The 55,646-nt window shown below is 59.8% G+C and carries 59 protein-coding genes and 2 pseudogenes (2 of these 61 running past the window's edge); 9 read left to right on the forward strand and 52 right to left on the reverse strand.

What is annotated here, in order from left to right; genetic code table 11:
- A protein-coding gene (locus tag ACP3TY_RS17210) for a sulfate ABC transporter substrate-binding protein (RefSeq protein ID WP_053118449.1) crosses the window boundary here: on the forward strand, positions 1–332 show its 3' portion. Its footprint begins 667 nt before the window's first position; only the last 332 of its 999 coding nucleotides appear in the window; its start codon lies off the left edge, out of view; it ends in the stop codon at positions 330–332.
- A gap of 120 nt (positions 333–452) precedes the next feature.
- Here ACP3TY_RS17210 and ACP3TY_RS17215 read toward each other — a convergent pair whose 3' ends face one another.
- The gene (locus tag ACP3TY_RS17215; protein ID WP_159812674.1) at positions 453–1,073 is read right to left on the reverse strand and encodes a DUF5666 domain-containing protein; all 621 of its coding nucleotides are present in this window, start codon (positions 1,071–1,073) and stop codon (positions 453–455) included.
- Positions 1,074–1,306: 233 nt separating this feature from the next.
- Between ACP3TY_RS17215 and ACP3TY_RS17220 the strand changes: the two genes are divergently transcribed.
- Entirely contained in the window at positions 1,307–2,494 is a 1,188-nt protein-coding gene (locus ACP3TY_RS17220; RefSeq protein WP_426618055.1) for an MFS transporter, read from the forward strand.
- Between the two features lie 68 nt (positions 2,495–2,562).
- Here ACP3TY_RS17220 and ACP3TY_RS17225 read toward each other — a convergent pair whose 3' ends face one another.
- The 12 genes from ACP3TY_RS17225 to ccmA form a co-directional block, all read right to left on the reverse strand.
- Entirely contained in the window at positions 2,563–2,967 is a 405-nt protein-coding gene (locus ACP3TY_RS17225; RefSeq protein WP_053118443.1) for a type II toxin-antitoxin system HicB family antitoxin, read from the reverse strand.
- Positions 2,967–3,179, reverse strand: coding sequence for a type II toxin-antitoxin system HicA family toxin (locus ACP3TY_RS17230; protein ID WP_053118442.1), 213 nt, complete (start codon positions 3,177–3,179; stop codon positions 2,967–2,969). The genes ACP3TY_RS17225 and ACP3TY_RS17230 overlap by 1 nt, the downstream gene beginning before the upstream one ends.
- A 302-nt stretch (positions 3,180–3,481) precedes the next feature.
- Complete coding sequence (locus ACP3TY_RS17235; protein WP_053118435.1) at positions 3,482–3,886, reverse strand: hypothetical protein; 405 nt, start codon at positions 3,884–3,886, stop codon at positions 3,482–3,484.
- Positions 3,887–3,911: 25 nt separating this feature from the next.
- Positions 3,912–5,114 (reverse strand): c-type cytochrome biogenesis protein CcmI, encoded by a 1,203-nt coding sequence (ccmI, locus tag ACP3TY_RS17240; RefSeq protein ID WP_426618056.1) that lies wholly within the window; start codon positions 5,112–5,114, stop codon positions 3,912–3,914.
- Positions 5,111–5,581: a cytochrome c-type biogenesis protein gene (locus ACP3TY_RS17245; protein ID WP_426618057.1), complete on the reverse strand. Its 471-nt coding sequence runs from the start codon at positions 5,579–5,581 to the stop codon at positions 5,111–5,113. Before ACP3TY_RS17245 ends, ccmI begins: the two co-directional genes overlap by 4 nt.
- Positions 5,578–6,114, reverse strand: a complete 537-nt coding sequence (locus ACP3TY_RS17250; RefSeq protein ID WP_212544239.1) for a DsbE family thiol:disulfide interchange protein — start codon at positions 6,112–6,114, stop codon at positions 5,578–5,580. The genes ACP3TY_RS17245 and ACP3TY_RS17250 overlap by 4 nt, the downstream gene beginning before the upstream one ends.
- On the reverse strand, positions 6,111–8,099 hold the full coding sequence (locus ACP3TY_RS17255; RefSeq protein ID WP_426618058.1) for a heme lyase CcmF/NrfE family subunit: 1,989 nt from the start codon (positions 8,097–8,099) through the stop codon (positions 6,111–6,113). The genes ACP3TY_RS17250 and ACP3TY_RS17255 overlap by 4 nt, the downstream gene beginning before the upstream one ends.
- Positions 8,100–8,102: 3 nt before the next feature.
- The gene (gene ccmE / locus ACP3TY_RS17260) at positions 8,103–8,558 is read right to left on the reverse strand and encodes a cytochrome c maturation protein CcmE (protein ID WP_053118425.1); all 456 of its coding nucleotides are present in this window, start codon (positions 8,556–8,558) and stop codon (positions 8,103–8,105) included.
- Positions 8,555–8,731, reverse strand: a complete 177-nt coding sequence (ccmD, locus tag ACP3TY_RS17265) for a heme exporter protein CcmD (RefSeq protein ID WP_008055370.1) — start codon at positions 8,729–8,731, stop codon at positions 8,555–8,557. The genes ccmE and ccmD overlap by 4 nt, the downstream gene beginning before the upstream one ends.
- Positions 8,728–9,483 (reverse strand): heme ABC transporter permease, encoded by a 756-nt coding sequence (locus tag ACP3TY_RS17270; protein WP_053118423.1) that lies wholly within the window; start codon positions 9,481–9,483, stop codon positions 8,728–8,730. Before ACP3TY_RS17270 ends, ccmD begins: the two co-directional genes overlap by 4 nt.
- Positions 9,484–9,562: 79 nt before the next feature.
- On the reverse strand, positions 9,563–10,231 hold the full coding sequence (gene ccmB / locus ACP3TY_RS17275; RefSeq protein ID WP_007919970.1) for a heme exporter protein CcmB: 669 nt from the start codon (positions 10,229–10,231) through the stop codon (positions 9,563–9,565).
- Positions 10,228–10,863: a cytochrome c biogenesis heme-transporting ATPase CcmA gene (ccmA, locus tag ACP3TY_RS17280; RefSeq protein ID WP_426618059.1), complete on the reverse strand. Its 636-nt coding sequence runs from the start codon at positions 10,861–10,863 to the stop codon at positions 10,228–10,230. The genes ccmB and ccmA overlap by 4 nt, the downstream gene beginning before the upstream one ends.
- Positions 10,864–11,061: 198 nt before the next feature.
- Here ccmA and ACP3TY_RS17285 point away from each other — a divergent pair, with 198 nt between their 5' ends.
- Both ACP3TY_RS17285 and ACP3TY_RS17290 read left to right on the forward strand, forming a co-directional pair.
- Positions 11,062–12,636: a flagellar hook-length control protein FliK gene (locus ACP3TY_RS17285; protein WP_426618060.1), complete on the forward strand. Its 1,575-nt coding sequence runs from the start codon at positions 11,062–11,064 to the stop codon at positions 12,634–12,636.
- Positions 12,633–12,962 (forward strand): EscU/YscU/HrcU family type III secretion system export apparatus switch protein, encoded by a 330-nt coding sequence (locus ACP3TY_RS17290; protein WP_426618061.1) that lies wholly within the window; start codon positions 12,633–12,635, stop codon positions 12,960–12,962. Before ACP3TY_RS17285 ends, ACP3TY_RS17290 begins: the two co-directional genes overlap by 4 nt.
- A gap of 186 nt (positions 12,963–13,148) precedes the next feature.
- On the opposite strand, the gene ACP3TY_RS17295 is transcribed toward ACP3TY_RS17290, so the two are convergent.
- The 15 genes from ACP3TY_RS17295 to ACP3TY_RS17365 all read right to left on the reverse strand — a co-directional run bounded on the left by ACP3TY_RS17295 (position 13,149) and on the right by ACP3TY_RS17365 (position 28,569).
- Positions 13,149–13,544, reverse strand: a complete 396-nt coding sequence (locus ACP3TY_RS17295) for a DUF2802 domain-containing protein (RefSeq protein ID WP_053118414.1) — start codon at positions 13,542–13,544, stop codon at positions 13,149–13,151.
- Entirely contained in the window at positions 13,545–14,030 is a 486-nt protein-coding gene (locus ACP3TY_RS17300) for a chemotaxis protein CheW (RefSeq protein WP_053118413.1), read from the reverse strand. It lies immediately after the preceding gene.
- Between the two features lie 73 nt (positions 14,031–14,103).
- Positions 14,104–15,018 carry a CheW domain-containing protein gene (locus ACP3TY_RS17305; protein ID WP_426618062.1) on the reverse strand — a complete coding sequence of 305 codons (915 nt, stop codon included), beginning with the start codon at positions 15,016–15,018 and terminating at the stop codon, positions 14,104–14,106.
- Positions 15,019–15,134: 116 nt separating this feature from the next.
- Positions 15,135–15,923, reverse strand: coding sequence for a ParA family protein (locus ACP3TY_RS17310; RefSeq protein WP_053118409.1), 789 nt, complete (start codon positions 15,921–15,923; stop codon positions 15,135–15,137).
- A gap of 43 nt (positions 15,924–15,966) precedes the next feature.
- Positions 15,967–16,857, reverse strand: coding sequence for a flagellar motor protein MotD (gene motD, locus ACP3TY_RS17315; protein ID WP_053118407.1), 891 nt, complete (start codon positions 16,855–16,857; stop codon positions 15,967–15,969).
- A gap of 12 nt (positions 16,858–16,869) precedes the next feature.
- Complete coding sequence (locus ACP3TY_RS17320; protein WP_159812660.1) at positions 16,870–17,610, reverse strand: flagellar motor protein; 741 nt, start codon at positions 17,608–17,610, stop codon at positions 16,870–16,872.
- Positions 17,610–18,776 (reverse strand): protein-glutamate methylesterase/protein-glutamine glutaminase, encoded by a 1,167-nt coding sequence (locus tag ACP3TY_RS17325; protein ID WP_426618063.1) that lies wholly within the window; start codon positions 18,774–18,776, stop codon positions 17,610–17,612. The genes ACP3TY_RS17320 and ACP3TY_RS17325 overlap by 1 nt, the downstream gene beginning before the upstream one ends.
- Positions 18,777–18,825: 49 nt before the next feature.
- Positions 18,826–21,060, reverse strand: a complete 2,235-nt coding sequence (locus tag ACP3TY_RS17330) for a chemotaxis protein CheA (RefSeq protein ID WP_426618064.1) — start codon at positions 21,058–21,060, stop codon at positions 18,826–18,828.
- 36 nt (positions 21,061–21,096) lie between these two features.
- The gene (locus tag ACP3TY_RS17335) at positions 21,097–21,885 is read right to left on the reverse strand and encodes a protein phosphatase CheZ (RefSeq protein WP_053118398.1); all 789 of its coding nucleotides are present in this window, start codon (positions 21,883–21,885) and stop codon (positions 21,097–21,099) included.
- 18 nt (positions 21,886–21,903) lie between these two features.
- Complete coding sequence (locus tag ACP3TY_RS17340; protein WP_024012118.1) at positions 21,904–22,275, reverse strand: chemotaxis response regulator CheY; 372 nt, start codon at positions 22,273–22,275, stop codon at positions 21,904–21,906.
- A 166-nt stretch (positions 22,276–22,441) separates the two neighbouring features.
- On the reverse strand, positions 22,442–23,182 hold the full coding sequence (gene fliA, locus ACP3TY_RS17345) for an RNA polymerase sigma factor FliA (protein WP_007920004.1): 741 nt from the start codon (positions 23,180–23,182) through the stop codon (positions 22,442–22,444).
- The gene (gene fleN, locus ACP3TY_RS17350) at positions 23,179–24,009 is read right to left on the reverse strand and encodes a flagellar synthesis regulator FleN (protein WP_003222917.1); all 831 of its coding nucleotides are present in this window, start codon (positions 24,007–24,009) and stop codon (positions 23,179–23,181) included. The genes fliA and fleN overlap by 4 nt, the downstream gene beginning before the upstream one ends.
- A gap of 116 nt (positions 24,010–24,125) precedes the next feature.
- Positions 24,126–25,466 (reverse strand): flagellar biosynthesis protein FlhF, encoded by a 1,341-nt coding sequence (gene flhF / locus ACP3TY_RS17355; protein WP_053118396.1) that lies wholly within the window; start codon positions 25,464–25,466, stop codon positions 24,126–24,128.
- An 11-nt stretch (positions 25,467–25,477) separates the two neighbouring features.
- Positions 25,478–27,607: a flagellar biosynthesis protein FlhA gene (flhA, locus tag ACP3TY_RS17360; protein ID WP_282353828.1), complete on the reverse strand. Its 2,130-nt coding sequence runs from the start codon at positions 27,605–27,607 to the stop codon at positions 25,478–25,480.
- 299 nt (positions 27,608–27,906) lie between these two features.
- The gene (locus ACP3TY_RS17365) at positions 27,907–28,569 is read right to left on the reverse strand and encodes a hypothetical protein (protein ID WP_426618065.1); all 663 of its coding nucleotides are present in this window, start codon (positions 28,567–28,569) and stop codon (positions 27,907–27,909) included.
- Positions 28,570–28,928: 359 nt separating this feature from the next.
- Between ACP3TY_RS17365 and ACP3TY_RS17370 the strand changes: the two are divergent.
- The 5 genes and pseudogenes from ACP3TY_RS17370 to ACP3TY_RS17390 all read left to right on the forward strand — a co-directional run.
- Positions 28,929–29,147: pseudogene (locus ACP3TY_RS17370) on the forward strand (DUF6124 family protein); the annotation flags it as partial.
- A gap of 579 nt (positions 29,148–29,726) precedes the next feature.
- On the forward strand, positions 29,727–30,083 hold the full coding sequence (locus ACP3TY_RS17375) for a DUF6124 family protein (protein WP_426618066.1): 357 nt from the start codon (positions 29,727–29,729) through the stop codon (positions 30,081–30,083).
- Between the two features lie 38 nt (positions 30,084–30,121).
- Positions 30,122–30,361: a DUF6124 family protein gene (locus ACP3TY_RS17380; RefSeq protein WP_426620494.1), complete on the forward strand. Its 240-nt coding sequence runs from the start codon at positions 30,122–30,124 to the stop codon at positions 30,359–30,361.
- Positions 30,362–30,772: 411 nt separating this feature from the next.
- Entirely contained in the window at positions 30,773–33,829 is a 3,057-nt protein-coding gene (locus ACP3TY_RS17385) for a hypothetical protein (protein ID WP_426618067.1), read from the forward strand.
- A gap of 511 nt (positions 33,830–34,340) precedes the next feature.
- Positions 34,341–34,541: pseudogene (locus ACP3TY_RS17390) on the forward strand (DUF6124 family protein); the annotation flags it as partial.
- A 328-nt stretch (positions 34,542–34,869) separates the two neighbouring features.
- On the opposite strand, the gene flhB reads toward ACP3TY_RS17390, so the two are convergent.
- The 24 genes from flhB to fliD form a co-directional block, all read right to left on the reverse strand.
- Positions 34,870–36,009, reverse strand: coding sequence for a flagellar biosynthesis protein FlhB (flhB, locus tag ACP3TY_RS17395; protein ID WP_159812654.1), 1,140 nt, complete (start codon positions 36,007–36,009; stop codon positions 34,870–34,872).
- Between the two features lie 3 nt (positions 36,010–36,012).
- The gene (gene fliR / locus ACP3TY_RS17400) at positions 36,013–36,798 is read right to left on the reverse strand and encodes a flagellar biosynthetic protein FliR (protein ID WP_426618068.1); all 786 of its coding nucleotides are present in this window, start codon (positions 36,796–36,798) and stop codon (positions 36,013–36,015) included.
- Between the two features lie 3 nt (positions 36,799–36,801).
- Positions 36,802–37,071 carry a flagellar biosynthesis protein FliQ gene (gene fliQ / locus ACP3TY_RS17405; RefSeq protein WP_053118383.1) on the reverse strand — a complete coding sequence of 90 codons (270 nt, stop codon included), beginning with the start codon at positions 37,069–37,071 and terminating at the stop codon, positions 36,802–36,804.
- On the reverse strand, positions 37,068–37,826 hold the full coding sequence (fliP, locus tag ACP3TY_RS17410; RefSeq protein WP_053118381.1) for a flagellar type III secretion system pore protein FliP: 759 nt from the start codon (positions 37,824–37,826) through the stop codon (positions 37,068–37,070). The genes fliQ and fliP overlap by 4 nt, the downstream gene beginning before the upstream one ends.
- On the reverse strand, positions 37,826–38,272 hold the full coding sequence (fliO, locus tag ACP3TY_RS17415; RefSeq protein ID WP_053118379.1) for a flagellar biosynthetic protein FliO: 447 nt from the start codon (positions 38,270–38,272) through the stop codon (positions 37,826–37,828). Before fliO ends, fliP begins: the two co-directional genes overlap by 1 nt.
- A complete protein-coding gene (gene fliN / locus ACP3TY_RS17420; protein WP_053118377.1) occupies positions 38,273–38,731 on the reverse strand; it encodes a flagellar motor switch protein FliN in 459 nt (152 codons plus the stop codon).
- A gap of 58 nt (positions 38,732–38,789) precedes the next feature.
- Positions 38,790–39,758, reverse strand: a complete 969-nt coding sequence (gene fliM / locus ACP3TY_RS17425) for a flagellar motor switch protein FliM (RefSeq protein WP_053118375.1) — start codon at positions 39,756–39,758, stop codon at positions 38,790–38,792.
- A 9-nt stretch (positions 39,759–39,767) separates the two neighbouring features.
- Positions 39,768–40,271, reverse strand: coding sequence for a flagellar basal body-associated protein FliL (gene fliL, locus ACP3TY_RS17430; protein WP_426618069.1), 504 nt, complete (start codon positions 40,269–40,271; stop codon positions 39,768–39,770).
- A gap of 207 nt (positions 40,272–40,478) precedes the next feature.
- Positions 40,479–41,840: a flagellar hook-length control protein FliK gene (locus ACP3TY_RS17435; RefSeq protein WP_426618070.1), complete on the reverse strand. Its 1,362-nt coding sequence runs from the start codon at positions 41,838–41,840 to the stop codon at positions 40,479–40,481.
- Positions 41,841–41,945: 105 nt separating this feature from the next.
- The gene (locus ACP3TY_RS17440; protein ID WP_426618071.1) at positions 41,946–42,293 is read right to left on the reverse strand and encodes an Hpt domain-containing protein; all 348 of its coding nucleotides are present in this window, start codon (positions 42,291–42,293) and stop codon (positions 41,946–41,948) included.
- Between the two features lie 31 nt (positions 42,294–42,324).
- Positions 42,325–44,028: an ATP-binding SpoIIE family protein phosphatase gene (locus tag ACP3TY_RS17445; RefSeq protein WP_400650101.1), complete on the reverse strand. Its 1,704-nt coding sequence runs from the start codon at positions 44,026–44,028 to the stop codon at positions 42,325–42,327.
- 5 nt (positions 44,029–44,033) lie between these two features.
- The gene (locus ACP3TY_RS17450; protein ID WP_159812646.1) at positions 44,034–44,339 is read right to left on the reverse strand and encodes an STAS domain-containing protein; all 306 of its coding nucleotides are present in this window, start codon (positions 44,337–44,339) and stop codon (positions 44,034–44,036) included.
- 154 nt (positions 44,340–44,493) lie between these two features.
- Positions 44,494–44,946 (reverse strand): flagellar export protein FliJ, encoded by a 453-nt coding sequence (gene fliJ / locus ACP3TY_RS17455; RefSeq protein ID WP_053118362.1) that lies wholly within the window; start codon positions 44,944–44,946, stop codon positions 44,494–44,496.
- A 6-nt stretch (positions 44,947–44,952) separates the two neighbouring features.
- Positions 44,953–46,311: a flagellar protein export ATPase FliI gene (gene fliI, locus ACP3TY_RS17460; RefSeq protein ID WP_053118360.1), complete on the reverse strand. Its 1,359-nt coding sequence runs from the start codon at positions 46,309–46,311 to the stop codon at positions 44,953–44,955.
- Positions 46,301–47,107: a flagellar assembly protein FliH gene (fliH, locus tag ACP3TY_RS17465; protein ID WP_426618072.1), complete on the reverse strand. Its 807-nt coding sequence runs from the start codon at positions 47,105–47,107 to the stop codon at positions 46,301–46,303. Before fliH ends, fliI begins: the two co-directional genes overlap by 11 nt.
- 4 nt (positions 47,108–47,111) lie before the next feature.
- On the reverse strand, positions 47,112–48,131 hold the full coding sequence (gene fliG, locus ACP3TY_RS17470) for a flagellar motor switch protein FliG (RefSeq protein WP_053118356.1): 1,020 nt from the start codon (positions 48,129–48,131) through the stop codon (positions 47,112–47,114).
- Entirely contained in the window at positions 48,124–49,908 is a 1,785-nt protein-coding gene (gene fliF / locus ACP3TY_RS17475) for a flagellar basal-body MS-ring/collar protein FliF (protein WP_053118354.1), read from the reverse strand. The genes fliG and fliF overlap by 8 nt, the downstream gene beginning before the upstream one ends.
- A gap of 15 nt (positions 49,909–49,923) precedes the next feature.
- Positions 49,924–50,253, reverse strand: coding sequence for a flagellar hook-basal body complex protein FliE (gene fliE, locus ACP3TY_RS17480; RefSeq protein WP_053118352.1), 330 nt, complete (start codon positions 50,251–50,253; stop codon positions 49,924–49,926).
- 126 nt (positions 50,254–50,379) lie between these two features.
- The gene (locus ACP3TY_RS17485) at positions 50,380–51,771 is read right to left on the reverse strand and encodes a sigma-54-dependent transcriptional regulator (protein ID WP_426618073.1); all 1,392 of its coding nucleotides are present in this window, start codon (positions 51,769–51,771) and stop codon (positions 50,380–50,382) included.
- 5 nt (positions 51,772–51,776) lie between these two features.
- Positions 51,777–52,988, reverse strand: a complete 1,212-nt coding sequence (locus tag ACP3TY_RS17490; protein ID WP_053118350.1) for a sensor histidine kinase — start codon at positions 52,986–52,988, stop codon at positions 51,777–51,779.
- Positions 52,989–53,098: 110 nt separating this feature from the next.
- Positions 53,099–54,574 (reverse strand): sigma-54 dependent transcriptional regulator, encoded by a 1,476-nt coding sequence (locus tag ACP3TY_RS17495; RefSeq protein WP_053118349.1) that lies wholly within the window; start codon positions 54,572–54,574, stop codon positions 53,099–53,101.
- Between the two features lie 172 nt (positions 54,575–54,746).
- Positions 54,747–55,043 carry a flagellar protein FliT gene (locus ACP3TY_RS17500; RefSeq protein ID WP_426618074.1) on the reverse strand — a complete coding sequence of 99 codons (297 nt, stop codon included), beginning with the start codon at positions 55,041–55,043 and terminating at the stop codon, positions 54,747–54,749.
- A gap of 11 nt (positions 55,044–55,054) precedes the next feature.
- Positions 55,055–55,453, reverse strand: coding sequence for a flagellar export chaperone FliS (gene fliS, locus ACP3TY_RS17505; protein ID WP_282353876.1), 399 nt, complete (start codon positions 55,451–55,453; stop codon positions 55,055–55,057).
- A 129-nt stretch (positions 55,454–55,582) separates the two neighbouring features.
- A protein-coding gene (gene fliD / locus ACP3TY_RS17510) for a flagellar filament capping protein FliD (protein WP_159812636.1) crosses the window boundary here: on the reverse strand, positions 55,583–55,646 show its 3' end. 1,367 nt of this gene lie beyond the right edge of the window; the window shows 64 of its 1,431 coding nt (coding positions 1,368–1,431); the start codon falls outside the window, past its right edge; its stop codon occupies positions 55,583–55,585.

Here is a 55,646-nt window from a genome sequence, read left to right on the forward strand (position 1 = left end):
AGTTTGGTCGTGATCAATTTGAAGTGATCTACCCGAGCGTTTCGGCCGAGGCTGAGCCACCGGTTTCCGTGGTGGATAAAGTCGTCGACAAGAAGGGTTCACGGGCGGCGGCGGATGAATATCTGAAGTACCTGTGGTCGCCGGAAGGTCAGGAAATTGCGGCGGCAAACTACCTGCGTCCGCGTGATCCGGCGGTGCTGGCGAAGTACACCGATCGTTTCCCGAAAGTTGATTTCCTTTCGGTTGAGAAGACCTTTGGTGACTGGCGTACGGTGCAGAAGACTCACTTCAATGATGGCGGTGTGTTCGATCAGATTTATACCGGGCAGTAACACCTGATTACCCTTGTAGGAGCTGCCGAAGGCTGCGATCTTTTGCCTTTGATGTTTTAGAAGCAAGATCAAAAGATCGCAGCCTTCGGCAGCTCCTACAGGGGGATTGTGTTTAGGCGATTACATCGGTGGGGTCAGGCCATCCTTGCCGGCGGAGATGGATTGCGCCGTCAGCGTGCCATCCGCGCTCTGCGTCACGAACGTGACAATCTTCACCCCAACCTTCAGCAAGCTCCGATCGCCCGGCAGCAGATTCACAATCGGCACATCCTCCGGCACCAGAATCTTCTGCTGCCCACCCTTGTAGTTCACCGTCAGCACCCGCCCATTGCTCACCACCAGATCGCCGACGCTGCCATTGGTCATGCTGCTGCCCTTGGCCAGATCGAACGGTCGATGACCATCGCCACTCCCCGCCAGCTCCGGTGGAAACACATGCACTTCCAGCGCCTTGAGCGTGCCGTCTTCCTGAGGCATCGCTGCCGAGCCGATGTAGCTGCCGGGTTTGATGTCTTCGATGTTGGCCAGGGTAACGGCGCGAACCTTGGTGTCGCCGGTCAACTGAATCACCACGTTCTCGCCGCTGTTGACGTGGACTTTCAAGCTGTCCGGGCTGACCCCGGTGATCTCGCCGCGCACGCCGAGGCGCATGCCAGGTGCGTCGGCGGCCTGCACGCTGGCGGCGCCGAGCAGGCTGATCAGGACAATCGTTGCGGTATGGCGAAGCGTCTGACGAAACATTGCATTCCTCCGGTGATCAACGTGGAACAAGCCGATGCAAACATAAGCACGCTATCGAAGAAGATGTAAGTGAATGTATCATCAGCCCTCAACGGTCGGACGCAAGGTTCGCCCCGAATGGCCACGGCCGTCATTACCCGACGTAATAACTGATATCAACCGAAGGCTGCTTCTGCCCGTTCGGTTTGTCCCTTAGCCTCATCGCATTCCTTTCGCTGGATCGAGTAACCCCTATGACCGCCGCGACTCACGCAATGACCCGAGGCATGGTGCTGCTGTTCGCCTTCTGCTGCGGCGCCATCGTTGCCAACATCTACTACGCGCAGCCAATCATCGGCCTGATCGCGCCGGACATTGGCCTGAGCGACACCATGGCCAGTTTCATCGTTTCGCTGACGCAGATCGGTTATGCGCTGGGCCTGTTCTTTCTGGTACCGCTGGCGGATCTCCTGGAAAACCGCCGGTTGATGATCATCACTACCGTAGTGGCGATTGCCAGCCTGTTGGCGGCGGCGTTTACCGATCAGCCCAATGTGTTTCTGCTGATCTCGTTGCTGGTGGGTTTCAGTTCGGTGTCGGTGCAGATTCTGATTCCTCTGGCGGCGCACCTTGCTCCGGAGGAATCCCGTGGCCGTGTGGTCGGCGGGATCATGGGCGGTTTGTTGCTGGGTATTCTGTTGGCGCGACCGGTATCGAGCGTGGTTGCAGATCACCTCGGCTGGCGGGCGATGTTTATGATTGCTGCGGCACTGATGGCGGCGATCAGCGTGGTGTTGGCACTGACCGTGCCCAAGCGCCAGCCGGATCACAGTGCCACATATGGCCAACTGCTTGGCTCGTTGTGGACGCTGCTGCGCCAACAACCGGTGCTGCGTCAACGTGCGTTTTATCAGGGCTGCATGTTCGCCACGTTCAGCCTGTTCTGGACGGCCGTGCCGCTGGAACTGGCGCGCAACCATGGTCTGTCGCAAAGCGAGATCGCGATTTTCGCCCTGGTCGGCGCCATCGGTGCCATCGCCGCCCCGATCAGCGGACGCCTGGCCGACGCCGGCCACACCCGCATCGCCTCGCTGCTGGCCATGATCTTCGCCAGCCTGAGCTTCCTGCCCGCCTTCATCCACCCCGCCTACAGCGTCATCGGCCTGGCCGTAACCGGCGTGGTATTGGATTTCTGCGTACAAATGAACATGGTGCTCGGCCAACGCGCGGTCTACTCGCTGGACGCCAAAAGCCGTGGCCGCCTCAACGCCCTGTACATGACCAGCATCTTCATCGGCGGCGCCTTCGGCTCGTCGGTGGCCAGTGCGGTGTATGAACATGGCGGCTGGTTGTGGATCGTGATTGTGGGGAGTGTGTTTCCGTTGTTGGCGTTGCTGCGGTTTTTGAGTGCTTCGCAAGGGCGATCGTTGGCCACGGCGTAAGCTGCAAAAGCTTCGCGAGCAGGCTCGCTCCCACAGGTCACTCACCGGGCCTGAGGGAGCGAGGACGGTTAATACCGAACCAGCTTCTCCATCGCCGCATCCGCCAGAAAGGAGGAGCGGCTTTTGACGTTGTGTTCGCGCACATAACGATCGATGCGCTGAATCACGTAACCGGGGAGCGTCACGTTGACCTTCTCGGTCTTGCCCAGATACGGCGAGATATCCAGCTCGAGCATGCCCCAGCCCATCTCGGCGAACTCCGGGTTATTACGGTGCGCCGAGGCAGAGGTCGGCATGGGAATAGCGTCGCCATCTGCTGCAATCTCCTGCAGCATGATGTGCGCAATTTCAACGGCCGCATTGTAGGCATCTTCAAAGCTATCCCCCGCCGTCACGGCGCCAGGAATATCGGGGATCTGAATACCGATGGCAGTGTTCTCGTCGCCCCATTCGATGCAGATTGGGTATTGCATTACGGATCTCCTTTGTAACTGACTGACGGGTTGTATAACCCCGCACGCCGCCTGATGCTCTTGACCGTCCCTAACGGTAAATCCTTCTTAGGATGAGGGACGGGAATCGTGTTCGGGTTATAGCGATGAGTGAAAATGTGATGACTGCCGGTGATCCGATCCAGCGTCCAGCCCGCCTCCTCCAGCTCCTTGATCAATTGCCTGCTTTGCACCAACCGCCTCCTTGCCCTGGCCTTTTAAAAATAACCCTAGAGTTACCTTTACTCAAGCACAGAAATGCTCAGAGCGACGCCCGGTTGTTTTACAACATGTGATTGATCGCATCAAAAGCATCTCCGATCAGAACGCCCTGTGGGAGCGGGCTTGCTCGCGAAGGCGTCGTGTCAGTCGACCCTTACTAACCTGACATACCGCTTTCGCGAGCAAGCCCGCTCCCACAGGGGTTCTCGAGCCGCTTCAAGATTTGCGCATGACGCAGACAAAAAAACGGCGATCCGAGGATCGCCGTTTTCATTTACTCCCCGAACTGCTTGCCCAGTCCCGGTGGCACGCCGTGGATGTTGGTGTCTTCCCACGGGCCGTTGGGGCTGATCGAGCGGCTCCAGCCGTTGTTCCAGCGGTAGTAGGTGCGCTGGCGGTAGAAGGTGTTGGTCTGGTCGTCGAGAACGTAGACGCCGAGTTTCTGATCCCAGTGGCTGTTGCCGCCCGGCGGTGGGGCGAAGCTGGCTGAGGTGCGCGGGACGGGTTTTGCCGGTTTCGCCGGGATGCTTTTGCCCGGCGTTGGCGAGGTCGATGGGGTCGGGCTTGGTTGCGACGGCGGGATCGGCGGCAGGTTGGTCGTCGGTTCCGGGCGTTGCACCGCACATGCACTCAAGCCCAGGGCCAGTGTGAGGACTGTGATTCGGGCGATGGTGTGCATGGCGGTGCTTTCCTTGTTTGCCCGATTATTTGTCCGGGCTGTCGATGGTCAGTGTTTGTAGCGCGGTGGTGCTGCTGGCCAGAGGGCCGCTGCGACCGACCCATTCCCCGGCAGTCGGTTGGCCGGCACGGGACACGCGCGCAACCAGTTGGACTTCAGGGAAGTTCGACAGTTTCAACTGCGGCATCATTGCGTCGGCATCGCCCAGTTCGACGGTCACCGGCAGATCCGCCACGGTCAGGCGCTTGGCGGCCAGCGGTGCCGGTGGGCCGGAGGTGGCGCGGGCGAAGATGAACACGCTGTCGCCCGGTTGCACTTTGCCTTTGAGCTCGCTGGCCAGATCGACGCTGACTTTCAACAGCGCAGCTTTCGCCGGTGCCGGCGCCGCAGCGACCTTGCCGCCGCTGGCTTCCAATCGTTCGGCGGCGCGTTTGATTCCGCCTTCCAGCGCGGCACGGGAATTGTCGTCCGGCGGCAATTGCGCGAGCAGACGGTTCCAGTAATCGATGGCTTGCTGATAGCGCTCGCCTTCGAACGCGGCGATGCCGAGCAGACCGAGGCTGGTGACTTCTTTCGGATCAGCCTTCAACGCTTCGTCAGTCAGTGCCTGAATTTTGTCCGACCACTTTTTGCCATCGGCAAAATACTGCGCCTGCGCCCACTGGCCGAGCAGTTCCGGCTGGCGACCGGCGAGATTGGCGGCGCGCTCGAACATCTTCGCTGCGTCCGCCGGACGATCCTGAGCCATGTAGGTACGGCCGAGGAAGTACACTCCCTCAGCAGAATCCGGTTGCGCGGCAACGGCGCGTTCCAGACGCTGGGTCATCTCTTCCATCGACTTCGGTGCTTCGGCGAATTCGCGGGTCAGTTGGACTTTTTCCACGGCACCGAAATGCATGTATAAGCCTAAGCCCAAAACCGGCACTAGAATGGCGGCCAGCAGCGGCAACGGTTTGCCCAATCGGGAAACCCGTGGCGCCGCAACCCCTTCGGTATCAGCGAGCAACTCACGCGCTGCTTCCGCGCGACCGCTGTCCATTTGCGCCGCGTCGAGCACGCCTTCGGCCTGTTGCGATTGCAACTCGGCAACTCGCTCTTCATACAACGCGACGTTCAGGGCAGTACGATCCTCTTCACGCTGGGCGCGTCGTTCTCGCAGAACCGGGATCAGCAGAAAACTCAGGGCGACCAGAAGCAACAGCCCTGCGGCAAGCCAGAAATCAATCATTCTTGGTTTTTATCCAACAGTTGGTCGAGGCGCTGACGCTCTTCGGTGGACAGCGATTGCGGGGTGTCGGCGCGTTGACCGCGACGACGGCGGACGATCACCGCGATCACCACGAAGCCACCGAGCAGCAGACCGGCCGGGCCGAACCACAGCAGCGCGGTCTTGGCGTTGAGTGCCGGTTTGTAGCGGACGAAATCACCGTAGCGATCGACCATGAAATCGATGATCTGCTGGTCGTCCTTGCCCTCGCCGAGCATGCGGAAAATCTCTTTGCGCAGGTCAGCGGCAATCGGTGCGTTGGAGTCAGCGATGTCCTGGTTCTGGCACTTGGGGCAGCGCAGTTCCTTGGTCAGTTCGCGGAAGCGCTCGCGATCGCCTTCTTTGGCAAACTCGTAGGTGTCGATCGCGGCGTGGGCCACGCCCACCAGACTCAAACCCAATATCACGGCAGCTAGAAAACGCTTCATGGCTTGGCCTCATCGACCAGCGCCTGATACTTGGCCGCGAGTTTTTCACGCCAGACTTGCTCGTCGATCACGCCGACGTATTTGTCGCGGATGATGCCTTTGGCGTCGATGAAGAAGGTTTCCGGCGCGCCGTACACACCGAGATTCAGGCCCAACGAACCTTCGTCGTCACGGATGTCCAGCACGTACGGGTTGTGAAATTCGCTCAACCACTTCAAGGCATCGGCGTTGGTGTCTTTGTAGTTGATGCCATAGATCACCACGCCACGCTCGGCGAGTTTGTTCAGCACCGGATGCTCGACCCGGCAGGAAATGCACCAGGTGCCCCACACATTGACCAGCGCCGGTTTGCCGAGAATGTCAGCCTTGGTCAGGGTCTTGTCGCCCTGCACGCTCGGCAGGGAAAACTCCGGGAATGGCTTGTTGATCATCGCCGACGGCAGCTCCGACGGATCGAGGTACAGACCGCGATACAGAAACACCGCCACCAGCAGAAAAATCGCCAATGGCACCAGCATCAACCAACGTCTCATGCAGCCGCTCCCGTCATGCCCAGTGCTTCACGCACCTTGGATTTCACCTTGACCCGATAACGTCGATCGAGCGCCGCCAGCAAGCCACCGAGCCCGGTGAGCAAACCGCCGAACCAGATCCAGCGCACGAACGGTTTGACGTGCACGCGCACGGCCCACGCGCCGTTATCCAGCGGCTCGCCGAGGGCGACATACAGGTCACGGGTGAAACCGGCGTCGATCCCGGCTTCGGTCATCACCGAGTTCTGTACGGTGTACAGACGTTTTTCCGGGTGCAGCACGCTGATTTCCTTGCCATTGCGAATGACGCGAATGGTGCCTTTGTCAGACGTGAAGTTCGGCCCTTCGAAGTGCTTGGCGCCTTCGAAGACGAAGTGATAACCGGCCAGATCCATCGACTCGCCCGGCGCCAGACGCAAGTCGCGCTCGGCACTGTTCTGGCTCGACAACACCACGCCCAACGCGCAAACCGCGATGCCGAGGTGAGCGATCTGCATGCCCCAATAGCTGCGGGTCAGGGTCGGCAAGCCTTTGATCAGGCCTTTGTGGCGAGTCTTGTCGAAAATGTCGCGCACACCGGCGAGCAATACCCACGCGGCGAGCAGGAAGGTCGCGATGACCGCCCAGTTGAAATCGCCGTAAACGATACCGGCAACCACAGCCAGCGCCACGCTACCCAGCAACACCGGGGTCAGCATGTTCACCAGCCATTTCACCGGGGTGTCTTTCCAGCGCACGACCATGCCGATTGCCATCACCACCATCAACAGCGCCATCAAAGGAATGAACAGCGCGTTGAAGTACGGCGGGCCGACCGACAGTTTGGCGCCGCTGATCGCATCGAGAATCAGCGGATAGAGTGTGCCAAGCAGGATCATCGACGCGGCCACAACCAGCACCAGGTTGTTGCCCAGCAACAGGGTTTCCCGCGACCACAGGTTGAAGCCAACCTGGCTCTTCACCACTGGTGCGCGCAACGCAAACAGCGTCAACGAACCACCGACCACGAACAACAGGAAGATCAGAATAAACACGCCACGTTCAGGATCGGAGGCGAACGCGTGTACCGAAGTCAGTACGCCGGAACGCACGAGGAAGGTGCCGAGCAGGCTCAGCGAGAATGCCGCAATCGCCAGCAACACCGTCCAGCTCTTGAACACGCCACGTTTTTCCGTGACCGCCAGCGAGTGAATCAATGCGGTACCGACCAGCCAAGGCATGAAGGAAGCGTTTTCCACCGGATCCCAGAACCACCAGCCGCCCCAGCCGAGTTCGTAATACGCCCACCACGAACCGAGGGTGATGCCGATGCCGAGGAAGGCCCAGGCGACAATCGTCCACGGACGCGACCAGCGAGCCCACGCCGCATCCAGTCGACCACCCATCAGCGCGGCGATGGCGAAAGCGAAGGCCACTGAAAAACCGACATAACCCATGTACAGCATCGGCGGGTGAACGATCAGGCCGATGTCTTGCAGCAATGGGTTGAGGTCAGCGCCGTTGCTCGGCATTTGCGGCAGGATGCGTTTGAACGGGTTGGACGTAAGGATCAGGAACAGCAGGAAACCGGTGCTGATCATGCCCATCACCGCCAGCACGCGGGCGAGCATGACTTGCGGCAACTGGCGGGAGAACACCGACACCGCGAACGTCCAGCCGCCAAGAATCAGTGCCCACAGCAGCAACGAACCTTCGTGGGCGCCCCACACGGCGCTGAATTTGTAATACCACGGCAACGCGGTATTCGAGTTGTTCGCCACGTAAGCGACGGAGAAGTCGTCGACCATGAATGCGTAGGTCAAGGCGCCGAAGGCGAACAGCAAAAAAGCAAACTGCCCCCACGCGGCTGGTTGAGCCAGACTCATCCAGAAACGGTCACCGCGCCAGGCGCCAATCAATGGCACCACGGCCTGCACCAGCGCAAAACACAGCGCCAGAATCATCGCCAGATGGCCCAACTCAGGAATAAAAATCGCCGACGTCATGGATCAACCCTCCTTCGCAGGTGTTGGGGCGGATTGACCGCTGTCTTTCAAGGCTTTGGTCACTTCCGGCGGCATGTACTTCTCGTCGTGCTTGGCCAGCACTTCATCGGCGACGACCACGCCATCAGCGTTGATCTTGCCCAGCGCAACGATGCCCTGCCCTTCACGGAACAAATCCGGAAGAATGCCGCGATAAGTGATGGTCACGGATTTATTGAAATCGGTGACGACGAATTTGACGTCCAGCGAGTCAGGTGAACGTTGCAGCGAGCCTTTCTCGACCATGCCGCCGGCACGGATGCGCGTGTCTTGCGGCGCTTCGCCGTTGGCGATCTGCGTCGGCGTATAGAACAGATTGATGTTCTGCTGCAGGGCGCTGAGGGCCAGGCCGACGGCAGCGCCGACCCCGACCAGAATGGCCAGAATGATGATCAGACGTTTCTTGCGCAGCGGATTCACTTGCCGTTCTCCCGGCGCAGACGACGCGCCTCTTGTTGCAGATACCGCTTGCGGGCCAGGATCGGCGCCGCCACGTTAAGCGCCAGTACCGCCAGACAGATGCCGTAGGCCGACCAGACATAAAGGCCATGATGGCCCATGGCGAGAAAATCGCCGAATGAAGCAAAACTCATCGAGCGGCCTCCAGACTGTTCTGTACTTCTTCTTTCACCCAACTGGCGCGGGCTTCGCGCTTGAGCACTTCAAGGCGCATGCGCAGCAACAGCACGGCGCCGAAGAAGCAGTAAAAACCCAAAACGGTCAGCAACAGCGGCAGCCACATCTCGGCCGGCATCGCCGGTTTTTCGGTGAGGGTAAAGGTCGCGCCCTGGTGCAGGGTGTTCCACCACTCCACCGAGTATTTGATGATCGGGATGTTGATCACGCCGACGATGGCTAGCACGGCGCAGGCCTTGGCGGCGCTGTCGCGATTGCTGATGGCATTGCCCAGCGCAATCACGCCGAAATACAGGAACAGCAGAATCAGCATCGAGGTCAGCCGCGCATCCCAGACCCACCACGAACCCCAGGTCGGTTTGCCCCAGATCGCCCCGGTGACCAGCGCCACGGCGGTCATCCACGCACCGATCGGCGCCGCGCATTGCAGGGCGACGTCAGCCAGTTTCATCTTCCACACCAGACCGACAATGCCGCACACCGCCAGCATCACGTAGATCGACTGCGCGAGCATCGCGGCCGGCACGTGGATATAGATGATGCGAAAGCTGTTGCCTTGCTGGTAATCCGGCGGCGCGAAAGCCAGCCCCCAAACGACGCCGACGCCAATCAACAGCAACGCTGCGATGCTCAGCCACGGCAAGAACTTGCTGCTGATGCCGTAGAACCACTTCGGTGAGCCGAGCTTGTGAAACCAGGTCCAGTTCATACTGTTTCCATCACGGGTGCCGCTCATCGATGTGAGCTGGCATTTGGGTCTTTGCTGATCAAATTTTGATCAGACCTCATTATTCGCCGACGCTGATCTTCAGGCCAGCAGCTATTGCAAAAGGTGTCAGGGTGATCGCCAGGGCGGTCAGGCTACCAAGCCACAGCAGATACCCGGTCGCCGGCATGCCTTGGAGGGCGGCCTGCAAGGCGCCACTGCCAAGGATCAACACCGGGATGTACAACGGCAGAATCAGCAGCGCCAACAACAGGCCGCCGCGTTTCAAACCGACCGTCAGTGCCGCGCCCACCGCGCCGAGCAAGCTCAGCACCGGTGTACCCAGCAACAACGACAGCAACAAAACCGGCAGACACGCGGCAGGCAAACCGAGCATCAACGCCAGCAGAGGTGAGAGCAAAACCAGTGCCAGACCGGAGAAAAGCCAGTGTGCCAGCACCTTGGCCAATACCAGTAGTGGCAGGGGGTGCGACGAAAGGACCCACTGTTCCAGGGATCCGTCTTCGAAATCACTGCGGAAAAGCCCGTCCAGCGAGAGCAGGACCGACAAAAGCGCCGCCACCCAGACTAACCCCGGGGACAGGTTTTGCAACACTTGAGTTTCCGGGCCGACGGCCAGCGGGAACAAAGCGATGACGATGGCGAAAAAAATCAGCGGATTGGCCAGCTCCGCCGGGCGGCGAAACAGCAGTCGCGATTCACGGGCAACCAGCAGGCCGAAGACACTCATACTGCCCAGTTCCCCAAATCGATATCGCGATAACCGGCCGGCATCCGGCTCAGCGTGTGGTGCGTGGTCAGCACCACCAGGCCACCATGTTCACAATGGTTGGCCAGATGTTCTTCAAGTTGCGCCACGCCTTGTTTATCGAGGGCGGTGAACGGCTCGTCGAGAATCCACAGCGGCGGACTGTCCAGATACAACCGCGCCAGCGCCACGCGGCGTTGCTGGCCGGCGGACAAGCTGTGGCAGGGAACATCTTCGAAACCGCGCAATCCTACGGCTGCCAGCGCTTGCCAGATCGCCTCGCGTTCGGCGGGATGATGCAGGGCGCAGAGCCACGAGAGATTCTCTTCCGGGGTCAGCAAATCCTTGATCCCGGCAGCATGGCCGATCCACAACAGGTTGCGCGCCAGTTCGCTGCGCTGTTCAGTCAGCGGCAAACCGTTGAGCAGGACTTGACCGTCGGTCGGCTGCATCAACCCGGCCAACAGGCGTAATAAACTGGTTTTACCGCTGCCGTTGGGACCGCTGATTTGCACCATATCGCCACTGGCCAGTCTCAATTCGAGATTCTCGAAGAGCAGCCGCAGGTCACGTTCACACGCGAGGGCAACAGTTTGCAGGACAGGACTGGTCAAGGGATCACGGGCCTTATACGGTTCAAGTCGGCTCTGGCGCGGCCGTTAAAGAGATGCAGCATAAATGCAATGACGGCTCGATCTAGAGAGCTGCGTCAAACAATTGCTATGTTTTTTTGAACGAATCGCAAGACGGGCGGCATTATACATGGCGTGCCCGACTCCCCAGAGTGCATTTTCTAAAGGTTGTTTCACTGTATGACAGGCGAAATGAACATCCTCCCGCTCCCGCAGGCCACACCGGCGACCGCTCGCCCGCAGGTCGGTGAGCTGCTCAAGCTGCTGACGCCGGTCGAAGGCTTGATCGGCGCCGGCCAGAGTGCCAAGGCCGAGGTGTTGTCGCTGAAGCAGGCGGATCAGACCTTTCAATTGTTGCTCAAAGTGACGCTGGACAGCGGCCGCGAGACCACCGTGCAAGCGACCAGCAATCTGCCATTGCTGCAAGGCACCAGCATTGCGATCACCCAACCCTCGGCCGGCAATCTGGCGATCACTGTGCAACAGGCCATCGCCAGCAGCGTCGCCGCCCTCACCCGCATTGATACGTCGCAATTGCCCGTGGGCACGTTGCTGCAAGGCAAAGTCCTGACTTCGCAGGTACTGCCGCAAACGCCGGGGCAAGCGACGGTGTTCCGCTCGCTGGTCAGTTTGCTCAACACCGCGCAGAGCGGCAGCACGCTGACCATCGACAGCCCGCAACCGCTGCGCATCGGCACCTTGCTCTCGGCGTTGGTGGAAGATGCGCAAACCCTGAAATTCCTGCCCCTGAGCAGCCGGCAGGAACAACTGGCCGTCAGTCAGCAACTGGTCGGCCAGCAAAGTCGCCAAGCGTCTCTGAGCGGTCTGCTGAATGCACTGCAAAATCTGCCGGCGGATAACGATCAGACTTCAGCGGACTTGCGCGCGGCGGTCGACAAACTGCTCGCCAGCCTCCCCGATCTGCAGCAAATGACCACTTCCAAAGGCGTGGCGCTGGCCTTGGCCAACAGCGGCGCCTTCCTCGAAGCCAAATTGCTCACCGGGCAGAACCCAACCCTGACCCCGGACATCAAAGCCGATCTGCTCAAACTGATCGCGCAACTGTCGCCGGGAGCGCCGGGCAACGCCAGTTTCAACGCAATCATCGCGGCCAACACTTTGGCGCAAGCGCTGCCGAGCTTCGTCCGTAATGCCCTCGGCACCCTCGGCCAGGTCAGCGCGAAACCGGTGCCAAGCAGCTTCCCCCTGCCCGATCGGCTGCTGCAAAGTCTGGATGGCGAAGGCGATCTGGAGCATCTGCTGCGCCTCGCCGCCGCTGCTGTGTCACGCCTGCAAAGCCATCAACTGTCGAGTCTCGAACAAACCGGCGTCACCGATGATGGTCGCTTGCTGAGCACCTGGCAGTTGGAAATTCCCATGCGAAATATGCAAGACATCGTGCCGTTGCAGGTCAAATTCCAGCGTGAAGAGGCACCGGAACGGGAGCCGCAACCGAACGAACGCCGTGACGAACGCGAACCCAAGCAGCAACTGTGGCGCGTCGATCTGGCGTTCGACATGGAACCGCTCGGGCCAATGCAGATTCAGGCGCAACTGGTCGCCGGCAGCCTGTCCGGCCAACTGTGGGCCGAACGGGCGTACACCGCCGACCTGATCGAAAATAATCTGTTCGCCTTGCGCCAACGCCTGCTCGATCGCGGACTCAACGTCGGCGATATCGACTGCCACCAAGGCACGCCGCCGCAAGGCAACCAAACCCGCCTCGAACACCGCTGGGTCGACGAAACCGCATGAACGATTCCACCGCCCCACGCCAGGCCATCGCCCTCAAATACGACGGCAACCACGCCCCGACCCTCACCGCCAAAGGTGACGACGAACTGGCCGAAGAAATCCTGCGCATCGCCCGCGATTGCGAAGTGCCGATCTACGAGAACGCCGAGCTGGTGCGCTTGTTGGCGCGGATGGAATTGGGCGACAGCATCCCCGAGGAGCTGTACCGCACGATCGCCGAGATCATCGCGTTTGCATGGAATCTGAAGGGAAAATTCCCCGAAGGACAGGATCCGGATGCGCCGATGGTGGAGAAGGACATCACCGATCGCGGGGATGATTACTGATCGTTCCCACGCTCTGCGTGGGAATGCCGCCCGTGACGCTCTACGCCACATTTCACAGGCGGAACGCGGAGCGTCCCAAGATGCATTCCCACGCAGAGCGTGGGAACGATCCCGGTACATTCCAATGTAGGAGCTGCCGAAGGCTGCGATCTTTTGATCTTGCTTGCCGCTAAAAGCTCGAAGCTCCTAGCTGCCTTTATGCAGTTTGCGCATCAACTCCGCCTCAGCCTGGGTCAACCCGCACGACTGAGTCAGTTCATCAACGCTCGCGCCCATCCCCACCAGCTTCGCCGCTTGGGCGAATGACAGGCTCGAGGGGTCGCGTTGTTCCAATGCAACAAGCTTGTCCGGCAACGGCGCGACGACCGAGCGCAGCTCGTGCAGGGCTTCGCCCATGCGCACGTTGCCGTTCTGGTAGTCGTCGACGCGTTTGGCCAGGTCTTTGATGCGCTGATCACGCAGCGCATCGCCTTGGGCCTGTTGCGCAGCGATTAGCTTCTGCGCCTTGATGTAGGCCAGAAACATTGCCAGCGTGCCTGCCCAGAAGAGGAACAGGACAATGACCGCGACTTCAAGAATCAATCAGATGTTCTCCAGATCCGACCATTCTTCTTCGCTCATCATCTTGTCCAGTTCGACCAGAATCAGCAGCTCGCCGTTCTTGTTGCACACGCCCTGGATAAACTTGGCCGACTCTTCGTTGCCGACGTTCGGCGCCGTCTCGATTTCCGACTGACGCAGGTAAACCACTTCGGCCACGCTGTCGACCATGATGCCGACGACTTGCTTGTCGGCTTCGATGATGACAATGCGCGTGTTGTCGCTGATCTCGGCATTCATCAGGCCGAAGCGCTGGCGGGTGTCGATCACGGTGACGACGTTACCGCGCAGGTTGATGATGCCCAACACGTAGCTCGGCGCGCCCGGCACCGGAGCGATCTCGGTGTAGCGCAGCACTTCCTGAACGCGCATCACGTTGATGCCGTAGGTTTCGTTGTCCAGCTTGAAGGTTACCCATTGCAGGATCGGATCTTCAGAACCCTTTGCCGCCGTCGCCTTGTCGTTCATACCCTAGCCCCTCGAAGTACCGCGTGTGGCGGTTTATGTTTCGTCGCCGGCATTTGTACGCCGGTACTGTCTGTTATGTCGGTTTGTGGTTCGGCTTACTGCCGGACATGTGCTTCGCCCCGCCGCTGGCGATCAACTCGGCCAGTGCAGCGACATCGAGCAAGGCGCACATGTGTTCAATCACGGTGCCGGCGAGCCATGGCCGCTGACCCCGGTGACTTCTCCATTTGATTTCATTCGGATCCAGACGCAACGAGCGGCTGACCTGATGCACCGCCAGCCCCCACTCGTAACCTTGTACCGAAATCACGTACTGCAGGCCCTGACGGAAGTCATCGCGATAGCGATCCGGCATGACCCAGCGCGCGGTGTCCAGGACTTTCAAATTGCCGGCCTGGCTCGGCAGAATGCCGAGGAACCACTCCGGCTGACCGAACAGCGGCGTCAGCTCTTGCCCGGCCAGCGAATAGATCGAACCGAGGCACACCAGCGGCACCGCCAGGGTCAGCCCGGCGACGTCGAACAGCAGGCATTCGAACGCATCTGCGGCCCACGCCGGGCGGCCATCGGTTTCCACTGGTGGCGGCGTGTTGCTTGGCGGCAGATGCACTTCCACCACGGGCGGAATCAGTGTCTGTGGCGCCGGCGCTTCAATTTCAGGCTCAGGCTCAGGCGCCGGGGGTTCCGGCACTGTCAGCAGTTGTGTTTGCAGCAACGGCGCCAACGTAGAAACCGACGCGCGCGTTTCTTCGATCACCGTCACAGAGGCCTTGGCGACAGGCGCCGCGGCAGGCGCGGCAACCGGTGCGGCAGCCTTTTGCGCATCACGCGCCTGCTCTTCCAGCACCGCTGCCTGAAACTCATCCAGCGCCTCAGGCTGCGCTTCGACTACCGCCGGCAATTCTTCCGGAAGATCATTGAGCAAATCCTCCAGATAAGACTGCAACGCCAACTGCGGACGCGAAGTCAGCTTCACCGGCCGATTCATGCGCAGTCCCCTGTAGGAGCTGCCGCAGGCTGCGATCTTTTGCTCTTTTCAAGGAGGCCACACAGCGAGATCAAAAGATCGCAGCCTGCGGCGGCTCCTACACAAGTCAAAATCATTCAGGCCACCTGCGCGACGAGTTGCTGCGCCAGCAGATGCTTGAGCAGCGCGCGGTAAGCGAGAACGCCACGGCTCTTGCCGTCGAATTGCGAAGGCGTGACACCGGCACGGCTGGCGTCACGTAGACGCGTATCGACCGGGATGTAACCTTGCCAGATCTCTTCCGGAAATTTGTCGCGCAGCACGCGCAAAGTACCCAGCGACGCCTGCGTACGCCGATCAAACAGCGTCGGCACAATGCTGAACGGCAGCGCCTGCTTGCGTGAACGGTTGATCATCGCCAGCGTGTTGACCATGCGCTCCAGGCCTTTGACGGCGAGGTGTTCGGTCTGCACCGGGATCACCAGTTGCTGACTCGCGGCCAGCGCGTTGACCATCAGCACACCGAGCAACGGCGGGCTGTCGATGATCGCGTAATCGAAGTCCTGCCACAGTTGCGCCAGACTCTTGGCGATCACCAGACCGAGACCACTCTGCCCCGGCGACTGCCGCTCAAGGGTCGCCAGCGCGGTGCTCGACGGCAACAGCGAAATACGTTCGTCGCTGGTCGACAACAGCAACTGCCCCGGCAAGCCTTGCGGCACGCTGCCCTTGTGCAGAAACAGGTCGTAGTTGCTGTGTTCCAGGCTGTCGGGGTCGTAGCCGAAATAGCTGGTCATCGAGCCGTGCGGGTCGAGATCGACCACAACCACGCGCTTGCCCGCCTCGGCCAGCAACCCGGCTAAAGCGATGGAAGATGTGGTTTTACCGACACCACCCTTTTGATTGGCGACTGCCCAGACTCTCATTCGGTTCGTTCCTCCCGGCCGATATGCTCGACCGAGACATAGCTCAGCGTGTTAATGCGGGTGACGGAGAATTGACGGCACTCTCGCGTCCCGGCGTCTTGACCGGGGTCGGTGCAGTTTGTGTGCCAGCGCGCTTCAACGCGGCGTCCGGTTGCGCATTGGCCGTCCCGGTGCCCGTCAGGCTGCGGCGGACATCGAGATTGCGCGACACCACCAACACCACCCGACGATTCTTCGCGCGGCCTTCAACGGTGGCGTTGTTGGCCACCGGTTGAAATTCGCCGTAACCCACCGACGCCAACCGGCCAGGGTTCACACCCTGCATCGCCAGCATGCGCACGATGCTCGCCGAACGCGCCGAGGACAGTTCCCAGTTGGTCGGGTACTGCGCGGTGCGGATCGGCTGATCATCGGTGAAGCCTTCGACGTGAATCGGGTTGTCGAACGGTTTCAGAATCGCTGCAACCTTGTCGATGATGTTGAACGCGATATCGCTCGGCATGGCGTCGCCACTGCCGAACAACAGGCTGGAATTGAGTTCGATCTCGACCCACAACTCGTTGCCGCGCACGGTCATCTGGTTGGACGCGATCAAGTCGCCGAACGCAGCGCTGATGTCATCGGAGATGCTTTTCAGCGGATCGCTGGCCCCGGCGATACCGGCATCGATCTGCTCGGCATCCTTGACCAGCGGCTTGGCCGGAGTGGTGGTTTTCGGTCGCTCATCACCGATCGGAATCGGTTTGAGCGCACGGTCGGAGTCTTTGAAAACACCGACCAGCGCTTCGGAAATTTCTTTGTACTTGCCTTCGTTGATCGACGAAATCGAGTACATCACCACGAAGAACGCGAACAGTAAGGTGATGAAATCCGCGTAGGACACCAGCCAGCGCTCGTGGTTGACGTGTTCTTCCTGGTGGCGACGACGAGCCATGAGGTTATTCCCTTAATCCATGAAGCCTTGCAGCTTCAACTCAATGGAGCGAGGGTTTTCACCTTCGGCGATCGACAGGATCCCTTCCAACAACATTTCGCGATAACGCGACTGCCGCAACGCGATTGCCTTCAGCTTGGCCGCCACTGGCAACAACACCAGGTTGGCACTCGCGACACCGTAAATGGTGGCGACGAATGCCACGGCGATACCGCTGCCCAGTTGCGTCGGATCAGCCAGATTGCCCATCACGTGGATCAGGCCCATCACCGCACCGATAATGCCGATGGTTGGCGCGTAACCGCCCATGCTTTCGAAGACTTTCGCGGCTTCGATATCGCGCGCTTCCTGAGTGTAGAAATCCACTTCAAGGATGCTGCGAATCGCTTCCGGCTCGGCGCCATCGACCAGCAGTTGCAGGCCTTTGCGCGAGTAATTATCCGGTTCAGCATCGGCCACGCCTTCCAGACCCAGCAGGCCTTCCTTGCGCGCGGTGAGGCTCCAGTTGACGACACGGTCGATGCCGCCGGCCAGATCAACCCGGGGCGGAAACAGAATCCACGCCAGAATCTGCATGGCGCGTTTGAACGCGCTCATCGGCGATTGCAGCAGCGCCGCGCCGACGGTGCCGCCGAGGACGATCAACGCCGCAGGACCGTTGGCCAGCGCACCGATGTGGCCGCCCTCAAGGTAGTTGCCGCCGATGATGGCGACGAACGCCATGATGATCCCGATAAGGCTTAAAACATCCATCAGATACACGCCTCGACGATGTGCTTGCCGATCTCGTCCAGGCTGTACACCGCGTCGGCGAGGTCAGCTTTGACGATGGCCATCGGCATGCCGTAGATCACGCAACTGGCTTCGTCCTGCGCCCAGATCGAGCTGCCGCCCTGCTTGAGCAAACGCGCGCCTTCACGGCCGTCGGCGCCCATGCCGGTGAGCACCACCGCCAGAACTTTGTCACCGTAGGACTTGGCCGCAGAACCGAAGGTGATGTCCACGCACGGCTTGTAATTCAGACGCTCGTCGCCCGGCAGAATCTTCACCGCGCCACGGCCGTCGATCATCATTTGCTTGCCACCCGGCGCCAGCAACGCCAGCCCCGGACGCAGGATGTCGCCATCCTCGGCTTCCTTGACGGTGATGCGGCAGAGTTTGTCGAGACGCTCGGCAAACGCTTTGGTGAACGCCGCCGGCATGTGCTGGATCAACACGATCGGTGCCGGGAAGTTCGCTGGCAACTGAGTCAACACCCGTTGCAGCGCAACCGGACCGCCCGTCGAGGTGCCGATGGCAACCAGTTTGTAAGCCTTGCGTTTCGGTGCCGGCGACGAAGCGCTGGCGGCCGGTGCACGGGTTGCAACCGGAGCATGCACAGGCGCTGGCGCTGGACGCACCGCAGCGCTGGTGCTGTGGCTGCTGCTGTGGCTACTGAAACTTGATGCAGTCGGAGCAGGCGTCGGCGCAGGTGCAGGCGCAGCCACTGGAGCCGGCGCACTGTAAGCACTGAAACGACGATTGCTGCGCGAGATGCTGTGCACCTTTTCGCACAGCAGTTGTTTGACCTTCTCGGGATTGCGCGAGATGTCTTCGAAATTCTTCGGCAGGAAATCCACCGCGCCGGCGTCCAGCGCATCGAGGGTGACCCGAGCGCCTTCGTGGGTCAGCGAGGAGAACATCAACACCGGAGTCGGGCAGCGCTGCATGATGTGCCGCACCGCCGTGATGCCGTCCATCATGGGCATCTCGTAGTCCATGGTGATCACGTCCGGCTTGAGCGCCAGTGCCTGATCGATGGCCTCTTTACCGTTGGTTGCAGTGCCGACCACCTGGATGCTCGGATCCGCTGAAAGAATTTCCGAGACGCGGCGGCGGAAAAAACCCGAATCGTCCACCACCAGGACTTTGACTGCCATAAACACTCCATTAGGTGCAGCGGAGCGTGATCGCCCCGCCGCCCCGGATTCAAATACGCCGTGCGGCGTAACGCTTGAGCATGCTTGGAACATCGAGAATCAGCGCGATGCGGCCGTCACCGGTGATGGTGGCGCCGGACATGCCCGGAGTGCCCTGCAGCATTTTGCCCAATGGCTTGATGACCACTTCTTCCTGGCCGACCAGTTGATCGACGACGAAGCCGATCCGCTGAGTGCCCACCGAAAGGATCACCACATGGCCTTCGCGCTGCTCTTCGTGAGCGGCGGAGCTGACCAGCCAGCGCTTGAGGTAGAACAGTGGCAGCGCCTTGTCCCGCACGATCACCACTTCTTGGCCGTCGACGACGTTGGTGGTCGACAGGTCGAGGTGGAAAATTTCGTTGACGTTGACCAGCGGGAACGCGAACGCCTGATTGCCGAGCATGACCATCAACGTCGGCATGATCGCCAGCGTCAGCGGCACCTTGATGACAATCTTCGAGCCCTGGCCCTTGGTCGAGTAGATATTGATCGAACCGTTGAGCTGGGAAATCTTGGTCTTCACCACGTCCATGCCGACACCGCGGCCGGAGACGTCGGAGATCTCGGTCTTGGTCGAGAAACCCGGAGCGAAGATCAGGTTGTAGCACTCGGTATCGCTGAGGCGATCGGCCGCGTCCTTGTCCATAACCCCGCGTTTTACCGCGATGGCGCGCAGCACGTTCGGGTCCATGCCTTTGCCGTCATCGGAAATCGACAGCAGGATGTGATCGCCTTCTTGCTCGGCGGCCAGCACCACACGACCGCCACGGGCCTTGCCCGATGCTTCGCGTTCTTCCGGCGACTCGATGCCGTGGTCGACCGCGTTGCGCACCAAGTGGACCAGCGGATCGGCCAGGGCCTCGACGAGGTTTTTGTCGAGGTCGGTTTCTTCGCCGACCAGCTCCAGGTTGATCTCTTTTTTCAGCTGACGGGCCAGGTCACGAACCAGACGCGGGAAGCGCCCGAAGACTTTCTTGATCGGCTGCATCCGCGTTTTCATCACTGCGGTTTGCAGGTCAGCGGTGACCACGTCGAGGTTCGACACAGCCTTTTGCATGGCTTCGTCGCCGCTGTTCAAGCCCAGGCGCACCAAGCGGTTTCGCACCAGTACCAGTTCGCCGACCATGTTCATGATTTCGTCGAGACGTGCGGTATCGACGCGCACGGTGGTCTCGGCTTCACTCGCCGGTTTTTCCGGTGGCGGTGTTGCTGGCGCGCGGGCCGGAGCCGGTGCAGCAGCTTTGGGGGCTTCGGCTTTTGGCTCAGGCTTGGCGACAGGTTTCGGCGCTGCTGCGGCTGGAGCCTTGGCGACTGGCGTGGCCACCGTCGAAGCGCTGCCCGCAGAGGCGGCGCCGACGTCGGTGAACTTGCCTTTGCCGTGCAATTCGTCGAGCAGCGATTCGAATTCGTGATCGCTGATCAAATCGCTGCCGGCAGCGGCGGCCGCTGGAGCAGCAGGCGCAGGTGCCGAGGCAATCGCCGACTCCAGCGCTTCGACGGCGAAGTTGCCTTTGCCGTGCAACTGATCGAGCAACGCTTCAAATTCGTCGTCGGTGATGTCCGAGCTGTCGCCCGCTGCCGGAGCAACCGGAGCCGCTGGCGTCGCCGCTACAGCGTCCGGCGCGAACTGGCCTTTGCCGTGCAATTGATCCAGCAACGACTCGAATTCGGCGTCGGTGATTTCATCGCTGGCGGCGCTATCGGTCACCGGCGCTGGCGGGGCTTCGGCTTGTGCCTTGACGGCATTCAGCGAGTCCAGCAGTTGTTCAAATTCGTTGTCGGTGATGTCGCCCGAATCGCTTTCGGCGACCGGCGCTTCAACGACTTCTTCGACCGCGACGGCATCCGCCGATTGCGGCTCGGCCAGACGTGCCAGCGCTGCCAGCAGCTCAGGCGTTGCAGCGGTGATCGGTGCGCGTTCACGCACCTCAGTGAACATGCTGTTCACCGCGTCCAGTGCTTCCAGCACCACGTCCATCAGTTCTGCATCAACGCGACGCTCACCCTTGCGCAGGATGTCGAACACGTTTTCGGCGATGTGACAGCACTCCACCAGCTCATTGAGCTGAAGGAAGCCGGCGCCCCCTTTTACAGTGTGGAAACCGCGAAAAATTGCATTGAGCAGATCCGCGTCATCCGGTCGGCTTTCCAGCTCGACCAGTTGCTCGGACAGTTGCTCAAGAATCTCGCCGGCCTCAACCAGGAAATCCTGAAGGATCTCTTCATCGGCGCCGAAGCTCATTAATGGGGTGCTCCTAACAGGTCTAAAAACCTAAACTCAAAATCCAAGGCTGGATAACAAATCGTCCACATCGTCCTGACCGGACACAACGTCTTCTCGTTTATCGGCATGAATCTGCGGACCTTCACCCTGCGAGAGATGTTTTTGTGGATCTTTTTCTGCAAGCATCGCGGCGCGGTCATGTTCGATGCCCGCAAAGCGGTCCACCTGACTGGCCATGAGTACGAGTTTGAGCAAATTGCTTTCGACTTCGGTGACCAGTTGGGTCACGCGTTTGATCACCTGACCGGTGAGGTCCTGGTAATCCTGGGCCAGCAAAATGTCGTTGAGATTGCTCGACACCGCACGGTTGCCCGTGTGGCTGCGTGACAGAAAACCGTCGACCCGGCGCGCCAGTTCGCGGAACTCTTCAGCCCCGACTTCGCGGCGCATGAAACGGCCCCAATCCGTGCTCAGAGCCTGGGCTTCTTCAGCCAGACCATTGACCACCGGCGTGGCGCTTTCCACCAGATCCATGGTGCGGTTGGCCGCAGCTTCCGTCAGCTTGACCACATAGCCCAGACGTTCGGTGGCGTCGGTGATTTGCGACACTTCCTCGGCCTGCGGCATGTGCGGATCGATCTGGAAATTGACGATCGCACTGTGCAGTTCGCGTGTGAGCTTGCCCACTTCCTGATACAGGCCGCGGTCACGGGTCTGATTGAGCTCATGGATCAGTTGCACAGCGTCGCCGAACTTGCCTTTTTCAAGGCTCTCGACCAGTTCGACCGCGTGTTTTTTCAGGGTCGATTCGAAATCGCCCTGTGAAAATTCTTTATGCTCCATAGCTCCCCCGCGCGTTCATCAGCCGATGCGTTCGAAAATCTTCTCGATTTTGTCTTTCAGCGCCTGAGCCGTGAAAGGTTTGACGACGTAGCCGTTCACACCGGCCTGAGCGGCTTCGATGATCTGCTCGCGCTTGGCTTCAGCAGTCACCATCAATACCGGCAGGTGCTTGAGCTTTTCATCGGCACGCACGTGACGCAGCAGGTCGATACCGGTCATGCCCGGCATGTTCCAGTCCGTTACCAGAAAGTCGATGCTTCCGCTGTTGAGCACTGGAATGGCAGTGGTGCCATCGTCAGCCTCGACGGTGTTGGTGAACCCAAGATCACGCAGCAGGTTCTTGATGATCCGCCGCATCGTTGAGAAGTCATCAACGATGAGGATTTTCATGTCTTTGTTCAATTCGACCTCCAAGCAGTCTTAAACGCGCCCAGCACCTGGACGCGCCACTTCAATCAATCGGCGCAGCACTCGAAGACTGTCTGGAGCACAACAGAGCAAGACCGGTGCCGTTCATCACCGCACCAGCCTCGTTCGCAGTGTCCCCACACTGCCTTCAGCGCGCTCGCCACTCCCCCAAACGCCCCCGCAAACGGGCCGCGCACTGGCTGTGTAACTGGCTGACCCGCGATTCACTGACGCCAAGGACTTCACCGATTTCCTTGAGGTTCAGCTCTTCGTCGTAGTACAGCGCCAACACCAGTCGCTCACGCTCCGGCAAATTGGCAATCGCGTCCGCCAGCGCCGCCTGGAAGCGTTCATCTTCCAGATCGCGTGACGGCTCAAGATGAGCACTCGCGCCATCCTCGTGCAGCCCTTCGTGTTCGCCGTCCTGCAACAGATCGTCGAAACTGAACAGGCGACTGCCCAAGGTGTCATTCAAAATCCCGTAGTAATCGTCGAGACTCAATTGGAGTTCGGCCGCAACTTCGTGATCTTTAGCATCACGGCCGGTTTTAGCTTCAATTGAGCGAATTGCGTCGCTGACCATCCGGGTATTGCGGTGAACCGAGCGTGGCGCCCAATCCCCTTTGCGCACTTCGTCGAGCATCGCGCCGCGGATTCGAATGCCCGCGTACGTTTCGAAACTGGCGCCTTTGCTGGCGTCGTATTTGGTCGAGACTTCAAGCAGGCCGATCATCCCGGCCTGGATCAGGTCTTCAACCTGCACACTTGCCGGCAACCGCGCCAGCAAGTGATAGGCAATGCGTTTGACCAGCGGCGCGTAACGCTCGATCAGTTCGTACTGAGCGTCGCGTGCCGACTTCTTGTAGTAATTCATACCGCTAGCGGTCATAGCACGGGCCCTGCCGTTTGCTGCACGAGGCGCTCGACAAAAAACTCAAGGTGGCCGCGCGGGTTGGCGGGCAGCGGCCAGGTGTCGACCTTTTGCGCGATGGCCTTGAACGCCAGCGCGCACTTGGAACGCGGGAAGGCTTCATAGACAGCGCGCTGCTTCTGCACCGCTTTGCGCACGCTTTCGTCGTAAGGGACGGCGCCGACGTATTGTAAGGCGACGTCGAGGAAGCGATCCGTGACCTTGGTCAACTTGGCGAACAGGTTGCGACCTTCTTGCGGGCTCTGCGCCATGTTGGCGAGGACGCGGAAGCGGTTCATGCCGTAATCGCGGTTGAGCAGTTTGATCAGTGCGTAAGCGTCAGTGATCGAGGTCGGCTCATCGCAGACCACCAGCAACACTTCCTGCGCTGCGCGAACGAAACTGACTACCGAGTCACCAATACCTGCAGCGGTGTCGATCACCAGAACGTCGAGATTGTCGCCGATGTCACTGAAGGCCTGAATCAGGCCGGCGTGTTGCGCCGGGCTCAGATGAACCATGCTCTGCGTGCCGGACGCGGCCGGTACGATGCGGATCCCGCCGGGACCCTGCAACAGTACGTCGCGCAGCTCACAGCGGCCTTCAATGACATCGGCCAGAGTGCGTTTGGGTGTCAGGCCCAGCAGAACGTCGACGTTCGCCAGTCCCAGATCGGCGTCCAGCAGCATGACCCGACGGCCAAGCTCTGCCAGCGCCAGAGACAAGTTCACTGACACGTTAGTTTTGCCGACGCCACCTTTGCCGCCGGTCACCGCGATCACCTGTACGGGATGCATGCTGCCCATGTTATTTCTTTACCTTGTCTTGCATAGACGGAGGCCACATTACTGGCTGCGCGTTCACAAACGGAACAATGCATGGCAGACCATCGATGTAGGTACAAAAACTGTTCATGAATACCTCAGCCTACCTGCTTGGTGGGGCTGTGGTAGATATCAGCGAACATGTCAGCCATGGCTTCTTCGCTGGGTTCTTCCTGCATTTGCACGCTGACGGCGCGGCTGACCAGTTGATGACGACGCGGCAGATGCAAATCATCCGGAATCCGTGGGCCATCGGTCAGGTACGCGACCGGCAATTCATGACTGATCGCCAGGCTTAACACTTCGCCAAGGCTGGCCGTTTCATCCAGTTTAGTCAGGATGCACCCGGCGAGCCCGCAACGCTTGTAACTGTGATAAGCGGCGGTTAGAACCTGTTTCTGGCTGGTGGTTGCCAAGACCAGATAATTTTTTGAACGGATGCCACGCCCGGCGAGGCTTTCGAGCTGCATGCGCAGGGCCGGATCGCTGGCTTGCAGGCCGGCGGTATCGATCAGCACCACGCGTTTGCGCAGCAATGGATCCAGCGCCTGCACCAGCGACTGGCCCGGATCAACGTGGGTCACCGGCACATTGAGAATGCGGCCCAGGGTCTTCAGTTGTTCCTGCGCGCCGATGCGGAAGCTGTCCATGCTCACCAGCGCAACATTCTGCGCGCCGTATTTCAGCACATAACGTGCGGCCAGTTTCGCCAGCGTGGTGGTCTTGCCCATGCCGGCAGGGCCGACCATGGCGATCACACCGCCCTCTTCCAGCGGCTCGACTTCCGGCACGGCAATCATTCGCGCCAGATGCGCGAGCAGCATGCGCCAGGCCTGACGCGGCTCTTCGATATCGCTGATCATCGACAGCAGATCACGCGACAGCGGGCCAGACAGACCGATGCGTTGCAGACGGCGATACAGATTGGCTTGCGCCGGACGGCTGCCCTGCAGTTGATTCCAGGCCAGTGTGCCGAGCTGCACTTCCATCAGCTCGCGCAGGCTGTTCAATTCAAAACGCATCGAATCCAGGGCGCGTGGATCGACGCCGCCGGAGGACTGCGCCGGTGCCGGGGCTGGACGCGCTGGCGCGGCGTAGGTCGGCTCGGTCAGCGGTTCAGCGGCGGTCAACGGCAGGCCAGCGGTGAGTGGCAGGCCGGCAAAGATCTGGCGATTGCTATTGCCATCGGCTTCGCCACGCAGGCTCAGCTCGGCCTGGGCGGTGACGATGCGCGACTGGGTCTTGCGCAGCTCGTCTTCGAGCTCCATGTTCGGAACCCGTGGCGCCAGCGCCGACAATTTGTAATCGAGCGCAGCCGTCAGCTCGACACCGCCGGCAATGCGGCGGTTGCCAATGATGGCGGCATCTGCGCCCAGCTCATCACGAACCAGCTTCATGGCCTGACGCATATCGGCGGCGAAAAAACGCTTAACTTGCATGAACCACTACCTCAGCCGTTGGGCCCTACTGTCGCAACAATTGTCACTTGCTTGTTGTCCGGTATTTCCTGGTAGGCCAGCACGTGCAATCCAGGGACTGCGAGGCGGCCAAAGCGCGAGAGCATCGCGCGCACCGGGCCTGCTACCAACAGGATCACCGGCTGACCTTGCATCTCCTGACGCTGCGCCGCTTCGATGAGCGAACGTTGCAGCTTCTCGGCCATGCTTGGCTCCAGCAGAACGCCCTCTTCCGAGCCTTGTCCTGCCTTCTGCAGACTATTGAGCAATATCTGTTCCAACCTTGGTTCCAGGGTGATCACAGGCAGCTCGGACTCAGTGCCTACAATGCTTTGGACGATGGCGCGCGATACGCCAACCCGCACCGCAGCCACCAGCGCGGCGGTATCTTGACTCTTGGCCGCGTTGTTGGCGATGGCTTCGGCAATACTGCGGATGTCACGCACCGGCACGTGTTCGGCCAACAGCGCTTGCAATACTTTAAGCAGTTGCGACAACGAGACCACGCCCGGCACCAGCTCTTCAGCCAGTTTCGGCGAGCTTTTGGCCAGCAATTGCATGAGTTGCTGCACTTCCTCGTGGCCGATCAGCTCACTGGAGTGTTTGTACAGAATCTGGTTCAAGTGCGTCGCGACCACGGTGCTGGCGTCGACCACGGTGTATCCGAGAGACTGCGCCTGCGCACGCTGGCTGATTTCGATCCACACCGCTTCCAGCCCGAAAGCCGGATCTTTGGCGTTTATGCCGTTAAGCGTGCCGTATACCTGCCCCGGGTTGATCGCCAGTTCGCGATCCGGGTAGATCTCGGCTTCGGCGAGGATCACGCCCATCAGGGTCAAACGGTAGGCGCTTGGCGCCAGGTCGAGGTTGTCGCGGATATGCACGGTCGGCATCAGGAAGCCCAGATCCTGCGAGAGCTTCTTGCGCACGCCCTTGATCCGCGCCAGCAATTGACCACCCTGATTGCGATCCACCAGCGGGATCAAGCGGTAGCCGACTTCCAGACCAATCATGTCGATCGGTGTCACGTCATCCCAGCCCAGCTCCTTGGTTTCCATGGCGCGGGCCGGCGACGGCAGCAGCTCCTGCTGGCGTTTGACCTCTTGCAGCGCTTCAACCTTGGCGACGTTCTGCTTCTTCCAGAACAAGTACGCGCCGCCAGCGGCCAGTGCGGCCATGCTGAGGAACGAGAAGTGCGGCATGCCCGGCACCAGGCCCATCACCGCCATCAAACCGGCCGCCACCGCCAGCGCTTTTGGCGAGGCGAACATCTGGCGATTGATCTGTTTGCCCATGTCTTCCGAACCGGAAGCACGGGTCACCATGATCGCCGCAGCTGTAGATAACAACAGTGATGGCAATTGCGCCACTAAACCGTCACCGATGGTCAGCAAGGCGTAAACCCGGCCGGCATCGCCGAAGCTCATGTTGTGCTGGAAGATACCGACGGCCATACCGCCGATGAGGTTAATGAACAGAATCAGCAGGCCGGCGATGGCGTCACCGCGCACGAACTTGCTGGCACCGTCCATCGAACCGTAGAACTCAGCCTCTTGGGCGACTTCCTGACGGCGCATCTTCGCCTGGTTCTGGTCGATCAAACCGGCGTTGAGGTCGGCGTCGATCGCCATTTGTTTGCCGGGCATCGCGTCGAGGGTGAAGCGCGCGCTCACCTCGGAGATCCGCCCGGCACCCTTGGTCACCACGACGAAGTTGATGATCATCAGGATCGCAAACACCACGATACCGACCACATAGTTACCGCCGATCACCACCTCACCGAAGGCCTGAATCACCTTACCGGCCGCGGCGTGGCCGTCCTGACCGTGGAGCATCACCACCCGCGTGGAAGCCACGTTCAACGCCAGCCGCATCAACGTCGCGACCAGCAGAATCGTCGGGAACACCGCAAAATCCAGCGGCCGCAGCGCGTACACGCAGACCAGCAGCACGACGATCGACAACGCAATGTTGAACGTGAAAAACACGTCGAGCAGGAACGGCGGGATCGGCAACATCATCATTGCCAACATGACCAGCAGCAACAACGGCACGCCCAGATTGCCTCGCGAGAGGTCATTCAGGTTTGTGCGGGCACTGTTGATTAACTGAGAGCGATCCACCGGTTTTCCCCGTTCCTTTAAAGCAAACTTTTGACGCCCAGAGCAGGCGCACGGCGGCTATTGCAAGAAGCCTTCCAACTTTTGCACAGACAAAAAAGATCGCAGCCCGACGCGCGCCCTGTAGGAGCTGCCGAAGGCTGCGATCTTTTGATCTGGCTTTTTGAAAGTCAAAAGATCGCAGCCTTCGGCAGCTCCTACAGGAAGGTATTCAATTTCAGGCACAAAAAAACCGCCACCCCGTTCAATCGGGGCGGCGGTTTTTTATTTCGTCACGGTGCCAGCTTAAGGAAATGCCGGACTCAACCAGCCTCGTGAATCAGCTCCGCGCCAATATCACCAAACGCTAACTCGCGCCCAATCACATACTGCGTGCCGGTATACATCGGTTTCCCCTCCACCGACACCAACGGCTCCTTGCCATACATCAGCACGACTTTGGTCTCGGGTGACTTGAGCCCTGAAAAAATCGGCTCACCTAACAGCAAATTCAGTTGCCACTGAAAATAGATGATCGGCAGATCGCTGATCCGGATCTGCCGACCACCGTCCAATCGAAAATCCCTCCGTGCCGTCACGTGCAACTGCCCGTCAATCACCTCGAAGACCGGCACGCCATAACGATTTTCCAGCCCTCCCGTTGACCACTCCGACATGTAGTACTCCGTGCGGGTGAAAACCTTGAACAGCGCCTCATTCGTGGAGATATTGCCAGCCGCGCCCAATAAATAGTTGTACGCGTAGTGAGAACCCAAGCCTTCCAGCTCAGGCCGGATCGCATTGAGCGGGTGATGCAGAAAGTTAGAAATGTGCTGATTCGCGGCAACTATGAAGTGAAGAAAATCGAGACTCAGTTTGAATTTGGCCGAGTAGCCAATCGTCTTTTCACTTACATTCTCGTCAAGCCGTGCCGAGACGAACTCCAGCTTCATTCCCGGAAGATGTTTGTATACGCGCTCTGCCATCATGACTCTCCCTGAACAGATCCGAATATCTCGAACGCTGCCAGGCCCCCTGCCCAAGCGCATCCACGGCGAGACCTCCAACGGGAACATTCCCGACGACATGAGAGCGCCTGAAATTCAAAGGCGTCTACTGTCAGAACTGTCAGGTATCACAGGTTTCCAGACGGAAGGTTCATTCCACCCTCTGTAGGAGCAAAGCTTGCTCGCAAAAGCGGTGTGTCAACCGATGAAAGCGTTGAATATGCCGATGCCTTCGCGAGCAAGCTTTGCTCCTACAAATTGGGGCAAGCCACAAAATATGTGATCACCACAAAACCGTAGGAGCAGAGCTTGCTCGCGAAGGGGCCGTCATTGCCTGCAGAAACCGCACGATGTACGCCGTGACCGCCGACTTCAAAAACGAAGAATTATTGGCCAACGCCTGCGAAACCCTCGCCTCCGCCAGAACCATCGCCAATGACTTCGCCAACCTCATACCCGCATCACAACGCAGAACACTGCAGGGCATTGCGCAACTGATCATGCTCGGCGAGTTGGCGGTGAATCGGGCGCTGGATAATCTGGAATTGCCGCAGTAGCAGCCCCCCGGTGATCGTTCCCACGCTCTGCGTGGGAATGCCTCAACGGACGCTCCGCGTTCGGTTCTGGAAGGGACGCAGAGCGTCCCGGGATGCATTGCCACGCGGAGCGTGGGAACGATCAATTGGGGCAAGCCACAAAATATGTGATCACCACAAAACCGTAGGAGCAGAGCTTGCTCGCGAAGGGGCCGTCATTGCCTGTGCCCGATTTCTGTTTTTAAACGGCTATGTTTAAAAGACACCTCCAGACACGCCTCAAAGGCTACACATCCTTGCGCCTTTGCCTACAGCTAAGCCAGAATCGGCCGGCTTGTGCGCTTTGGGTCGGGTCTCTATCGTGGATCCGTCGCTGAAGAATCAGCGATCGGGTTTAGCGACTCGGATCATCTCAGTGCATCAGCGTTCGTGGCTTCGTTGTGGGAATCTTCGCCTGCAATTTCGTTATGGCGGCTGTATGCGGGAGACCTTTGGGTCTACCGGGGTGCCTGTGACCGGTTCGCTAACCTGCGTACAGCTGCCACCTTCATTTGTTTAGCGACAGGGGAAGAGTGGCTCCATAACCTCAGGAGCTTCACCATGATCAAACCAACACCAAACCCACCCGAAACCCATCCCACCTCCCCCTACGAATCCCTCGATTCAACAAAGCTCCACGAAGCCGCCGACCGCGCGCTCGATCACTGCCTCTGCCCCGGTGCCACGCCACCTCCGCACAGAAATCGCAAGATGTACGCCGTGACCGCCGACTTCAAAAACGAAGAACTATTGGCAAACGCCTGCGAAACCCTCGCCTCCGCCAGAACCATCGCCAATGACTTCGCCAACCTCATACCCGCCTCGCAACGCCGGACGCTGCAGGGCATCGCGCAACTGATCATGCTTGGCGAACTGGCGGTGAATCGGGCGCTGGATAATCTGGAGTTGCCGCAGTAGCAATCCACCCGATGATCGTTCCCACGCTCTGCGTGGGAATGCCTCAACGGACGCTCCGCGTTCGGTTTTGGAGGGGACGCAGAGCGTCCCGGGCTGCATTCCCACGCGGAGCGTGGGAACGATCAAAAACCCTCGCCTCGCCAAGAACCTTCGCCAACGACTTCGCCAAGCTCATACCCGCCTCGCAGCGCAGGACGTTGCTGGGTATCGCGCAACTGATCATGCTCGGCGAGTTGGCGGTGAACCGGGTGCTGGATAATCTGCAGGTGCCGCAGTAGCAGGCCACGGTGACAAGGCTTGATTGAAGTGTTGAGCTTGCTGACGTTTTCGGGAGCAAGCCCCTCCCACAGGGATCTCTGCCGACCACAAATCTCCGCCACACCCCAAACCTGTGGAAGCGGGCTTACCCGCTATGTCTGACTCACAGGCAATACATCTCCTCAGGGAAAAAACCCGCCACCCCATTCAATCGGGATGGCGGGTTTTTGTCGTTTCGAAAGGCAAGATCATCGGCAGCCCCTACACCGAACTATGGATCTGCCGAAGGCTGCGATCTTCTGACCTTCGCTCTTGCTCAATGACCACTCGTCGAAAACCCGACCTCACCTGTCAGATCTGACAGGTGTGCTTTTCCCCAATCCCACGTTCAATCACTCCGTCGCCTCAACCATCGACCGGTGTCCGCCGCCATGACCAGACCCCAACACCCACTAGCTCTCAAACCGCTGTACTTTCCCGCGCTGGTCACCCTGAATCCTGCCGAGCATTACGACGGTGGCATTCCCATCCGGGCGGTGGAAGACGATCTGCAAGGCATCATTCCGTCCTGGCTCAACATGAACATCGGCGACAAGGCTGAGGTGTTCTGGGGCAATGCCAATTCGGCGGTCTGGACCAAAACTCTCGAATTCGATAACGAACTTAACCAGGACCTGTCGTTTACCATTCGCAAGGCCCATGTGCTTGACGGCGAGACCAAGCCGGTGTTCTACCGAGTCACCTACAAGAACCAGGCAGAGGAAGACTCCAAACCCTTACTGATCTTGCTGGTCAAGCTCACGCGTCCCGGCGGCTACGATGACATTCCCGGCGATGACGGCCACTCCGATCTCAAGTTTTCCCTCGACCATGACGAGGTCGATGAAACCCTGCCAGCCAAGGGTGTGACGATGCGCATCGTGCCCTACCGCAACCTCACCCGCTACGATCGCATCCTCGCCCGTTGGGGCAGTCAGCAGGTCGCCCATGTCGTCACGCCGGAACAGGCACAGAACCCGGTCAGCCATCCGATCGATGTGGTGTTCAGTCGCGCGGTGATCGAGGCCGCGGGTGATGGTCCGCAAGTGGCGGTGGCTTATCAGGTCATCGATCGCTGCGGTAACCGCCCCGACGAGCGTGCGCCGTGGTCGGCCATTCGCAAAGTGCTGGTTGACCTGGGCGGCAATCGACTGGAAGTGCCATTGGTGCTGGTCAAAGGACTGCCGACCAACAGCATCAACCTCGATCAACTCGGAGATGACGATGTGGAGGTTTTGGTCAACACCCCGGCGACTGACTACAAGGTGGGTGACGAGGTACTCCTGACCTGGACAGGCACCCCGGCGCAAGGTTCGCAAATCATCGTCGGGCCAATTGAGCTGCCCGTCGACTTCGTATCGTTTCCGCTCAAATTCACCATTCCCAATGCCTCAGTGAGGGCCATCGCCAAGGGCAGCGCGTCGGTGGGCTACGCCTGCCGGCGTAACGGTATCGCCGACCGCCCCTCGAAAAACGCCAGCGTCACGGTGATTGGTGACATCAGCCAATTGCGCGCCCCCACCGTGGACGAGGCCCCGGGTGGCACCTTGCCGCCGGAGACAACCTGGGCGACGGTCAACATCCCTTGGTACCCCGGCCGCAACAGCAGCGACCTGATCAATCTGATCTGGCAGGCCCAGACGCCGGGTGGTAGCACCGTCTATTACGAAGACCCGCGCACCGTCGGTAATGTTGCGGAAAACCGGCCCGTCCTGCGTAGCGTGAGCAATGCCGAGATCCAGCGGTTCAACGGACTGAACGTCAAGGTCTTTTATATCGTCACCAACAGCGATGCGCTGTTGTTGAGCGTGCGCGAATCGCTGCCGTTCCCGATGCAGGTCGGTGTGCCCTTGCCAACGTTTGACCGGCCGGAAGTCGAGGAGGCAGACAATGACGTGCTCGATCCCGACAAAGTGCCGCCGACCGGCACCACACTGGTGGTGCCGTACCTGGGCACCCGCGAAAAGGACCGCGTGAGCTGGCGCTGGCGCGGCTCGGCCAGCGGCGGCAGCACCAACGGCCATGTCGACCTGATCCCCATCACCGCCGGCAACCCAGTGCGCATCACCGTGGAAAAGCAATACGTGACAGCCAACCTCAACGGCATGGTCGTGGCCGATTACAGCATCCAGCGGGCGGGGGTGACGCTGGGGAACTCGCGTGAATTGACGTTGCGTATTGGCGCGGCGCTGGATCTGGAAGCGCCGCAGATCAAGGAGGCGAATGGCACTAGCCTCAACCCGTTCGCAGCCAAGGACAGCCTGACCGCTATCGTCGACTACACCGGCATGGACATTGGTGACGACATCATCGTCACCTGGAGCGGTACACCGCCGAACGGTTCGGACACCTCCCCGAGAACATCCGTGATCATGCTGGGGCCACAGTCGATTCCGCTGAAAAACGCGGTTGTGGCCTTCAACCTGGGCAAAGCGGTGACGGTGAGCTACACCGTGACGCGCAGTGGTACGCCTGTGCATTCGAAAGAATTGCCACTGACGGTGCTGGTGATCCCGCAAGAAGATCCGGCATTGGGCAAGCCCTTGATCACGCAAGCCGCGAACAGCGGTGAGGGTCCGGAGTTGGACGTCAACGCATTGGCCGCCGACGCGACCATGCGCATAAGCAATTGGCCATTGATTGCGTTGAAGCAGTACGTCTGGTTACGAGTGGAAGGCACCAACAAAGACGAAAGCAAATATGACGAAACGTTCTTGCAGCCTCCTGATTCGCAGACCAACCAGACGTGGATTAACCAAGGTTTTTACGAGCATGCACTTCCGCTGACCGACTTGCAAAATTTGAAAGATGGCGCGGACCTGACGATGCAGTTCAAGGCCGGGCTGGGTGGTAGCAAGGACGTGGAGGAGGCGGTGAGCTTTCCACTGCGCACGTACACAACCTCTGTATTACCCGAGTTTATTTTTGATCCAGATGATTTAATACTTAATGGCCGATTAATCGCTTTCTCGGGAGCCACTGTTGTTCAATGGCCGACAGGAACGTCAAAACAAAAAACAGCCAAGGGAGGAAAAGCACCGTACACATATGAAATTTCGCCTAAAGGGGTGGCCACAGTAGAGACCCATCTTGGCATTGTTACATCCCTTGCAAACGGAACAGCCACATTAACCGCGCGGGATGCAACCGGAAACGCAAAGAGTTGCAGAGTCATTGTGTCAAATATTCTTCAAGGGCGAATTCTTTACCTGCACAACATAACTGAAGCAGGCAATCAAGGGCGCGTACTTAGTTTGGCGGAACTTATATCAGTAACGCAAATTTATAGAACCTTCCACAACAGTTACTGGGGAGACGGCGCTTATGAAAGTAACTACTGGTCCAGTGATTGGGTGTCAGGTTCCAACTGGCGTATTTTACACTTATTTAATGGAACCGGACCCGGTACCGCAATTTCATACCATAGGATCAGGGCTATTGTTGTTTAATGCACTTTGAGAACTCGTTAGTACCGAGAAATTCTTAAAATACAATTTCACCAGGTTTTGATGTTTCAACTAGCCTGCACCTCCTTGTGCGACTGTATTCCTTGGATTCAGTCTGAAGTAATTTGGCGAGCATAATGCGCTTCATCCTCCCGCTGTTCGTGGTGTTCGATCTAACTGCGGGACTGGGCTTGCTCACTCCCATAGAGATTCAGGGCCATTGTGCAGGGGGGGCGGTTGGCCGCTCTCCCTGACTCCCAATCCTCGCGTCCGTCACGACTCATTCATGATCGAGTTTGACGGCTCGGAAAATCCAGGACATCCATTATTCTCCAATGCGCACTTGCACTCTTGTGCCCGATGCACAGTTCAATGGTGACTTTATGAGAAGGCATCTTCGGGTCACCGGATATCTTGGTTCGCTCCATCAAGCTGCAAACATTGCCTACCATCCGCTTGACGGCGTTGAAGTGGAAGTTCTCTGACGTCCACACGCAGAAACCGCAAGATGTAGGCCGTCACCGCCGACTTCAAAAACGAAGAATTATTGGCCAACGCCTGCGAAACGCTCGCCTCCGCCAGAACCATCGCCAATGACTTCGCCAACCTCATACCCGCCTCGCAACGCAGGACGATGCAGGGTATTGCGCAACTGATAATGCTTGGCGAGCTGGCGGTGAATCGGGCGCTGGATAATCTGGAGTTGCCGCAGTAACAGCACCCCGGTGATCGTTCCCACGCTCTGCGTGGGAATGCCTCAACGGACGCTCCTCGTTCGGTTCTGGAAGGGACGCGGAGCGTCCCGGGCTGTATTCCCACGCGGAGCGTGGGAACGATCAAGAAGTCAGGCAAGAACCTGTGGCGAGGGGATTTAGCGAAACGTCGCACCGCCCCGCTCGGCTGCGCAGCAGTCGTAAATCCTGAGCACGCGGTATTCCTGAAAGATTGAAGTCACAGGTTTTGGGGCTGCTGCGCAGCCCATCGGGGATAAATCCCCTCGCCACAATGATCGCTGTAAGGCCTAGAGTTTCATCGCAGTAAGGTCAAGAATCGCGGCGCAGATCCGGCGGAATCGGCAGGTCATCCTTAAGCGGATCCGGCCGTTTGCCTTTGCCCGCGCGATATTGGCGGATCTGGTAGACGTACGCCAACACCTGCGCCACCGCCAGATACAACCCACCCGGGATTTCCTCGTCGAGCTCAGTCGAGTAGTAAATCGAACGCGCCAACCCTGGCGATTCCAGCAGCATCACGTTATTCGCCACCGCAATCTCACGAATCTTCAACGCCAGGAAGTCGCTACCCTTGGCCAGCAGCAACGGCGCGCCGCCCTTTTCCGAGTCGTATTTGAGCGCGACGGCGTAGTGCGTCGGGTTGGTGATGACCACGTCGGCGTCGGGAATCGCCGCCATCATCCGCCGCTGGGACATTTCGCGCTGGGTCTGGCGGATGCGCTGTTTGACCTCCGGCCGACCTTCCTGATCCTTGTGCTCGTCGCGCACTTCCTGCTTGGTCATCAACAGTTTTTTGTGCGCCTCCCAGAGCTGCACCGGCACGTCGACGGCGGCGATGATGATCAAGCCGCAGGCCAGCCACAACGTGCTCCAGCCGACCAGCGTCACGCTGTGAATAATCGCCGACTCAAGCGGTTCGTGGGCGATGCGCAGCAAATCGTCGACGTCGGACATCAACACCATCAACGCCACGAAAAGAGTGATCACAAACTTGGCCAAAGCCTTGAGCAACTCGACCACAGCCTTGAAGGAAAACATGCGTTTGAGGCCGGCGCCCGGGTTCATTCGGCTGAACTTCGGTGCCATGGAGCTGGCCGCGAACAGCCAGCCGCCGAGGGAGATCGGCCCGACCAGCGCGGCAATCAACAGGGTGATCATGATCGGCTGAATCGCCACCAGCGCCATTTTGCCCGACTGCATCATAAAGGCGCCCATGGAGCCCTGATCCATGATCACCTCGCGCGTCAGCGTGAAGTTCAGGCGCATCAGTTCCATCAGGTCTTCGGCCAACATGCCGCCAAACACCAGCAACGCGCCGGCGCCGGCCATCATCACGGCGAGGGTGTTGAGCTCTTTGGAACGGGCAATCTCACCCTTCTCACGGGAGTCCTTTTTCCGTTTCTCCGTGGGGTCTTCTGTTTTGTCCTGACCGCTTTCGCTCTCAGCCATGACTCAGCGCGCCCGTGCCAGTTCGCGTAGCAACTGCAAGGCCTCGGTGGCCAGCGGCTGATACTGATTGAGAATATCCGCCAACCCGACCCAGACAATAAACAGACCGAGCACAAGGGTCAGCGGGAAACCGATGGAGAAAATGTTCAGTTGCGGCGCCGCGCGGGTCATCACGCCGAACGCGATGTTGACCACCAGCAACGCGGTCACCGCCGGCAACACCAGCAGCAACGCGGCGCCAAGTACCCAGCCGAGTTTGCCGGCCAGTTCCCAGTAATGCGCGGTCATCAAACCACTGCCGACCGGCAGCGTGGTGAAGCTTTCGGTGAGGACTTCAAACACCACCAGATGGCCGTTCATCGACAGGAACAGCAAGGTCACCAGCATGGTGAAGAACTGCCCGATCACCGCCACCGAGACGCCGTTGGCCGGGTCGATCATCGAGGCGAAGCCCATGCCCATCTGGATCGCGACGATCTGCCCGGCCACCGCAAACGCCTGAAAGAACAGCTGCAAGGAAAACCCGAGCACAGCGCCGACCAGGATCTGCTCGGCGATCAGCATCAGCCCACTCAGATCCAGCGGACTCACCGCCGGCATCGGCGGCAGACCCGGCGTGATCACCACGGTGATCGCCACGGAAAAATACAGGCGCACACGGCGCGGTATCAGCGTGGTGCCGAACACCGGCATGACCATCAACATCGAGGCGACGCGAAACAGCGGCAACATGAACGATGCCACCCAGGAACTGATCTGGGTGTCGGTCAGCTGAAGCAGCGATTGCATGGCTTAGCCGATGACCATCGGGATGTTTTTGTACAACTGGATGATGTATTCCATGAACGTCTGCACGATCCATGGGCCGGCGACGATCAACGTCACCAGCATCACCAGCAGACGCGGCAGGAAGCTCAGCGTCTGTTCGTTGATCTGCGTCGCGGCCTGAAACATCGCCACCAGCAAGCCGACCAACAGGCTCGGGATCACCAGAATCGCGACCATCAGCGTGGTCAGCCACAGCGCTTCACGAAAGATATCGACCGCGACTTCCGGCGTCATGGCGAGACACCTCCAAAACTGCTGGCCAGGGTGCCGATGATCAGCGCCCAGCCATCCACAAGCACAAACAGCATGATCTTGAACGGCAAGGAAATGATCAGCGGCGACAGCATCATCATACCCATCGCCATCAGCACACTGGCGACGACGAGGTCGATGATCAGGAACGGAATGAAGATCATGAAGCCGATCTGGAACGCGGTCTTCAGCTCAGAGGTGACGAACGCCGGCACCAGAATGGTCAGCGGCGCTGCGTCTGGCGTCGGGATGTCGGTGCGTTTGGACAGGCGCATGAACAGCTCAAGATCGCTGCTGCGGGTTTGCGCGAGCATGAAGTCCTTGATCGGCACCTGAGCTTTTTCCACCGCTTGCTGCGCGGTGAGTGTCTCCGCCAGATACGGCTGCAAGGCATCTTTGTTCACGCGGTCGAACACCGGCGCCATGATGAACATGGTCAGGAACAGCGCCATGCCGGTGAGGATCTGGTTCGACGGCGTCTGTTGCAGGCCGAGGGCCTGACGCAGGATCGAGAAGACGATGATGATCCGGGTGAAACTGGTCATCAGAATGACCGCCGCCGGAATAAAGCTCAGCGCGGTCATGATCAGCAGAATCTGCAGACTGACCGAATATTCCTGCGCGCCATCGGCGTTGGTGCCCAGCGTGATCGCCGGGATCGACAACGGATCGGCGGCGAACGCCAGCGGCGCCGCCAGCATCAGGGCCAGCGTCAAGACGATGCGTAGCGCACCCATTACTTCGTATCCTTCTGATCCTTGCCGAGTATCTTCAGCAACTGCTGGGCAAAATCCGGAGTGGCTTTTTCACTGGTGCTCGGCACCGGCACCGGCTCTTTGAGCACGTGCAGCGCGGTGATGGTGCCGGGGCTCAAACCGAGCAGAATCTGCTCGTTGCCGACCTGCACCAGCATCAAACGGTCACGTGGGCCGAGGGCGCGCGAACCGATCAGTTCGATCACCTGACCCTTGCCTGCCGGCCCTGCCTGCTGCACCCGACGCAGCAGCCAGGCGAGGAAAAAGATAATCCCCAGCACCAGCAGCAAACCGAAGACCAGTTGCGTCAATTGCCCGGCAATGCCGCTGTTGACCACCGGCGCGGCGACGGCGGCCGTGGTCGCCACCGGCTCGGCGGCCATTACGCTGATTGGCAGCGCCAGCAGCGCCCAGAGAAACCTTTTCACTCAGCGCAGCTTCTTGATGCGTTCGCTTGGGCTGATCACGTCGGTCAGGCGGATGCCGAACTTCTCGTTGACCACCACCACTTCACCGTGCGCAATCAGCGTGCCGTTGACCAGCACGTCGAGCGGCTCACCGGCCAGACGATCGAGCTCGATCACCGACCCCTGGTTGAGTTGCAGCAGGTTGCGGATGTTGATGTCGGTGCTGCCGACTTCCATCGAAATCGACACCGGAATGTCGAGGATCACGTCCAGGTTCGGACCGTCCAGCGTCACCGGATCGTTGTTCTTCGGCACGCTGCCAAACTCTTCCATCGGCAGACGGTTGGAGCTTGCGGCGCCAGCGTCGGCGGCCAGCAGGGCGTCGATGTCAGCCTGGCCGGCATCACCGGTTTCTTCGAGGGCGGCGGCCCATTCATCAGCCAGTGCCTGATCGTCCTGGGCGTTCATATCGTCGTTCATCATGTGTCCTCGGCGGGCAACAATTCAGTTAGTGCAAAAAAGGGGGTACGGCGCCGTTTCAGCGGCGCTCGATCGGCTCGATAACCTGCAACGCGAGGTTGCCTTTGTGCGAGCCCATCTTGACCTTGAAGGCCGGCACGCCATTGGCGCGCATGATCATTTCGTCCGGCATCTCGACCGGGATCACATCGCCGGGCTGCATGTGCAGGATGTCGCGCAGTTTCAACTGACGACGAGCGACGGTGGCACCGATCGGCACATCGACATCGAGCACGTCCTGACGCAGGGCGTTGACCCAGCGCTCGTCCTGATCGTCGAGATCCGACTGGAAACCGGCGTCGAGCATTTCGCGCACCGGCTCGATCATCGAGTACGGCATGGTCACGTGCAGATCGCCGCCACCGCCGTCGAGTTCGATATGGAACGTGGAGACCACGATCGCTTCGCTCGGGCCGACGATGTTGGCCATGGCCGGGTTCACTTCCGAGTTGATGTACTCGAAATTGACTTCCATGATCGCCTGCCAGGCTTCCTTCAAATCGACGAAGGCCTGCTCCAGCACCATGCGCACCACGCGCAGTTCGGTCGGGGTGAATTCACGCCCTTCGATCTTGGCGTGACGGCCGTCGCCACCGAAGAAGTTGTCCACCAGTTTGAACACCAGTTTGGCGTCAAGGATGAACAGCGCGGTGCCGCGCAACGGTTTGATCTTGACCAGGTTGAGGCTGGTCGGTACGTACAGCGAGTGCACGTATTCACCGAACTTCATCACCTGCACGCCACCGACGGCAACGTCCGCCGAGCGGCGCAGCATGTTGAACATACTGATGCGGGTGTAGCGGGCGAAACGCTCGTTGATCATTTCCAGAGTCGGCATGCGTCCACGGACGATGCGATCCTGGCTGGTCAGGTCGTAGCTTTTGACACTGCCGGGTACGGCAGCGTCATCGGTCTGTACCAGACCATCGTCGACGCCGTGCAACAGCGCGTCGATTTCATCCTGGGACAGCAGATCCTGCACGGCCATGTCGTGTTCCTACTGCAGTACGAAATTAGTGAAAAGCAACTGTTCGATGACCACTTTGCCGAGTTCTTTCTGCGCCACTTCCTGGACGCTGGCGGTGGCCTTCTGGCGCAACATCTCTTGGCCGACCGGCGTCGCCAGTGTGGCGAAATCCTGACCGGAGAAGAGCATCACCAGGTTGTTGCGGATAACCGGCATGTGCACTTTCAGCGCTTCCAGATCGGCCTGATTGCGCCCGAGCATGGTGATGCTCACCTGCATGTAGCGCTGACGGCCGTTCTGGTTGTAGTTGGCAACGAAGGCCGGCGCCATCGGTTCGAAAATCGCCGGTTGTTTGCCGGTCGGGGCGGTTTCAGCCGCAGCCTCTGGTTTGCTCTGGGCACTGTGCATGAAGAACCAGGTCGCCCCCACGGATGCACCAATGGCCAACAGCAACGCGAGCACGATCATGATGATCAGCTTGAGTTTGCCTTTGGTTGCGGGGTCTTTTACTGCTGCAGTTTCGCTCTTCGCCATGCCAATAATCCGTCACTAATCAGGTTTTCACAGTCGCACGGCAAGGCAAGAGCAAGTGTTATGCCAGAAGTGTCGGCCGGGGATCGGCGCCTGGATCAACAGGACTGAAAAGCAAAAGATCGCAGCCTTCGGCAGCTCCTACAATTGGATGTGTACACCCTGTAGGAGCTGCCGAAGGCTGCGATCTTTTGGTGTCGCTACAACCCGTCAGGCGTAATAGTCGACGGCGCTGCTGCCGATGACGCTGGTGGTGTTGGCAGCAACCTCGGCCGCGCTGACCGGGGCTATTTCATCATCCGCCGAATCCAGACGACCACCGGCCGCGCTGGTACGACCGCTCTGCCCCTGCTGCGCCTGTTCCTGACCCTGCTGGCCCTGCCAACCACGACTCTGATCAGACACATTAACGTCAACCTGACCCATGCCCTGCTGCGTAAACATCTCGCGCAGGCGATGCATCTGGCTGTCGAGCGCCTCTCGCACGCTCGGATGCGCACTCATGAACGTCACCTGGGTCTGCTGATCCGGCACCAGATTCACGCGGATATCCAGACGCCCCAACTCGGCCGGTTGCAGCTGAATATCCGCCGCCTTCAGATTGGCGCTGGACAGGTACATGACGCGGTTGACCACTTCTTCCGTCCAGCCGTTTTGGTGCATGGCGATCGGCTGATTCACCGGCACGGCGTTCGCGGTTTTTGGTGTGGCAGCCTGCGTCAACGCAGCGAGACGGTTGGCGAAATCATCAACGCGGGTATCACTGGTCGCAGTCTTGAGGTCTTTGAGGCCGTCATCGATCAGGCCGCTGAACGCTTTGTCGCCACCCTGACTGGTGCTGTCCTTGTCGGCTTGCACGTCGAGCATGCTGGCCATGCCGGCGGCGAAGTTCTGCGCCGAGGTCAATTCACCGTCAGCCTGAGCCTGTGCCGAGGTAGTTTTCGGTTGCGCCTGACTGGCAGCGGAAATATGCCCGCCCTGCTCCATCGCCAAACGCACCGCCGGCATCGAATCGAGCGGATCGGCTGCCGGGTCGAAATCGCTATCGGTCGAGGCCACCGGGTCTTTGACTGCTGGCAACAAGGCGACCGCTGGTGTTTCGGCTTCAGGTTGCGCCGGTGCAGCGGCAACCGGGGCGGGCACCACAGGGGCAGCGACCGGTTGCACGGCGACGGCCAATGCCGGATCAAGCGCAGGATCAGTCACGCTGGCGTCGGCGACCGGCGTTTGCGCAGGATCGGTAGTGTCATCGCTGGCAGCGGCGTCATCGGCCGCCGCGGATTTGTCGGCAGGCAAGGCATTGCCGCTATCGGCAACCGCCGGAGCCGGGGCGGCAGATTGATCCTTGGCGAGGTCTTTCTTGCCAGCGCTGTCAGCGGCTTTGTCGCGCGCGGTTTTCGCCGGGTTATCGGTGCTGACAACAGGCTTGTTCGCACCCTGATCGGCGAACACTTTGGCGAAGCTGGAGGCTTTATCTACGGGCTCTGCGGCCATCGCCGACGACTTGGCCGAGGCAGCTTGCGCCTTGGCCTGAGCGGCATTCTGAAGAAGGATATTGGGGGTCGCAGGCATGAAACGGTCTCCGCTGCACGGGGCTCGTAAGTACAGTTGAGAAAGTTGATTGCAAGTGCCGGGCCAGTTTCGCCGAACGCTTGTGAAAAGCGTCCGGCGGCCGGTTCAATGAGTATGCGTGTGCTGCCGTTCGCTTTCGTAAACCGGGCGAACGCCATCAAATTCGAGGCTGATTTCAGCGACCATTTTGACGATTTCTGCGGGGCTTTTGTGTCGGGCGTCCGACTCCAGTGCCTGGCACAACTCGGCCAGGCGAACAGCGCCCATGTTGCTCGCGCTGCCCTTCAAGCTGTGAGCGACCTCCGACAGCTTTTCGGCATCGGCGGTCGCTTGCAGCTCCTGCAAGCGACTTTCGGAATCCGTCAGGAAGGTATCCAGCAAATCCGGATAGTTTTCCTCCATGACGTCACGCAAGGTATCGAGTACGTCGCGATCCACATGTAGGTCAGTCACTTGTTCACTCCTTGATCAAGAATTGCGCGGATTATGCCTGAACCTCCCAGAAAAACTCCACGCGGGCACTACGACCTTCGTCCGACCAACTGGCGTTACGCCCCAGTTGCCGCACCAGGCTGACCCCACGTCCCGACAAACGGACATTTTCCAGCGGCCGCTCCATCACCCGCGCCACATCAAAACCCTTGCCGCTGTCTTCAACGCGAATCACCAGACAACCGCCCTGCTCTTGCGGCGTGACCTGCAAATGCACGCGCACGTAGCCGTCCTGCAACGCTTCCAGCCGCGTGTTGCGTTGCTCGTAATAGCGCGCGAACCCCGCCGCATCGCGCTTGAGACTGGAATCGAGACCGAGCACGCCATGTTCCAGCGCATTGGAATACAACTCGGCGAGCACGCTGTACAACGCGCCGCTCTGCCCGCGCAGGCCATGCACTTCCAGCAGCAACTGCAACAGGTACGGCAAAGGGTTGAAGCGCTTGAGCGTGGCACCGCGAAACTCGAAACTCACCGACCAATCGAGCGGGCATGACTGGCCGCTGTCGGAATACACCGGCGCCGTTGGTTTGAGCTGCGCCGGCGCAAGCAGGCTGACTTCAACCATGCTGACATCGTCGCGCGCCTCGCCACGAAAATCCCGCAGCGCCTGCTCGATGTCCTCGAACAACCGGTCAGGCTCACGATTGGCGGCAAACACTTGCTGCAAGCGCTCGACACCGAACAGCTGATCATTGGCATCGCTGGTATCGATGACGCCGTCGGACAGCAGAAACACTCGATCATCGACGGCCATCGCATGCACTTCGGTGCTGTCATCAAAGGCCTGCGCGCTCAACACGCCGAGCGGTAAATGCCGTGCTTTCAGCGGAACCCGCTCACCCGTCGCGAGCCTGTGCAGATAACCGTCAGGCATGCCGCCGTTCCACACTTCCACCGAGCGCCGCAGCGAACTCAGGCACAGCAACGTGGCGCAACAGAACATGTCGACCGGCAGGATCCGTTTGAGCTTGGCGTTCATCTCGCGCAGGGTTTCCGCCAGGCCGTAACCCTTCGCGGTCATCCCGTAAAACACTTCGGCAAGCGGCATAGCGCCCACCGCTGCCGGCAACCCATGGCCGGTGAAATCGCCGAGCAGCACATGCATATCACCCGCCGGGGTGTACGCCGCCAACAGCAGGTCGCCGTTGAACAGCGCGTAAGGCGATTGCAGGTAGCGAATGTTCGGCGCGCTGAGGCAACCGGAGTGCGCGACCTTGTCGAACACCGCTTTGGCCACGCGCTGTTCGTTGAGCAGGTAATCGTGGTGTTTGGCGATCAGGTCGCGTTGCTGCAGCACGGTGTCTTGCAGGCGGCGCAAGCGATCCATCGCCTTGATTTTGGCGGCAAGGATGATCTGGTTGTAGGGCTTCGCCAGAAAGTCGTCGCCGCCGGCCTCTAGGCAACGCACCAGCGCTTCACTTTCGCTGAGCGAGGTCAGGAAGATGATCGGCACCAGCGTTTCGCCGGCCAGCAGTTTGATCTGCCGCGCCGCTTCGAAGCCGTCCATCACCGGCATCATTGCGTCCATCAGCACCAGTTGTGGCTGCTGCTGACGGAACAACTCGACCGCTTCGGCACCGTTGGCAGCCGCCAGCACTTCGTGGCCCTGACGGCGGACGATGGTCGACAACAACAGGCGATCAGCGGCGCTGTCTTCGGCGATCAGGATGGTCAGCGGCTCTTGCGCCTGCATGGCCGTCACGTGATGTCGAAGAGTTTGTCGAAATTGGAGATGGCGAGGATTTTGCGCACGTCGGAGTTGGGGTTAACCACCCGGATATCCGAATCATCACCGCCCGCGTGGTCACGCAGGAGCAGCAGCATCCCGAGCGCGGAACTGTCCAGATAAGTGGTCTCTTTCAGATCCAGCTCATAGGAATTTGGCTCGGGGTCGACCCGTTCATAGGAATTGCGAAATTCCTGATGTTTGCCGAAATCGAATCGGCCTTTGACCGAGATTCTGAGCTTTTTCCCATCCGGTGAGACTTCTGCAACGACTGACATTGACTGGCTTCCTTGTCATTGACGAACGTGTACAAGGTTTAGCATCTGACTGACCTCGGGGCAAGGAACAAGCAACGTCAAAAGATCGCAGCCTTCGGCAGCTCCTACAGGGATCGCGTGCAGGAGCTGCCGAAGGCTGCGATCTTTTGATCTTCTAAAAGGGTTCATGCCGTGGCAGGCGCTGCGACAATTCGTCGAGCAATTTCTGCTCGCGTTTGTCTTCAAGCCGCTGGGCTTCTTCGCGGTAGCGCTGCACCAGCTTGCGCAAGCCTTCGACCTTGGCAAACGCCTGTTGCCAGGCCTCGCGCGCCTTATCGAGATTGTTCTGGTGCCAGTTCAGACTCTGCCGCTGCTGATCAACAGCCGTATCAAGTTGCGCGAGAAACCCCTGAAAACCCAGCAACCACTGCCCGGTCACGCCGGTGCTGCCGCGCACGATCCACTGCTCGGAATAATCCAGACGAAAGGCATTAAGGTCGGCGAGTTTGCTTTCGGCCACCTTCACCTGGCCCTGAAAGTAACCGAGGCGCTGCACGGCGGTTTTCTCGGCTTTTTCAGCCATGTCCACCACCGGCGCCAGACGCGCGGCTCGACTGACGGCAGCCATGACCGGTTACCCGCCCGCCGCTGGGGCGAACAGGGTTTCCAGGTAGGCCTGGCTTTCGCCCATGTTGATTTTGTCGTTGAGCCCCTGACGCTGGTAGCGCACCAACTGCGGGTGCAGGGAGATCGCCAGATCGGTTTCGCGATCGCCACCGGCAACGTAGGCACCCACGCTGATCAAGTCGCGGCTCTGCTGATAGCGCGACCACAACTGCTTGAAATACTGCGCACGCTGCATGTGCTCGACCGAGACCACGGCCGGCATCACCCGGCTGATCGACGCTTCGATATCGATGGCCGGGTAATGACCTTCCTCGGCCAGACGCCGCGACAACACGATGTGGCCGTCGAGCACGCCTCGGGCCGAGTCGGCAATCGGATCCTGCTGGTCATCGCCTTCGGACAACACAGTGTAGAACGCGGTAATCGAACCCCCGCCCTTCTCCGCATTACCGGCGCGCTCCACCAGTTTCGGCAGCTTGGCGAACACCGATGGCGGATAACCCTTGGTCGCTGGCGGCTCGCCGATGGCCAAGGCGATTTCCCGCTGGGCCTGAGCGAAACGGGTCAGCGAATCCATCAGCAGCAGGACGTTCTTGCCCTTGTCGCGGAAATACTCGGCGATGCGCGTGCAGTACATCGCCGCGCGCAGACGCATCAGCGGCGCATCGTCCGCCGGAGAGGCGACGACCACCGAGCGCTTGAGACCTTCTTCACCAAGGCTGTGCTCGATGAATTCCTTAACTTCTCGACCGCGCTCACCAATCAGCCCGACGACAATAATGTCGGCCTCGGTGAAGCGGGTCATCATGCCCAACAGCACGGATTTACCAACGCCAGTACCGGCGAACAGACCGAGACGCTGACCACGCCCCACCGTCAGCAAACCGTTGATGCAACGAATGCCGACGTCCAGCGGCTCGCTGATCGGGTCACGGTTGAGCGGGTTGATCGTCGGGCCGTCCATCGGCACCCAGTCTTCGGCTTTCATCCCGCCCTTGCCGTCCAGCGCACGACCGGCGCCATCCAGCACGCGACCGAGCATGCTCATGCCCATCGGCAAACGTCCAGTGTCGGCGAGCGGCACCACGCGGGCGCCCGGGGCGATACCGGCGACACTGCCTACCGGCATCAGAAAGACTTTGCTGCCGGAGAAACCCATGACTTCCGCTTCCACCTGCGAGGGGTGATAGCTGTCGTCGTTGATCACCAGGCAGCGCGTGCCCATGGCGGCACGCAGGCCTTCGGCTTCGAGGGTGAGGCCGACCATGCGCAGCAGGCGACCTTCGAGAATCGGCGCCCCGGCAATTTCGACGGCCTCGGCATAGCTGCCCAGGCGCTTGGCGAAACTGGTGCGTTCAAGGCGCATCGGGGTCGTCCGCAAGCGGCTCTTCAGCAGTGGCCGCCGGTTTTACGTCTTCGGGAATATCCAGGCTCAGATCCGCTTCAGCCGGGTGCAACGCCTGTTCGTGCAACTGATCGAACAGTTTGGCCATGACTTGGCCGACGCGGGTTTCGATGCTCGCGTCGATGCGACTGTGCGCGGTTTCGACACGGCAACCGCCCGGCAGCAGCGCTTCATCTTCAACGATGCGCCAGGTTTCTTCATGACGTTCGCGCAGGGCTTTGGCCTGCTCGAAGTCCTGCGGATTGACGTACAGACGCACGTTGTCGACGCCCAGCGGCAACAGCTTGAGGGCGTCGCGCATGACGTGTTCGATCTGAGTCGAATCGATGGCCAGTTCGCGCTGGATCACCTGTTTGGTGATGTGCTGCACGAGGTCGACCAGCGATTTTTCGATCTGCGTATCCTGCTCGGCGATCGGCTCGAACAGGTTGGCCATCAACTGCTCAAGGCTGGCGAGTTTGGCGGCCAATGCGACTTCGGCTTCCTGACGCACCTTGAGGGTGGCGCTGTGGAAACCTTCCTTTTCGCCAATGGCAAAGCCCTCGTTGTAAGCCTCCTGACGGATGCTTTCGAGTTCTTCCAGGGTCAGTGGCTGGACTTCGTCCAGCGGCACTTCTTCCATTTCCGGCGGTTCAGGCTCGGGCTCCGGCTCGGGTTCCGGTTTTGGCGGGTCGAAGCTCGGCAGCGCCCAGGATTCGAAACCACGAACATCGCGGGCGCGGATCAGATCCGTCACAGACTCGTCATGCTTGTCCATGGGCTTAGATCATTTCCTCGCCGCCCTTGCCACCGAGGACGATTTCTCCGGCTTCGGCCATACGGCGGGCGATGGTGAGGATTTCTTTCTGTGCGGTTTCGACGTCGCTGACGCGCACCGGGCCCTTCGCTTCGAGGTCGTCGCGCAGCAGTTCGGCGGCACGCTTGGACATGTTCTTGAAGATCTTTTCTTTGACGCCTTCGTCCGAACCCTTGAGGGCCAGCACCAGCACGTCGGAAGACACTTCGCGCAGCAACGCCTGAATGCCACGGTCGTCGACATCGGCGAGGTTGTTGAACACGAACATGAGGTCTTCGATCTGACCGGACAGGTCTTCGTCGACTTCGCGGATCGAGTCCATGAGCTGGCCCTCGATCGAGCTGTCGAGGAAGTTCATGATGTCCGCCGCACGCTTGATGCCACCCAGGGTGGTGCGCGAGGCATTCGAGTTGCCGGAGAACTGCTTCTCGAGAATCTGGTTCAGCTCTTTCAATGCCGCTGGCTGCACGGTGTTCAGCGACGACACGCGCAGGATGATGTCCAGACGCACTTTGTGGTCGAAGTTGCCGAGCACTTCACCGGCCTGATCGGGGTCGAGGTACGCCACCACGATCGCTTGAATCTGCGGGTGTTCGTAGCGAATCACGTCAGCAACGGCGCGCGGTTCCATCCACTTCAGGCTGTCGAGACCGCTGGTGTTGCCACCGAGCAGGATGCGGTCGATCAGGCCGTTGGCCTTGTCTTCGCCCAATGCCTGGGTGAGCATTTTGCGCACGTAGTCGTCGGAGCCGACGCCGAGGCTGGTCTGGTCGCCGACGATGTCGACGAACTCACTCATCACCTGCTCGACCTGCTCGCGATGGACGTTGCCCATCTGCGCCATGGCCACGCCGACCCGCTGAACCTCTTTCGGGCCCATGTGGCGCAACACTTGTGCGGCATCGGTCGAACCCAGGGACAGCAGCAGAATCGCGGCTTTGTCGACCTTGTTCAGTTTGACGCTGGCGGCTCGGTTATCACTCATCTGCGTTAATCCACTCTTTCACGACCTGGGCCACGCGACCCGGGTCTTCTGCCACCAGACTCTTGATTGCATTCAGCTGCGCGTCATAACCCTCGCTCGGGCTAGGCAGCAGAATGGATTGCGGACCACCGAGGCTGACGCGGTCGTTGGCCAGTTCGCCATCCAGACCGCCCATGCCACCGAGCTCGACATCACTGCCCAGCGCCAGCTCTTTGCTGCGGCCGCCGTTGGTGATGTTGTTGAGCACCGGACGCAGCACGCCGAACACCAGCACGAGGATGAACAACACACCCAGCACTTGTTTGACGATGTCCCAGAACCACGGCTGAGAGTAGAACGGAATGTCGGCAATCACTTCACCGCGTTCAGCGGAGAACGGCATGTTGATCACGCTGACGCTGTCGCCACGGCTGGCGTCGAAACCGACGGCGTCCTGCACCAGACGGGTGAAGCGCGCCAATTCGTCGGCGGTCCACGGCGCGCGGGTGGTTTCACCGTTGGCCGCATTGACCTTGACCTGATCGTCGACCACCACCGACACCGACAGACGATTCAGGCGACCCTGCTGCTGTTTGGTGTGGCTGATCGAACGGTCGAGCTCGAAGTTCTTGGTGGATTGTTGACGCTTGTCTGCCGGGTACGGCGCGAGCATTGGCTGGCCGGTGGCCGGATCCATGATCTGCTGACCGTTGGCATCCACCAGTGGCTGACCCGGTTGCACCATAGCAGCCGGCGCAGCGGCATTGGCGGTGGTCTGCGGTGCCGAGGCTGGCGACGGCGGCTGGTTGCTCAAGGCACCCGGCACACCCTGCGGGCCATTGCTGGCGGTACGTTGTTCGTTGACCGACTGCTCGCTGCGCAACGCCGGTTGATCCGGGTTGAACTGCTCGGCGGTGGATTCGACGGCATTGAAATCGATATCGGCCGAGACTTCAGCCTTGTAGCGATCGTTGCCCAACACCGGTTGCAGAATGTTGTGTACGCGCTGGGTGAGCATGCTTTCCATGCGGCGGCTGTAATCGAACTGCTTGCCGGCCATGGTCATTTCGGAGTTTTCCGCCTGATCCGAGAGCAAGGTGCCCTTCTGGTCAACGACGGTGATCTGCGATTTGCTCAACTCGGGAACGGAAGTCGCCACCAGGTTGATGATCGCAATCACCTGACCCGGCTCCAGCGAACGACCGGAGTACAGCTCAACCAGAACCGAAGCGCTTGGCTTGCGTTCATCACGGACGAACACCGAGCTTTTCGGAATCGCCAGGTGCACGCGGGCACCCTTGACGTTGTTCAGGCTGGAAATGGTGCGTGCCAGTTCGCCTTCGAGGCCGCGACGATAACGGGTCGCTTCCATGAACTGGCTGGTGCCCAGACCCTGTTCCTTGTCGAGGATTTCGAAACCGATATTGCCGTCGCTGGGAGTGACACCAGCGGCAGCGAGTTTCATCCGCGCACGGGACAGGTCTTCGGCCTTGACCAGCAAGGCACCGGAGTTCGGTTCGACGTTGTAAGGAATGTCAGCGGCGGCCAGGGTGTCCATGACCTGCTTGGCGTCCATGCCGGCAAGGCTGCCGTACAACGGACGATAATCCGGCTGCTGCGACCACAGCACCACGGCGAAGCCAATCGCCACGCTCGCTGCCAGGCCGACCAACAGGCCCACCTGACGCAGCATGGTCATCTCGGAGAGGTTTTCCAGGAAGGACAAGCCGAACAGCGGCGGTTTGCCGTCTATCGGGGTGGCCTTGGCCGGAACGTTATCGGCGACTGCTTCTGCCATGACTCAATCTCGTCCTTAAACCGGCATCTGCATGATGTCTTGATACGCCTGAACCAGTTTGTTGCGCACCTGGGTCAGAGCCTGGAACGACACGCTGGCTTTTTGCGAAGCGATCATCACGTCAGTCAGGTCGACGCCGGTCTTGCCGACTTCGAAAGCATTGGCCAACTGAGTGGACGCCTGCTGGGTATCGCTGACTTTGTTGATGGCCTGACCGAGCATGTCGGAAAAGCTGCTGCCGGCCATTTCCGGCACGGCGGAAGTGGTCTTCGGCGAAGACATGGCGTCCATTTTCATGGCCTTCATGTCCATCATCAACCGATTAAATTCAATACCTTGGCTCATGGTCTACTCTCTTGGGCGGCCCGCAATTTTTTGACACTCACTCGGCGGGTACACAGGTATTAGCAACAAGGGTGCCAGCTCATGGACACCCTTTTCAGAAAAGCTATTTCACAGCATTGCGCGGGATCAAGTGGCGAACAGATAACCTTCGACATCCATCCCGGCATCACGCATTTGCGCCAGTTTGTAGCGCAAGGTGCGCGGGCTGATGCCGAGCTTTTCCGCCGCCTCTTTGCGCCGGCCACGTTCGCTGCGCAGGGTGTCGATGATCATCTGAAACTCCCGGCGGCGCAGGTCATCGCCCAAGGCACCGGCAGAATCCGCCTCGATCTCGACTTCACGAATCACCGGCGCAGCGGGCGCTGGCGTAGGCAACGTGGCAAACATCACCGGGCCGGACAGGCAGAAATCCTGCGGCTGGATCAAACCGCCCTGCTGCAGAATCAAGGCGCGCTGAATGGCGTTATCCAGCTCGCGGACATTGCCCGGCCACGGGTACCCGGTCAGGCACGCCTGTGCCTCGGGCGAGAGTTTTGCCGCCGCGTGCTTCATTTTATTGACGTGTTTGGCCAGCAGACGCTCGGCCAGCGGCAGGATGTCGGCGGTGCGCTCGCGCAACGGCCGCCAGGCCAGCGGAAAAACCGACAGCCGATAGAACAAGTCTTCACGGAAACGCCCCGCCGCCACTTCACCGGCCAGATCACGGTTAGTGGTGGCGACCACACGAATATCCAGAGTGATCGGCTTGCGCGCGCCAACACGCTCGACTTCGCGCTCTTGCAGGACGCGCAGCAGTTTGGCTTGCAGGCCCAGCGGCATCTCGGAGATTTCGTCGAGCAGAATGGTGCCGCCATCTGCCTGCTCAAACTTGCCGGCCTGAGCAGCAATGGCGCCGGTGAACGAGCCTTTCTCGTGCCCGAATAATGTCGCTTCGAGCATGTTGTCCGGGATCGCCGCGCAGTTGATCGCAATGAACGGTTGATTGGCGCGATGGGATTGCTGGTGAATGTAGCGCGCCAGCACTTCTTTACCGGTGCCGGACTCGCCGGAGATCAGCACCGTGGAATCGCTGCGCGCGACGCGTGCCGCCAACTCAAGAAGCTGAGCGCTGGCCGGTTCGACCGCAATCGGCCCTTCGCTTTCGCACGCGCCGAGATTGCCCAGCGCATGCCGCGCGACCAGATCGAGCAAGGCCTTGGGCTCAAACGGCTTGACCAGATAATCCGCCGCGCCCTGACGCATCGCATCGACTGCGCGCTCAACTGCGCCGTGCGCAGTCATCAGCAACACCGGCAATTGCGGCTGGCGCGAGCGCAGCAGCGCGAGCAATTGATGACCATCCATGCCGGGCATATTGACGTCGCTGACCACCAGACTGAACGCTTCACGCGCCACCGCCGTCAACGCTTCTTCCGCGCTGCCGACCGCATGGTAATCATGCCCGGCCAGCAACAGCGTGTCGGTCAGCGCTTCGCGCAACGAGCGGTCGTCCTCGACCAGCAAAACCTTGATGCCCATGGCGATCACTCAGCTCCTTGTACAGCGGAAAACAGCGGCAGGATCACCTGCGCGCACGTGCCGCGCCCGACTCGCGAGCGCAGCAGCAATTCTCCCTGATGCGCACGGGCGACCGCTTTGACCACGGTCAGGCCGAGGCCAGTCCCGGTCACTTTGGTGGTGAAAAAAGGTTCGCCGAGACGCGCCAGAACGGCGGGTTCGATGCCGCTGCCGCTGTCACTGACGCTGATGCGCAACGTGTTGTCGCGGGCGTAGCAATGCACTTTCAGGCGCACGTCACCGGGACTGGCCTGAATGGCGTTTTCGATCAAATTCAGCAGCGCGCCGACCAGCGTGTCCCGGTTGCACAGCAACTCGCCGGCATGACTGTCGCACTGCCAACGGATAGGCAGATCCTGCACATGGGTCAACGCGGCGGCTTGCAGCGATTGCATCAGGGCAGTCGGCGTCAGGCGATCGGTCAGCGGCAGCTCGCCACGGGCGAACACCAGCATGTCGCGCACCTGGTGCTCCAGCTCGTGCAGGCGTTCTTTCAGGCGCCCGGCGAAACGCTGTTGAGTGGCGACCGGCAATTCCTGCTCAGTCAAATGACTGGCGTACAGCAATGCAGCAGACAGTGGCGTGCGGATCTGATGGGCCAGCGAAGCGACCATGCGCCCCAGCGACGACAGACGCTCGTGGCGCGCCAGTTGATCTTGCAGATGACGGGTTTCGGTCAAATCGTTGAGCAGCACCAATTGCCCCGGCTCGGCATCCAGCGAGCGGGTGGCAATCGACAAGCGTCGACCGTTTTTCAGAGAGATTTCATGGCCATCGTCTTCACGCGGCGCGAAGCAGCGGGCAATGACGTGGCGCCACAATTCGCCTTCCAGCGGCAGGCCGAGCAACTCGATCGCGGCCGGATTGGCCTCAACGACGATGCCGTGACCGTCAATCACAATGACGCCACCGGGCAACAGATCAAGGAGGTTTTGCAGACGGTTGGCCAGGCGTTCTTTTTCCGCCAGTTCCTGCATGCGCTGGGCGCTGACCACGGCCAGTTCACCCTTGAGCTCGGTCACCCGCGCTTCAAGCATGCTGTAAGAGTCGGTCAGTTGGCTCGACATCTGATTGAACAGTGCGAACGACTGCTCAAGACCCTGCCGGCTGGCCTGCTCTACGGACGAGGATGATGCCTCGGATCGGGAGGCAGAAGAGATCGGGGCAGCGTGGGGCATTGTGGTCTCTCGCGTGGCTGACCGTCAGTTAAACGGAACGTTGCGAGGGATGTAGCAATACCCGTGCCTAAAAAAAACTGCTTATAAATGAAGCAGTTGAAAAACAGGCGTCAATCCTCCGCCTGTTCGTCTCCGTCGCGGCGGCTCATGCCGTACTTGCGCATCTTCTCCACCAGCGTGGTGCGGCGAATACGCAGACGCTCGGCCGCACGCGCCACGATGCCATTGGCGTCGTCCAGCGCTTGCTGAATAAGGCCTTGTTCGAGACCACCGAGGTAGTCCTTCAGATCCAGACCTTCCGGCGGCAGCAAGGCGTTGGCGGTGAAGTCCGGGGTATGACCGTTGATGGCCACGCGCTCTTCGAGATCACTGCGCAAGCTGTCGACCAGTTGCTCGTCTTCGTCGTCGACGTAGCGGAATTTCTTCGGCAACTCGACCACGCCGATCACCCCGTACGGGTGCATGATCGCCATGCGCTCAACCAGGTTAGCCAACTCGCGGACGTTGCCCGGCCAGCCGTGACGGCACAGCGACATGATCGCCGCCGAGTTGAAACGGATCGAGCCGCGCTTTTCGTGTTCCATGCGCGAGATCAGTTCGTTCATCAGCAGCGGGATGTCTTCGACGCGCTCACGCAGCGGCGCCATCTCGATCGGGAACACGTTCAGGCGATAGTAAAGGTCTTCGCGGAAGGTGCCGATCTCGATCATGCTTTCGAGATTCTTGTGGGTCGCGGCAATGATGCGCACATCGACGCTCTGGGTCTTGTTGCTGCCCACGCGTTCGAAGGTGCGTTCCTGCAGGACGCGCAGCAGTTTGACCTGCATCGGCAGCGGCATGTCGCCGATTTCGTCGAGGAACAGCGTCCCGCCGTTGGCCAACTCAAAGCGGCCAGCACGGCTGGTGATCGCGCCGGTGAAGGCGCCCTTCTCGTGGCCGAACAATTCGCTTTCGAGCAACTCGGCCGGGATCGCCCCGCAGTTGACCGGCACAAACGGCGCGTCGCGACGCTTGGAATGGTAATGCAGGTTACGCGCGACCACTTCCTTGCCAGTGCCGGACTCGCCAAGGATCAGCACGCTGGCGTCGGTATCGGCGACTTGCTGCATCATCTGGCGCACGTGCTGAATCGCACGGCTGGTGCCGACGAGGCTGCGGAACAGGTTGGGTTCGCGATGGCGACCGCGCTCACGGGCCTGGTCGTACATCTCGCGATAGACTTGGGCACGGTGCAGGGAGTCGAGCAATTTGCTGTAGCTCGGCGGCATTTCCAGGGTCGACAACACCCGGCGGCGCTGGTCTTCCGGCAAGTCGACGGAAGAATTATCGCCCATCAGCAAGACGGGAAGGAACTCATCCCAGCTTGAGAGTGTCTTTAACAAGCCCAAAAGCGCGCCAGGAGCATTAACCGTCCCGATCAGTACGCAAATGACTTCACGACTAGACGACAAAGAGCCGACTGCCTGCTGCCAGTCATGGCTGCCGCAGGGTAAATTTTCTTCGCCGAGAAAATTTAAAATCACCGCCAGGTCGCGGCGGCGGACGCTATCGTCATCGATCAGCAGAATTTTGGTTTCACGCCACATGCAATAGCAACTTCCCTGGTCAACTCAATGCCCGAAAATGGGGGCAAGCGAGACGTTTGCAGGACACTCTGTGCCTGTAGACGCCCGAAATCTGAAAACAGCCACTAGTTAAGTCAAAAAACCGTGCACAGTCAAATTTATGGCGCACATCTCTGGATTAACTGAAGGTTAATTAACCAAACAGATGGTAAACCTTTGCCGCGTTCCGCGCTTGGGTGATCTGCGACATCTCATCGACTATCGCCTGGCGTTCGCCCATGGCCACTTCAAGCAGCTGCCGATAAACATGCAGCAACTCTTCCAGATTATCGCGCAACGCGCCTTCGTCCAGCGAAGCTTCCGCCATGACGTCTTCCATGCAGGAACGACATGCCAGATCCAGCTCGCCAATGGCTTCCCAGTTACGATCAGCCAGCGCACTGACCAGTGCTTGACGAGTGTCAGCGATTTGCTGCAATACAAGACTCATGGTGCTCTCCTTTAGAACTGCGGAGCAGGCGTAGGCGCGATGGCATCCCAGCCCTCTTTTACCGTCGTCAGCAGCCCGGCGACTTCATCAAGAATGCGTGGATCGCTACTGATGTTCGCCTCGGCCAGGCGTTTCATCATGTAGATGTACAGACCGTCCAGATCGGCCAGCGCCTCGGCACTGTTTTCCAGATCCAGACCTTCGCGCAGACCGCTGACAATACCGATCGCTTTGCTGATTGAGGTGCACTTGCCGGGAATGTCCTTGCGCTCGATGGCACCCTTGGCCTGAGCGATACGGGCCAGGCCACCTTCCATCAACATTTGCACCAGGCGGTGCGGGCTCGCTTCGGAGGTCTGTGCGTGCGCACCGACTTTCTGGTACTGCCGAAGGGCTAACATCGGGTTCATGTTTTACCTCATTGCCACAATGACTCGTATAACCAATGTATCGCCAACGAGTCTGAAAACTTTAAATGAAAAGACAAAAACCCGGCGCACGCCGATAAAGCGTAGCCGGGTTTTTGTCGTTCTTACCTGTTACTTCGCGGATTGCTGAGCATTGAGCGAGCTGAAGAACGACGTGATGTTGCTCGCCGTTGCT

The sequence above is a fragment of the Pseudomonas rustica genome, from assembly GCF_049959085.1.
Taxonomy (GTDB): Bacteria; Pseudomonadota; Gammaproteobacteria; order Pseudomonadales; family Pseudomonadaceae; genus Aquipseudomonas; species Aquipseudomonas rustica.

Excerpts from the sequence above, each read along its gene's own strand:
- ACP3TY_RS17435 (WP_426618070.1), bottom strand. The coding sequence starts at position 41,840 with ATGCCTGCGACCCCCAATATCCTTCTTCAGAATGCCGCTCAGGCCAAG.
- fliI (WP_053118360.1), bottom strand. The coding sequence starts at position 46,311 with ATGCGCCTTGAACGCACCAGTTTCGCCAAGCGCCTGGGCAGCTATGCC.
- ACP3TY_RS17290 (WP_426618061.1), top strand. The coding sequence starts at position 12,633 with ATGAACGATTCCACCGCCCCACGCCAGGCCATCGCCCTCAAATACGAC.
- ACP3TY_RS17310 (WP_053118409.1), bottom strand. The coding sequence starts at position 15,923 with ATGAGAGTCTGGGCAGTCGCCAATCAAAAGGGTGGTGTCGGTAAAACC.
- fliP (WP_053118381.1), bottom strand. The coding sequence starts at position 37,826 with ATGGGTGCGCTACGCATCGTCTTGACGCTGGCCCTGATGCTGGCGGCG.
- ACP3TY_RS17320 (WP_159812660.1), bottom strand. The coding sequence starts at position 17,610 with ATGGATGTTTTAAGCCTTATCGGGATCATCATGGCGTTCGTCGCCATC.
- ACP3TY_RS17270 (WP_053118423.1), bottom strand. The coding sequence starts at position 9,483 with ATGAACTGGACCTGGTTTCACAAGCTCGGCTCACCGAAGTGGTTCTAC.
- fliN (WP_053118377.1), bottom strand. The coding sequence starts at position 38,731 with ATGAACGACGATATGAACGCCCAGGACGATCAGGCACTGGCTGATGAA.
- ACP3TY_RS17300 (WP_053118413.1), bottom strand. The coding sequence starts at position 14,030 with ATGAACGACAAGGCGACGGCGGCAAAGGGTTCTGAAGATCCGATCCTG.
- ACP3TY_RS17215 (WP_159812674.1), bottom strand. The coding sequence starts at position 1,073 with ATGTTTCGTCAGACGCTTCGCCATACCGCAACGATTGTCCTGATCAGC.
- ACP3TY_RS17250 (WP_212544239.1), bottom strand. The coding sequence starts at position 6,114 with ATGAGACGTTGGTTGATGCTGGTGCCATTGGCGATTTTTCTGCTGGTG.
- fleN (WP_003222917.1), bottom strand. The coding sequence starts at position 24,009 with ATGGGCAGCATGCATCCCGTACAGGTGATCGCGGTGACCGGCGGCAAA.
- ACP3TY_RS17340 (WP_024012118.1), bottom strand. The coding sequence starts at position 22,275 with ATGAAAATCCTCATCGTTGATGACTTCTCAACGATGCGGCGGATCATC.
- ACP3TY_RS17225 (WP_053118443.1), bottom strand. The coding sequence starts at position 2,967 with ATGCAATACCCAATCTGCATCGAATGGGGCGACGAGAACACTGCCATC.
- fliH (WP_426618072.1), bottom strand. The coding sequence starts at position 47,107 with ATGGACAAGCATGACGAGTCTGTGACGGATCTGATCCGCGCCCGCGAT.
- fliG (WP_053118356.1), bottom strand. The coding sequence starts at position 48,131 with ATGAGTGATAACCGAGCCGCCAGCGTCAAACTGAACAAGGTCGACAAA.
- ACP3TY_RS17485 (WP_426618073.1), bottom strand. The coding sequence starts at position 51,771 with ATGGGCATCAAGGTTTTGCTGGTCGAGGACGACCGCTCGTTGCGCGAA.
- fliE (WP_053118352.1), bottom strand. The coding sequence starts at position 50,253 with ATGAGCCAAGGTATTGAATTTAATCGGTTGATGATGGACATGAAGGCC.
- ACP3TY_RS17220 (WP_426618055.1), top strand. The coding sequence starts at position 1,307 with ATGACCGCCGCGACTCACGCAATGACCCGAGGCATGGTGCTGCTGTTC.
- fliA (WP_007920004.1), bottom strand. The coding sequence starts at position 23,182 with ATGACCGCTAGCGGTATGAATTACTACAAGAAGTCGGCACGCGACGCT.
- fliM (WP_053118375.1), bottom strand. The coding sequence starts at position 39,758 with ATGGCCGTGCAGGATCTGCTGTCCCAGGATGAAATCGACGCGCTGTTG.
- fliS (WP_282353876.1), bottom strand. The coding sequence starts at position 55,453 with ATGAACCCGATGTTAGCCCTTCGGCAGTACCAGAAAGTCGGTGCGCAC.
- ccmB (WP_007919970.1), bottom strand. The coding sequence starts at position 10,231 with ATGAGTGTCTTCGGCCTGCTGGTTGCCCGTGAATCGCGACTGCTGTTT.
- ACP3TY_RS17450 (WP_159812646.1), bottom strand. The coding sequence starts at position 44,339 with ATGTCAGTCGTTGCAGAAGTCTCACCGGATGGGAAAAAGCTCAGAATC.
- fliJ (WP_053118362.1), bottom strand. The coding sequence starts at position 44,946 with ATGGCTGCCGTCAGTCGAGCCGCGCGTCTGGCGCCGGTGGTGGACATG.
- flhF (WP_053118396.1), bottom strand. The coding sequence starts at position 25,466 with ATGCAAGTTAAGCGTTTTTTCGCCGCCGATATGCGTCAGGCCATGAAG.
- flhB (WP_159812654.1), bottom strand. The coding sequence starts at position 36,009 with ATGGCTGAGAGCGAAAGCGGTCAGGACAAAACAGAAGACCCCACGGAG.
- ACP3TY_RS17445 (WP_400650101.1), bottom strand. The coding sequence starts at position 44,028 with ATGCAGGCGCAAGAGCCGCTGACCATCCTGATCGCCGAAGACAGCGCC.
- fliR (WP_426618068.1), bottom strand. The coding sequence starts at position 36,798 with ATGCAATCGCTGCTTCAGCTGACCGACACCCAGATCAGTTCCTGGGTG.
- ACP3TY_RS17380 (WP_426620494.1), top strand. The coding sequence starts at position 30,122 with ATGCCTCAACGGACGCTCCGCGTTCGGTTTTGGAGGGGACGCAGAGCG.
- ACP3TY_RS17490 (WP_053118350.1), bottom strand. The coding sequence starts at position 52,988 with ATGCCCCACGCTGCCCCGATCTCTTCTGCCTCCCGATCCGAGGCATCA.
- ccmI (WP_426618056.1), bottom strand. The coding sequence starts at position 5,114 with ATGATTGATTTCTGGCTTGCCGCAGGGCTGTTGCTTCTGGTCGCCCTG.
- ACP3TY_RS17385 (WP_426618067.1), top strand. The coding sequence starts at position 30,773 with ATGACCAGACCCCAACACCCACTAGCTCTCAAACCGCTGTACTTTCCC.
- fliL (WP_426618069.1), bottom strand. The coding sequence starts at position 40,271 with ATGGCGAAGAGCGAAACTGCAGCAGTAAAAGACCCCGCAACCAAAGGC.
- ACP3TY_RS17335 (WP_053118398.1), bottom strand. The coding sequence starts at position 21,885 with ATGGAGCATAAAGAATTTTCACAGGGCGATTTCGAATCGACCCTGAAA.
- ACP3TY_RS17255 (WP_426618058.1), bottom strand. The coding sequence starts at position 8,099 with ATGACGTCGGCGATTTTTATTCCTGAGTTGGGCCATCTGGCGATGATT.
- ACP3TY_RS17285 (WP_426618060.1), top strand. The coding sequence starts at position 11,062 with ATGACAGGCGAAATGAACATCCTCCCGCTCCCGCAGGCCACACCGGCG.
- ACP3TY_RS17495 (WP_053118349.1), bottom strand. The coding sequence starts at position 54,574 with ATGTGGCGTGAAACCAAAATTCTGCTGATCGATGACGATAGCGTCCGC.
- ACP3TY_RS17235 (WP_053118435.1), bottom strand. The coding sequence starts at position 3,886 with ATGCACACCATCGCCCGAATCACAGTCCTCACACTGGCCCTGGGCTTG.
- fliF (WP_053118354.1), bottom strand. The coding sequence starts at position 49,908 with ATGGCAGAAGCAGTCGCCGATAACGTTCCGGCCAAGGCCACCCCGATA.
- ACP3TY_RS17245 (WP_426618057.1), bottom strand. The coding sequence starts at position 5,581 with ATGAAGCGTTTTCTAGCTGCCGTGATATTGGGTTTGAGTCTGGTGGGC.
- ACP3TY_RS17330 (WP_426618064.1), bottom strand. The coding sequence starts at position 21,060 with ATGAGCTTCGGCGCCGATGAAGAGATCCTTCAGGATTTCCTGGTTGAG.
- fliQ (WP_053118383.1), bottom strand. The coding sequence starts at position 37,071 with ATGACGCCGGAAGTCGCGGTCGATATCTTTCGTGAAGCGCTGTGGCTG.
- ACP3TY_RS17500 (WP_426618074.1), bottom strand. The coding sequence starts at position 55,043 with ATGAGTCTTGTATTGCAGCAAATCGCTGACACTCGTCAAGCACTGGTC.
- ccmD (WP_008055370.1), bottom strand. The coding sequence starts at position 8,731 with ATGAGTTTTGCTTCATTCGGCGATTTTCTCGCCATGGGCCATCATGGC.
- ACP3TY_RS17365 (WP_426618065.1), bottom strand. The coding sequence starts at position 28,569 with ATGGCAGAGCGCGTATACAAACATCTTCCGGGAATGAAGCTGGAGTTC.
- ACP3TY_RS17375 (WP_426618066.1), top strand. The coding sequence starts at position 29,727 with ATGATCAAACCAACACCAAACCCACCCGAAACCCATCCCACCTCCCCC.
- ACP3TY_RS17305 (WP_426618062.1), bottom strand. The coding sequence starts at position 15,018 with ATGAATCGGCCGGTGAAGCTGACTTCGCGTCCGCAGTTGGCGTTGCAG.
- motD (WP_053118407.1), bottom strand. The coding sequence starts at position 16,857 with ATGGCTCGTCGTCGCCACCAGGAAGAACACGTCAACCACGAGCGCTGG.
- ACP3TY_RS17325 (WP_426618063.1), bottom strand. The coding sequence starts at position 18,776 with ATGGCAGTCAAAGTCCTGGTGGTGGACGATTCGGGTTTTTTCCGCCGC.